Origin of the sequence: Pseudomonas sp. NPDC089530 (assembly GCF_050280705.1) — a bacterium.
Taxonomy (GTDB): domain Bacteria; phylum Pseudomonadota; class Gammaproteobacteria; order Pseudomonadales; family Pseudomonadaceae; genus Aquipseudomonas.
The window spans coordinates 1-56,077 of record NZ_JBNNVU010000026.1; the positions used below are offsets into that span (position 1 = coordinate 1).

Consider the following 56,077-nt stretch of genomic DNA (forward strand, 5'->3'; position numbering starts at 1 on the left):
CCACGTGTTGTTGACGTGAACAAGATGGACCGTGCTGGTGCTAACTTCCTGCGTGTTGTCGGTCAGATCAAGAATTGCCCTGTACCTCGCCGACCAGGGCATGCAGCCCGGTCAGGCTCAGGCCGATGACTTTTTGCCCTTGCTCCACGGCCATGCCGGCGCTGCGGCTGGCGTGGGCGGCCTGGCTGGCATCGCCGGCGACCTGCTGGATGGTCGCTTCCAGCTCGCCCAGGGCGTCGCGGATCTGGGCTGTATCGCCCGCCTGGCGCTCGGCGCCGCCGTGCAGGCCGCTGCTCAGTTCCGCCAGGGTACGGCTGCTGCCGGCGACCTGTTCGGCGTTCTGCCGGATGGTGCCCACCAGGTCCACCAGATAGGCGCGCAGGCGGTTCAGGGACTCTTCGATGTCATGCAGTTCGCGGTTGGTCCGGCCCAGCTGGATGTCGCGGCTGAAGTCGCCTTCGGCCCAGGTCGAGAGGGCCGGCGCCAGGTTGGTCAGGACCCGCGTCAGTCGGCGTTGCAAGGTGTCGATGACCAGGGCGATCAGCAGGATCAGGCCGATCATCAGGCCTTGCATCAGCCGCACTTCGCTCTGGATCTGCCCGTGCTGGGCGCGCACGGCCGGTTCCAGCTCGGCGATGGCCTGCTGCACGGCGGTGATCTTCAGGTGGGTAGCGGCGCTGAGGTCGGTACGTTTCTGGATCAGCTCGCGGGTACGGTCCAGCTCGGCGGGGTAGCGGCCGAGCAGGCTGTTGAGTTCGCGCTTGAAACCGATGCCGGCGTCTTCGGCGGTGGCCTGGCCGCTGTTCTCCAGGCCCATCATGGCGGCGAAGTCATCGGTGTTCGACGCGTTGCTGGCCGCGACCCCCAGCAGCGGCAGCGCCTCCAGTTGTTCGGCCTGGGCGCGCATGTTGCTCACTTCCCGTTCGACATCGGCGGCCAGTTCGCTGCGGCCGCTGCTGACCAGCTTGTCGCGGGCCAGGGACAACTTGCCCAGGTGCTGGGAGGCGCTCAGCAGCAGTGGCAGATAGGCCGCGGCCTGCGGGTTGCCGGCGGCGCCGCTGGCGTATTGGCTCAATTGTTCAAGGCTGGCCCCCAGCTCACGCTCGGCTTGCAGCAGCAACGCTTGCGGATCGCCGGCCAGCTTGCCGGCGGCCAGCAGGTCGGTCTTGCTGAATTCGGCCAGGGTCGACAGGCTCGGGCGCAGGCTTTGGGCAAGCTCGGCAGGAAATTCGCCGAGTTGGACCTGCTGGGTTTTGATGGCCTGGCTGGCGCTGCTCAGGCGCAGGGCGTCGCCGCTGGCCAGGTAGTCCTCGATATTGCGCGCCACCTGGTTCTGGAACTGCTGGGACAAACCCAGGTAACGCTCCATCAATAGATAGGGGCGTTCGAGGGCGCGTTGCGACCACCAGAGCGTCGCCCCCAGGGCCAGGCACACGGCAACTAATAGCAGGGTATTGAGATTGGTCAGCAGCTTCAGGCGCATCGCGTCTACCAACGACTTGAATGGTAAGCGCCTGAATTTATTGCGTTTGTATTACAAGGTTATGACCGAATCGGTGGAATCCGATGAAAAAGTGGCGCTTTGATGGCGCGCCGCCTGGACGCGGTTGCGACCGCTGTCCTTGGCGCGGTAGAGCGCTTCGTCGGCCTGGCTGGCCATCATCAGGCTGTCGGAATCTTCCTGCAGTTCCACCACCCCGGCGCTGAAGGTGCACCACAGGTCCTGGGGCTGGGCCGGGTAGTGGATTTCGGCGAACCGCTGGCGGATTTCGTCCAGCACCTTGCAGGCCGCTTCCAGGTCGGTGTCCGGCATGACGATGGCGAACTCCTCGCCGCCGTAGCGGCCGATGAAGTCGGTCTTGCGCAGGCGCTGCTTGAGGAACAGCGCCAGGCTCTTGATCACCCGGTCGCCCATGGGGTGGCCGTGGCTGTCGTTGACCCGCTTGAAGTGGTCGATATCGAGCATGGCGAAGCTCAGCGGCTTGTTCTCGCGGCGCGCGCGGAAGCTGCAGTCTTCGAGCAGTTGCAGGATATGGGTGTGGTTGTACAGCCCGGTCAGGCTGTCACGGACCATGCGCGCCTTGAGGTTGCGCGCGCGGGCGGCGCGGTTGCGCACGGTGGTGATCAGGTGGCGCGGCTTGATCGGCTTGGTCAGGAAGTCGTCGCCGCCTTCGCTCATGGCGTCCAGCTGCTTGTCCAGGTCGTCTTCGGCCGACAGGTAGATGATCGGCACGCTGACATAGCGGTCGTTATGGCGGATCACCTTGGCCAGTTCGGTGCCGGTGCAGGCCGGCATGTACATGTCGAGGATGATCAGGTCCGGCTGGAAGTCGGCCAGCTCGGCCATGGCCTGGATCGGCTCGATCAGGGTCCGGGTGATGATTCCGGCGCTGTTGAGCAGGCGCTCGGTGTGCAGGGCCTGGGCACGGGAGTCATCGATGATCAGCACTTTATAAGGTTCGTACTGGGCGACGCAGGTCAGGATCTCGATTTTCTCCAGCAGGCTGGAGGCCTCCAGCGTACCGGTGAGGAACTCCTGGCCGCCGGCGCGTACGGCGGCCAGGCGGGTTGGGGTGTCGGTTTCGTGGAGGCTGAAGAACAGCAGGGGTAGCTTCTGCTCCAGGCCTTCCTGGGCTTCGGCGGCCAGTTGCAGGCCCATGCCGTTGCCGCAGAAGTCGACGTCGATGACGATCGCCGCGGGCAGGCGCTCGACCATCGAGGAGCGGAACGCGGCAATGCTGTCCAGGGACTGGGCGCTGAGGCCGAAGAATTCCAGCTGCTTGGCCAGGCGCTCGGCGCGGTCGTGGTCCTGCAGCATCACGTAGATCGGTTTGCGCAACGGCGGCAGGAAGGTCTGTTCCAACTGGTCGCCGTGACGCAGGCCGGTGCGCGACAGGCGTTGCATCAGGCGGTTGAGGTCGGTGATCAGGCTGCTGCTCAGGCGTCCGCGGTTGGCGTCCACGGCGGTCAGCGAGTCGCTGATGCTGCGGGCCAGCTGGGTGTGTTCGGGCTGCTCGAAGCGTTCGGCGAAGCGCAGGAGGCGCAGGTTGGCCTCGCTGAGTTCGGACATGTCGGCGGTCGACCATTCGCTGCGCTGCAGGCGCTGCCATATCTCGAGGATCTGACGCGCCTGGTGAATTACCCGCTGGGCAAAGTGGTGCTTGAGGCGCTCACGGCTGGGGTCTTCTGGCTCGGTCATATCCTGACTACTAGTTAGGGTGCATGCTGAGATCGACTGGTGGCTCTATGCTAGCACCTCTTATGAAATCTACGAGTGTCGTACGTCAACAATCTGCAAAGCGACCTTATTCAGTTCCCGACCGACTGGTCGCATAGGTTCTGGACTGTGCTTCATTTATAGTGGCCGCTCGATATGCGCCTTGGCAGGTGGCGCCTTGTGCGGCGGATGGTCTTTAATCCGCCGGGTCCGAGGCACGATGGCGCAAGGTCGTGGTCGAACCGATGAACCCAAGTGATTGAAAGGATATAGCCATGCTGGACTGGAAGAACCGCGCAGGCAGTGCGCCGGAGCGAGCTGCCGAACCCAAGTCGGCGACACGCAGTTACTTTGGTGGCCTGTTGTTCAGCCGCGCCCTGGGTACCTTGCTGGGCTTGTACCTGCTGGTGACCGGCGCCCTGGGGTGGTACTGGAGCCAGGAGCCGGCGCTGTTCCCGGTCCAGCAAAGCGCGCAGATCGCCGCCGAGAAGGAAGGCAAGCAGATGGTCGTGGGCTACACCACGGTGGAAACCCTCAAGACCGTGGCCGGCACCCTGCTGAACAAGCCGGGTGGCTATATCTCCAACGACCGTTTCCCGCCGGGCCTGTGGATGGACAACATGCCGAGCTGGGAATACGGCGTGCTGGTCCAGGTCCGCGACCTGACCCGCGCCCTGCGCAAGGACTTCGCCCGTTCCCAGTCGCAGTCCGCCGAGGACGCCGACCTGGCCAAGGCCGAGCCGCGCTTCAACTTCGACAACAAGAGCTGGGTGTTGCCGTCCAGCGAGTCCGAATACCAGGAAGGCATCAACTCCCTGAGCCGCTACCAGGCGCGCCTGTCCGGCCCGGATCAGAAGAACGCGCTGTTCTATGCCCGTGCCGACAACCTGAACAACTGGCTGGGTGACGTCGGTACCCGCCTGGGTTCGTTGTCCCAGCGCCTGTCGGCCAGTGTCGGCCGGGTCAAGCTCAATACCGCGCTGAAAACCGAAGCCCCGGCACCGGGCCAGTCGCCACAGGTCGACGAAGAGGTGGTGGAAACCCCTTGGATGCAGATCGACAACGTGTTCTACGAAGCCCGCGGCCAGGCCTGGGCCCTGTCGCACCTGCTGCGTGCCATCGAAGTCGACTTCGCCGACGTGCTGGCGAAGAAGAACGCCACGGTCAGCGTGCGCCAGATCATCCGTGAGCTGGAGGCGTCCCAGGAAACGTTGTGGAGCCCGATGATTCTCAACGGCAGCGGCTTTGGCGTGCTGGCCAACCACTCGCTGGTCATGGCCAACTATATTTCCCGGGCCAACGCGGCTGTCATCGATTTGCGTCAGCTGCTCAATCAGGGTTGAGTCATGGTGGTCACTTCCAATGAGGCGGCGCATCGCGCCGCCTCCGATGCCGAACAAGTCGCCTGGGTCGATGGCGAAGACCAGTTGCTGGGCTCGCTGGCGCGCTCGGAGTTGCGCGAACGCGGCCTGATCGGGCGCGGTACCTACATCCTGCTGTTCAATTCCGCCGGCGAGCTGTGCGTGCATCGGCGCACCCTGAGCAAGGCCATCTACCCCGGTTACTGGGATGTGGCCGCGGGCGGCATGGTGCAGGCCGTCGAAACCTATGCCGAGTCGGCGGCCCGGGAGCTGGAGGAAGAACTGGGAGTGAGCGGCGTGGAACTGACCGCTCATGACCACTTCTTTTTCGAGGACACCGACAACCGCCTCTGGTGCTCAGCCTTTTCCGCGGTCTGGGACGGCCCCCTGCGTTTGCAGCCCGAAGAGGTGCTGGAAGCGCGCTTTATCCCGATCGACGAAGTGATGCGGGAAATCACCGAAAAGCCCTATTGCCCGGACTCCCTGGCGGCCTTGCAGCGCTATCTGGCCCGGCGTTGTTAAAGTTGTGTAAATTGGCGCGTTTTGGCTCTTAGCAAGTCGGCTTTTTGCCGTTACACTGCGCGACCTTTTCAAGCTGAGCCGGCATGCTTCTTATATAGAGGAGCGGTCGGCCCAGTAGCGCTGCCCCTGCCTGAGTGGGGCTTCGCGGTCGATGGCACAGGCCATGTGCTTCGACCAGTCTTTGTCCTCCCAAGAGGATTGCCGGTGGCCAAAAAAGCCGCATCCTTCGCCGCCCTTGGTGGCCTGGTATTTTCCACCGACGCAGGTCGACATTGCCCGGACTGTAGCCAGCCGGTGGCAGCCTGCATCTGCAAACAAACCGTTATCCCGGCCGGCGACGGCATCGCTCGCGTGCGTCGCGAAAGCAAGGGGCGTGGCGGCAAGACGGTGACCACCATCACCGGCGTGCCCCTGGCCGAGGACGCACTCAAGGAGCTGGCCACCACGTTGAAGAAACGTTGTGGTACAGGTGGCGCGCTGAAAGACGGCGTCATCGAGATCCAGGGCGACCATGTCGAGCTACTCTTGGCGGAACTGGTCAAACACGGCTTCAAGGCGAAGAAATCCGGCGGCTAGCAGCCTCTGTGAAAACCACCCCGACTCGATGCAGCCCTGGACCGATCCGGGTTTGCCGTCGTCTTCATGGTTTTCACAGAGCCTGTTCATGACCGGTTTCTAAACTCAGCGTTGCAAACGAGGTCTACCCCCTCGTTGCAGGCTAATCGTCATTTTCATTCTTTAGACTGCGCCAGCCCCGGACCGGGGTGGCGCTCTATGACTTCTTTATAGGGGACTTCGATGTCCGTACGACGCACACGCAAAGACGATGGCAGCCAATGGACAGTTGCGGACAGCCGCAGTGTTTATGGGATTCGCCATTGGGGGGCCGGATATTTCGCGATCAATGACGCCGGTCGCGTCGAAGTTCGTCCGAACGGCCCGAACAGTTCGCCTATCGACCTGTATGAACAGGTCGAGGAGCTGCGCAAGAGCGGCTTGTCCCTGCCGCTGCTGGTGCGCTTCCCGGATATCCTGCAGGACCGCGTGCGCCAGCTGACCGGTGCCTTCGACGCCAACATCGAGCGCCTGGAGTACCAGAGCAAGTACACCGCCCTGTACCCGATCAAGGTCAACCAGCAGGAAGCGGTGATCGAGAACATCATCGCCACCCAGAACGTTTCCATCGGCCTGGAAGCCGGCTCCAAGCCCGAGCTGCTGGCGGTGCTGGCCCTGGCGCCGAAAGGCGGCACCATCGTCTGCAACGGCTACAAGGACCGTGAGTTCATCCGCCTGGCGCTGATGGGCCAGAAACTCGGCCACAACGTGTTCATCGTGATCGAGAAGGAATCCGAAGTCGGCCTGGTGATCGAAGAAGCCGCCTCGCTCAAGGTCAAGCCGCAGGTCGGCCTGCGCGTGCGCTTGTCGTCCCTGGCCTCGAGCAAGTGGGCCGACACCGGCGGCGAGAAGTCCAAGTTCGGCCTGTCGGCGGCGCAGCTGCTGTCGGTGGTCGAGCGTTTCCGCGCCGCCGGCCTGGACCAGGGCATCCGCCTGCTGCACTTCCACATGGGCTCGCAGATCGCCAACCTGGCGGACTACCAGCACGGCTTCAAGGAAGCGATCCGCTACTACGGCGAGCTGCGCAGCCTCGGCCTGCCGGTGGATCACATCGACGTCGGCGGCGGCCTGGGCGTGGACTACGACGGCACCCACTCGCGCAACGCCAGTTCGATCAACTACGACATGGACGACTACGCCGGCGTGGTGGTCGGCATGCTCAAGGAGTTCTGCGATGCCCAGAGCCTGCCGCATCCGCACATCTTCTCCGAGAGCGGCCGCTCGCTGACCGCGCACCACGCCATGCTGGTGATCCAGGTGACCGACGTCGAGAAACACAACGACGACGTGCCGCTGATCGAGAACAAGGAAAGCCTGCCGGAAACCGTGCAATGGCTGGTGGACCTGCTGGGCCCGACCGATATCGAGATGGTCACCGAAACCTACTGGCGCGCCACCCACTACATGAGCGACGTGGCCGCCCAGTACGCCGACGGCAAGCTGACCCTGGCGGAAAAAGCCCTGGCCGAGCAGTGCTACTTCGCCGTGTGCCGCCGCCTGCACAACTCGCTGAAGGCGCGCCAGCGCTCGCATCGCCAGGTGCTGGACGAACTCAACGACAAGCTGGCCGACAAGTACATCTGCAACTTCTCGGTGTTCCAGAGCCTGCCGGACACCTGGGCCATCGGCCAGGTCCTGCCGATCATCCCGCTGCATCGCCTGGACGAAGAACCGCTGCGCCGCGCCGTGCTGCAAGACCTGACCTGCGACTCCGACGGCAAGATCAAGCAGTACGTCGATGAGCAGAGCATCGAGACCAGCCTGCCGGTGCACGCGCTGAAAGAGGGTGAGGACTATCTGCTGGGCGTGTTCCTGGTCGGTGCCTACCAGGAAATCCTCGGCGACATGCACAACCTGTTCGGCGATACCGATTCGGTGAACATCTACCAGAACCCGAACGGCACCGTGTACCACGCCGGGATCGAGACCCACGACACCATCGAAGACATGCTGCGCTACGTGCACCTGTCGCCGGAAGAGCTGATGACCCACTACCGCGACAAAGTGGCTGGCGCGAAGATCTCCGCCAACGAGCGTACTCAGTTCCTCGACGCCCTGCGTCTGGGCCTGACCCGTTCGTCGTACCTGTCTTCCTGAGGCTCGTAACGCTCGAAAAAAAACCACCGCTTGCGGTGGTTTTTTTATGCCCGCAAAGGCTCAGCCCGCTGGGGCGAACCAGCCGTCGTGGCGGCGCAGCCCCAGGGCGAAGGCCAGCAGGGTCAGGCTGCGCACCAGCATGAACAGCAGGAAGGCCAGCCACAGGCCGTGGTTGCCCAGGCCCTGCAAGGCCCAGGCGCAAGGCAGCACGATCAGCACGCTGAGCAGCATGCCGTTGCGCATTTCCCGGGCGCGGGTGGCGCCGATGAACAGGCCGTCCAGCAGGTAGCTCCAGACCGCGATCAGCGGCAGGGCGGCGAGGTAGGGCAGGTAGGCGAACGCGGTCTGCCGTACTTCGGCGATGTCGGTCTGCATCTCGATGAACAGGTGCCCGGCGCAGAGGAACAGCCCGGCAAAGCCAAGGCTGGCCAGCAGCGACCAGCCACCGGCCACCACCAGCGAGCGGCGCAGGGCCAGGCGATCGCGGGCGCCGATGGCGTGGCCGCACAGGGCTTCCACCGCGTGGGCCAGGCCGTCCAGGGCATGGGCGGTCAGCAGCAGGCCATTGAGCAGCAGCGCGTTGGCGGCCACGGTCGCGTCCCCCAGGCGCGCGCCTTGCACGGTGATCAGGAAGAACACCGATTGCAGGGCCAGGCTGCGGATGAAGATATCCCGGTTGACCGCTAGCAGTGGGCGCCAGCTGGCCCAGCGCTGCAACGCGGCCCAGGCGATCCGCCCCGGATAGGCGCGCAGGGCCGGGCGGGTCATGGCCAGGCCGATCAGTGCGCCGGTCCATTCGGCGATCACCGAGGCCCGGGCCGAGCCGGCCACGCCCCATTCCAGGCCCAGCACGAACCACAGGTTGAGGGCGATATTGATCAGGTTGGTACTCAGCAGGATCGCCAATGGCGCCCGGGCGTTCTGGGTGCCGAGGAACCAGCCGACCAGGGCCATGCTGGCCAGTGCTGCCGGCAGCCCGAGCAGGCGGGTGTGGAAAAAGGTCCGGGTCATCTCGTTCAGTTCGGCCGACGGCTGCATCAGCTGCAAGGCCATGCCGCTCAAGGGCACGCCCAGGGCGCCCAGCAGCAGGGCCAGCCCCATGGCCAGCATCAGGCCCTGGGCGAGGATCTGCCGCAGCGCCGCGCCGTCGGCACGCCCGGCGGCCTGGGCGGCGAAGCCGGTGGCGCCCATGCGCAGGAAACCCATGGCCCAGGCCAGGACGGTATAGAGGCTGGCGCCCACCGCCACCGCGCCGAGCTGATGGGCGTGGGGCAGATGGCCGATGACGGTGCTGTCGACCAGCGCCACCAGCGGTACGGAAATATTGGAAAGAATCATCGGCGCGGCCAGCGCCCAGACCCGGGTGTGGGTCGGACGATGACGCCAGGCACAAATCAGGCTGGACATGCAGGCTCCTTGCGAGAGCCGGCATTGTAGCCGCTTGCCTGCCCGGTCAGGTGAACACGAACGTGGAGGCGCGAAGCTTGCTCGCGATCAGCCGCAAAGCGGCGCTCTCAAATTCGCGCAACAGCCGCAAGAGGATGGTGACAGGGCCGGCGCCTATCGCGAGCAAGCCTCGCTCCTACGGGGGCGGTAGCGTTTCTGCATTTTTCGTCGAGCAAAGTGTGCGATTCCACCGCCGGCCGTGTGGCGGTGAGATATAGTTCAACCCTTCGATAGTCCTGCCCATGAGTGCCCCATGCTTAACAAAGGATTGTTCCTTGCCTGTGCGCTGGCCTTGCTCAGCGCTTGCGATTCGTCGACTTCCGACAAGGCGACGACCACCCCGCCCCCGACAGCGGCGGTGTCCGCGGCCAAGGCCCGGCCCGTGCAGGATGTCGCTGCCCTCAAGCAGCGCTACGCCGGCCGCGAGTTGAGCGTGGTGGACGTGTCCGAGGTGCAACTCGACGGCGCCAGCACCCTGTCGGTGAGCTTCTCGGTGCCCCTGGACCCGCAGCAGAAGTTCGCCGACAAACTGCACCTGGTGGACAGCAAGAGCGGCAAGGTCGACGGCGCCTGGGAACTGTCGGACAACTTCATGGAACTGCGCCTGCGCCACCTGGAGCCGCAGCGCAAGCTGGTGCTGACCGTCGATGCCGGGCTGCGCGGGGTCAACGATCGGGCCCTGGCCGCCGAATACGTCAGCCGCCTGGAAACCCGCGACCTGCAGGCCACCGTCGGGTTCGCCAGCCGCGGCACCCTGCTGCCGACCCGCCTCGCCGAAGGCCTGCCGGTGATCGCCCTGAACGTCGACAAGATCGACGTCGAGTTCTTCCGCATCAAGCCCGAATCCCTGCCAATGTTCCTCGCCCAGTGGGGGCGCAACAACAGCCTGCACAGCTACGAATCCCGCGAACTGCTGCCGATGGCGGACCTGGTGTATGGCGGCCGCTTCGACCTCAACCCGGCACGCAATACCCGGGAAACCCTGCTGCTGCCGATCGCCGGGCTCAAGCCGCTGCAACAGGCGGGGGTGTACCTGGCGGTGATGCGCGCCTCGGGCACCTACAACTATTCGCAGCCGGCTACCCTGTTCACCCTCAGCGATATCGGCCTGTCGGTGCACCGTTACCAGAACCGCCTGGATGTCTTCACCCAGGCCCTGGAAGGCGGCAAGGCGCTGGACGGCGTCAGCCTCGAACTGCTGGACGGCGAGGGCCGCGTGCTGGGCCAGGGCAAGACCGAGAGCGGCGGCCACGCCGAGCTGCCGCTACCGAAGAAAGCCGAAGTGCTGCTGGCCCACCAGGGCGACCAGACCAGCCTGCTGCGCTTGAACGGTTCCGCGCTGGACCTGGCCGAATTCGATATCGGCGGCCGCCCGGCCCACCCGTTGCAGTTCTTCGTGTTCGGCCCCCGCGACCTGTATCGCCCCGGCGAAATCGTGCTGCTCAACGCGCTGCTGCGGGACAAGGACGGCAATGCGGTGAAGCCGCAGCCGGTGAGCGTGGAAGTGCGCCGGCCCGATGAACAGGTCAGCCGCAAGTTCGTCTGGGACGCCGATGCCTCGGGGCTCTATCAGTATCAGCTGCAACTGGCCGGCGAAGCGCCGACCGGGCGCTGGCAACTGGTGTTCGACCTGGGCGACGGCAAGCCGCAGCTGTACGAATTCCTGGTCGAAGACTTCCTCCCCGAGCGCCTGGCGCTGGAACTCAAGGGCAGCGACACGCCGCTCAAACCGGACGAGACCGTCGAGATCAGCGTCAACGGCCGTTACCTGTATGGCGCCCCGGCTTCCGGCAATCGCTTGAGCGGGCAGATCTACGTGCGGCCGCTGCGCGAGGCGGTCAAGGCCTTGCCGGGCTACCAGTTCGGCTCGGTCACCGAAGAAGAGCTGAGCCAGGACCTGGAGATGGAAGAGTCGACCCTGGACGCCAACGGCGAAGAGGTGATCGCCCTGGAAAGCAAATGGGCCGGGGCCCGTTCGCCGCTGCAACTGATTATCCAGGCCAGCCTGCAGGAGTCGGGCGGCCGTCCGATCACCCGGCGCCTGGTGCAGCCGGTGTGGCCGGCGGAGCGCCTGCCGGGTGTGCGCGCGCTGTTCGACGGCACGGAAACCGACGGCGATGGTCCGGCCGAATTCGAACTGCTGGTGGCCAACAGCGAAGGCCAGAAGCTGGCGGCGGACAACCTCAAGGTGCGCCTGGTGCGCGAGCGCCGCGACTACTACTGGAACTACTCGGACAACGACGGCTGGAGTTATCACTTCAACGAGAAATTCCTCACCCAGAGTGAAGAAAACCTGAGCATCAAGGCGGGCGCCACGGCCAAGATCAGCTTCCCGGTGGAGTGGGGCCCTTATCGCGTCGAGGTCGAAGACCCGCAGACCGGGCTGGTCAGCAGCCTGCGCTTCTGGGCCGGCTACCGTTCCCAAGACAACGCCGAAGGTGGCGCGGTGCGTCCCGACCAGGTCAAGCTGGCGCTGGACAAACCGCTGTACGGCGATGGCGACACGGCCAATGTCACCGTCACGCCGCCGGCTGCCGGCAAGGGTTATCTGCTGGTGGAGTCCAGCGACGGCCCGCTGTGGTGGGAGGAAATCGACGTACCGGCCGAAGGCAAGAGTTTCGCGGTCAAGCTCGATCCGAAATGGGCGCGGCATGACCTGTACGTCAGTGCCCTGGTGATCCGCCCGGGCGAACGCAAGGCCAACATCACCCCCAAACGTGCGGTGGGCGTGTTGCACCTGCCGCTGGACCGGACCCAGCGCAAGCTCGGCCTGACCCTGAGCGCGCCGGAAAAGATGCGTCCCAAGCAGCCGCTGAAGGTCAAGATCCAGGCGAAGAACGCCGATGGCAGCGTGCCGAAACAGGCCCATGTGCTGCTGGCGGCGGTGGACGTGGGCATTCTCAACATCACCGAATACCCGACCCCGGATCCGTACTCCAGCCTGTTCGGGCGCAAGGCCTATGGCGCCGACCAGTTGGATATCTACGGTCAGTTGATCGAAGCGGGCCAGGGCCGTCTGGCCAGCCTGGCCTTCGGTGGCGACGCTGCGCTGGCCAAGGGCGGCAAGCGCCCGGATACCAGCGTTACCATCGTTGCCCTGCAAAGCGCGCCGGTGACCCTCAACGAGCAGGGCGAAGGTGAAGTCAGCGTCGACATTCCCGACTTCAATGGCGAACTGCGGCTGATGGCCCAGGCCTGGACCGATGACCGCTACGGCATGGCCGAAGGCAAGACGGTGATCGCCGCGCCGCTGATCGCCGAACTGTCGGCGCCGCGCTTCCTCGCCGGTGGCGACCAGACGACCCTGGCGCTGGACCTGTCCAACCTCTCGGGCCAGGCGCAGAAACTCGATGTGCAACTGAGCGCCGAAGGCCAGCTGGAGTTGAGCAACGGGACCCGGCAGAGCGTGCAGCTGACCCAGGGCCAGCGCACCACCCTGCGCATTCCGGTGCGGGCGCTGGGCGGTTTCGGCCAGGGCAAGGTCAAGGTGCTGGTCAACGGCCTGGACCTGCCGGGGGAGAACCTGCCGCCGTTCAGCCGCGAATGGACCCTGGGCGTGCGTCCGGCTTACCCGGCGTTGCTCCGGCATTACCGCGCGGTGCTCAAGGATCAGCCGTGGAGCCTGCCGGAAGGCGAGCTGGCGGCCTTCGAACCGGCCGGGCGTGAAGCGCTGTTGAGCCTGTCGAGCCGGCCGCCGCTGAACCTCGGCGAGCAAATCCGCGCCCTCAAGGCTTACCCCTACGGCTGCCTGGAGCAGACCACCAGCGGCCTGTACCCGGCGCTGTACGCCGATGCCGTCAGCCTGAAACGCCTGGGCCTGGAAGGCGAGCCGGACAACGAGCGCAAGCGCAAGATCGAGCTGGGTATCGAGCGCCTCTTGGGCATGCAGCGCTACAACGGCAGCTTCGGCCTGTGGGGCGCGGACGGCGAAGAGGAATACTGGCTGACCGCCTATGTCACCGACTTCCTGTTGCGGGCCCGCGACCAGGGCTTCGCGGTGCCGGCCGATGCGCTGAAAAAGGCCAGCGAGCGCCTGCTGCGTTACCTGCAGGAGCGCAACCTGATCGAGGTCAACTACAGCGAAAACGCCGAGCACACGCGCTTTGCCGTGCAGGCCTACGCCGGATTGGTGCTGGCGCGCAGCCAACAGGCGCCCTTGGGCGCGTTGCGCAGCCTGTTCGAGCGCCGTACCGATGCGCGCTCCGGCCTGCCGCTGGTGCAGTTGGCCATCGCCCTGCAGAAAATGGGCGACCAGCCACGGGCCGAGCAGGCCTTGATCACCGGCCTCGCCGCTTCGCGCAGCAGCAAGGACTGGCTGGCCGACTACGGCAGCCCGCTACGGGACCAGGCGCTGATCCTGGCGCTGCTGGAAGAGAACGACCTGGCCAAGGGCAAGCGCGAGGAGCGGCTGTTCGAGCTGTCCGATCAACTGGCGGCCAGCCCGTACCTGTCGACCCAGGAGCGCAACTCGCTGTTCCTCGCCGGTCGCGGCCTGCTGGGCAAGCCGGAGGCCAACTGGAGCGCGCTACTGAACAGTGGCACTGAAAGTCGCGAGTTGAACAACGCGCAGCCGGGGCTGAAGCTGGAAGGTGCGTTGCTGGCATCGCCCTTGTCGGTGAGCAATCACGGCAGCGAGCCGGTGTACCAGCAATTGACCATTTCCGGTTATCCACAGCATGCGCCGCCGGCGGGGGGCGAGAACCTGAGCATTCGTCGCGAATACCTGGGGCTGAACGGCCGGCCGCTGGACCTGCGGGCCCTGGACAGCGGCGACCTGGTGCTGGTGCACCTGGCGGTCAGCGCCAAGCAGCGGGTGCCGGATGCCCTGGTGGTGGACTTGCTGCCGGCCGGCCTGGAACTGGAGAACCAGAACCTGGCGCAAAGCGCCGCCAGCCTGGAAAACGCCAGCAGCCAGGTCAAGGAGTGGCGCGAGTCGATGCAGAACGCCAGCCTCAAGCACCAGGAATTCCGCGATGACCGTTATGTGGCGGCGCTGAACCTGGACGGCTACGACGGCGTCACGCACCTGCTGTATCTGGCCCGCGCGGTCACGCCCGGCACCTATCGCGTGCCGCCGCCGCAAGTGGAGTCGATGTATCGGCCGAACTGGCAGGCGGTGGGTGAAACCGTGCCGGAGATGGTGATCAAGGGACGTTGAAGGGATATTGCGACAAGCTCGCTCCACCTGTAGGAGCGAGCCTGCTCGCGATACAACCGCGCAGCGGTCGTCAATCGATCAGTGCACCACCCAGCTGAGCAGCCACAACCCCAGCAGCAACCAGATGATGCCCATGACGATCGAGGCGCGCATGAAGGCGCGGACCGCCGAGTACAGCAGCATCAACCCGACGATCAGGGTGAGGATGCTGATGATCGAGGTGTCCATGCCCAGCGCCCGGGACAAGCCATCGACAAAGTTGCCGCCGGCGTTGGTCAGGGCGTTGAACAGGCCGCTGAGACCATCGACGATAAACCGTATGACCGACCCCAGCGCCTGGCCGAGCCATTCAAAAAAGCCTTCTACCTGCATGCGTGCATCCTGATGAAAAAGTGGGCGTACTGGCCGGACCTGAGCCTTGGGCCATGGGTCGTGCTGGCGAGTTCCGTCCAAGCATAGAGGTTCGCGGGTTTGATTTTTCAATTAGTTGTATCGCGCCTGCGTCGTGGCCGGCGAATCCTGCGGATGGTCCTGGGCGGGTTGTTGCTGCTGTGGGCTGGCCTGTGGCTGGCCGACCGCCTCTGGCCGTTGCCACTGCCCAAGGACGACCTGGCGCGGGTGGTGCTGGCCGAGGACGGCACACCGCTGTGGCGTTTTGCCGATGCCAACGGCGTCTGGCGCTATCCGGTGCAGGTCGACGAAGTCTCGCCCTATTACCTGGACGCGCTTCTGACCTACGAAGACCGCTGGTTCTACAGCCATCCCGGGGTCAACCCGATGGCGCTGGCGCGGGCCGCCTGGCAGAACCTCACGGGCGGCCGGGTATTGTCCGGCGGCAGCACCCTGTCGATGCAGGTGGCGCGCCTGCTCGATCCCCATTCGCGGACCTGGCACGGCAAGCTGCGCCAGCTGTGGCGCACCGCGCAGCTGGAATGGCACCTGAGCAAGCGGCAGATCCTCACGCTCTACCTCAACCGCGCGCCGTTCGGCGGCACCCTGCAAGGGGTGGCCGCGGCCAGTTGGGCGTACCTGGGCAAGTCGCCGCAGCACCTGACCCATGCCGAAGCCGCGTTGCTGGCGGTGCTGCCCCAGGCACCGAGCCGACTGCGGCCGGACCGCCATGCCGGGCGGGCCCAGGCGGCGCGGGACAAGGTGTTGCAGCGCCTGGCGCAGTTCCAGGTCTGGCCGCAATCGGCGGTGGACGAAGCCTTGCAGGAGCCCCTGTTGCTGGCGCCGCGGCTGGAACCGAGCCTGGCGCCCTTGCTCGCACGTCGGCTGAATCGCCCGGACAGTCCGCCGCTGATTCGCACCACCCTGGACGCCAACCTGCAACGGCGCCTGGAAGACCTGTTGCTGGGCTGGCGCGCGCGCCTGCCGGAGCACACTTCGGCGGCGATCCTGGTGGTCGAGGAACAGAACATGGCGGTGCGCGCCTACCTGGGTTCGGTGGACATCAACGACGCCCGGCGCTTCGGCCATGTGGACATGATCAGCGCCATGCGCTCGCCGGGTTCGACCCTCAAGCCCTTCCTGTATGGCATGGCGATGGACGCCGGGCTGATCCATTCCGAATCCCTGCTGCAGGACGTGCCGCGGCGTTATGGCGATTACCGCCCGGGCAACTTCTCCATGGGCTTCAGCGGCGCGGTGTCGGCCAGCACCGCCCTGGCCACTTCGCTGAACCTGCCGGCGGTGCAACTGCTGGAGGCCTACGGGCCGAAACGTTTTGCCGCCGAGATGCGTATCGGCGGCATGCCCCTGACCCTGCCGGCGCTGGCGGAGCCGAACCTGGCGCTGATTCTCGGCGGCGCCGGCAGCCGCCTGGAAGATCTGGTCAGCGGTTACAGCGCCTTCGCCCGCGGCGGCAAGAGCGCCAATATCCGTCTGCAACCGGACGACGAATTGCGCGAGCGGCCGCTGTTGTCCCCCGGCTCGGCCTGGATAGTGCGGCGCATCCTCAGCGGCCAGGCGCGCCCGGATCGCGACCCGCGGGCCGAGCTGGTGCAACGTCCGGTGCTGGCCTGGAAGACCGGCACCAGCTACGGCTTTCGCGACGCCTGGGCGATCGGGGTCGGGCCGCGCTACCTGATCGGCATCTGGATCGGCCGCCCGGACGGCACCCCGGTGCCGGGGCAGTTCGGCCTGGCCTCGGCGGCGCCGCTGATGCTGCAAGTGCACGACGTGCTGATCAACCGCGACAGCCAGCGCGGCATCAGCGCGCCGGTGCAGCCGGTGCCGATGAACGTCGGGGTGGCGGCGATCTGCTGGCCCCTGGGCCAGCCCATGAGCCGCAGCGATCCGAACTGCCGCCGCCAGCGTTTCGCCTGGACCCTGGACGGCACCACGCCGCCGACCTTGCAGGCGCAGGACCAGCCCCTGGGCGTCGGCCTGCTGGAAAAAGTCTGGGTCAATGCCAAGGGCCTGCGGGTCGACGCCAAGTGCCCGGGCGCACAGGCGCGGGATATCGCCCTGTGGCCGGCGCCGCTGGAACCCTGGCTGCCGCGGATCGAACGACGCGAAGCCCGGCTGCCGGCCAACGACCCGGAGTGCCCGGGCCCGGCGCTGGCGGCGGCCGCGCCCTTGTCCATCGTCGGCGTGCGCGACGGCGATCGCTTGCGCCGTCCGGCGGCCAGCCAGGAGCTGCTGCGGCTCAAGCTGTCGGCCCTGGGCGGCAGCGGCCGGCGCTGGTGGTTCGTCAACGGCGAGCCATTGGGCGATAGCGCCAACCAGGACAGCATCAACGCCAGCTTCGACCGGCCGGGGCCGTACCAGCTCAGTGTGCTGGACGAAGGCGGACAGACGGCGAGGGTCGAGTTCAGCGTCATCGATTGAGTCTGGCGCGGGGATGCAGCGACAGCTTGCCTTCACTCGCCATCCCCCCGAAGCTATACGCCTTCAGGAGACCCCGATGAACCTAGACGAACTGACCCAACGCCTGCACGCCATTCGCGACCGCAATGACTGGCGGCAATTCCACAGCCCGAAGAACCTTGCCATGGCCGCCAGCGTGGAGATGGCCGAGCTGGTGGAAATCTTCCAGTGGTTGAGCGAAGACCAGTCGCGGCAACTGCCGGCGGACCAGCTGGCCCACGCCGGCCAGGAGGTCGGTGACATCGTGCTGTACCTGTTGCTGCTGTGCAGCGAACTGGGCCTGGACATGGAGCAGGTGGTGCGCAGCAAGCTGGCCGACAGCGAACGGCGGTTCAGCTGATGAGCGACCGTCATTTCGACCAGTTGGCGACCCGCTTTGCGGAAAAGATCTACGGCGGCGCCAAGGGCGCGATCCGCCTGGCGGTGCTCCAGGCCGACCTGGCCGAAACCCTGCCGGACCGGCCGCTGCGGGTGCTGGATATCGGCGCCGGGCTGGGGCACATGTCGTTGTGGCTGGCCCAGCGCGGCCACCAGGTGACCCTGGCCGAGCCGGCCGCACCCATGCTCGAAGGCGCGCGCCAGCGCTTCGCCGAGGCCGGGCAGGACGCGACCTTTATCCAGGCGCCCTGGCAGGACCTGCTGGGCCAGCTCACCGAACCTTACGACCTGGTGCTGTGCCACGCGGTGCTGGAATGGCTGGCCGAACCCCACGCAATCCTGCCGGTGCTGCATCAGTTGACCCGTCAGGACGGCTGGCTGTCGCTGGCGTTCTACAACCGCGATGCGCTGATCTATCGCAACCTGCTCAAGGGTCACTTCCGCAAGATGCGCAAGAACGACATGGCCGGCGAGAAGCAGAGCCTGACCCCGCAACAACCGCTCGATCCGCGGGAGCTGGCGGTGCAACTCGAAGGCTTGTGGCAGGTCGAAACACAGAGCGGGGTGCGGGTTTTCCACGACTATATGCCGGTGGAATTCCAGGCCCGCGCCGAGTTGCTGGATTTGCTGGAAATGGAGTTGGCCCATCGTCGTCACCCAAGCTTTGCCGGGCTTGGGCGTTACCTGCACTGGATTTGCCGTCCGGTCTGAGCGGAGCCTTGAATGAAACGCCACGCTGGTTTGCTTGTGTTGTGCTTGGGATTGGCGGCCTGCCAGAGCCCCAATCCTTATGTCGCCAGCTCCAATCCGCTACCGCCGGCGCCGCCGCAAGCGGCCACTACCTTCGACCACAGCGCCTATCCGGCGCCCCAGCGCGACTACGGTCGTTATCGCAGCTGGGCCTGGCGCAACGGGCGCCTGCCTGACGGTTCGGCCTGGGCCGATTCGGCGCAGGTCGCCGAGGCGGTCAGCAACGCCCTCGACCAGCGCGGCCTGCGCCCGTTGCATGACAACCGTCCGGCGGATCTGTGGGTCAGCGCCGATCTGCATCTGGAAAGACGCTTGCGCCAGGTGCAGGACGACTATGGTTATGGATATGGCGGCTATGGATATAACCGCTATGGCCCCGGCTACGGCATGTACAACACCGTGCCGGTGGTGCGTACCTATGAGGTCGAAGTGACGGTGGTGCGGGTCAGTCTGTTCGACGGCGCCACGGGCCAGCCGGTATGGAGCGCCAGCGCGGAGACCTCGAGCCAGGGCAGCCTGAGCGAGCGCGCCGATGCGCTGCGCGAAGCCGTGGACAAGGCCATGGCGGGGTATCCGCCTGGCTAGCGACAACCCTTCGGTGTATTTCTTCTGCTGGAGAATCATCATGTTCCGCCGTCTTGCTTTACTGGTCATGGCCGCCTTGCTCAGCGCCTGCGCCGCCAACCAGGTCAACCATGACTTCGATGCCAGCCGCGACTTCGCGGCCTATCGCAGCTGGAGCTTCAAGGAACCCGCCTTGCAATACCGCCCCGACGATCCGCGGATCAAGAGCGACCTGACCGAACAGCGCATCCGCCAGGCGGTCGGCGAGCAACTGGACCAGCGCGGCCTGCGCCCGGCTGCGGCCGGCCACAAGGCCGACCTCAACGTGCAGGCCTACCTGATTGTCGAGAGCCGTCAGCAAATGGTCACCACCAACTACGGTGGCGGCTGGGGTGGCCCTTGGAACGGCTACTGGGGCGCGCCGGCGTACAACGAAACCCGCAGCGTCACCTACAAGGTCGCCACCATCCAGATCGACCTGCTCGACGGCAAGGACGGCAAGCTGGTGTGGCGCGGCAGTGACGAGCAGATCCTCAGCAGCACGCCGAACCCTGCCGATCGCAGCGCGGCGATTCGCGACACCGTCAGCCGGATCCTGGCGAATTACCCGCCTAAATAAATAGCCTCTTCCTCTCCTGGGGCGAGGGCCGCGCAGGCCTTCGCCCGCATGGCGGCACTGGCCAGTGGCACTAGCTGGCAAGTTGCCAGCGCCGTATTCCCGCCTTGACTACACTTCGCTCACCCGATGGAGGTTGCGCTCGGCAGTACGCCGGCAAAGGAGTGCGCCATGTTGTCCCGCTCGCAGTTTTCCACCCCGGCCCGGCAGCGCGGCGCCATTGGCTTGATGGCGGCATTGGCGCTGGGCACCGCGGTGCTGTGCACGGTGGTGGTGACCGACAGCGGGCGCCTGTACCTGGAGCAGCGCAAATTGCAGCGGGTGGCCGACAACGCGGCGCTGGAAGCGGTGTCCCGGGGCGGCACCTGCCAGGCGGGGCTCAGCGCGGCGGCGTTCGCCCGTGACAGCGCGGCCCGCAACGGCTTCGTGGTGGCGGCCGACAAGCCGCTCACCGCCACCTGCGGTTCGCTGCAGACCGGCGCCGACAACCTGCGCACTTTCAGCGCCAACGCCAGCCAGGCCAGCGCCATCCGGGTGGTTGTCAGCGAGTCGGTGCCTACCAGCATTGCCGCGGGTATTGCCAGCCTGTTTTCCGATACGCCCCTGAGCACGACCACCACCTTGAGTGCCAAGGCGGTGGCGGCGCAGCCCAGACCGCCGCTGGCGCAACTGACGATTCGCAGCACCCTGGTCGATTTCAATCTGTTGAACGGAGTACTAGGCGGTCTCGCGGGAAGTGCAATCAATGTCAGCCTGCTCGGCTGGCAAGGTCTGGTCGACACTGACATCAATCTGTTGAGTTATCTGAAACAGTTGGCCATCGACCTGAACCTGAGCGCCGGAAACTACAGCCAACTGCTCGGGGCCAATGCCACCATCACCCAACTGATCCAGACCACCATCACCGTGGCCCAGAGGAACGGCGCCACCGCCGAGGTCCTGACGGCGCTGGGCACCATCAAGGCTGCCGCCATCAATACGGTCCCGGTGAAGCTGGGCGACCTGCTGAAGGTGCAGACCGGCACCGCGGATTCCGGGCTGGATGCCAATCTGCAACTGCTGAGTCTGGTGGAGGCGTTCCTGCAATTGGCCAGCAGCCAGAGCGCCGCGGCCGTCGAGTTGCCGGTGAACGTATTGGGAGTGGCCGGCGTCAGGACCCGGGTCAAGATCGTTTCACCTCCCGAGTTCGCGATAGGCAATCCGGCGCTGGCCGCGGCCGACCCGCTGGGCCCCAATCGTATCTATGTGCGTACCGCTCAGGTGCGGGCCTTGCTGACGGTGGATCTGTCACTGATCAACAGTGTGCTGCAGGCGGTGAATGCCCTGCTGTCGCCGGTGGTGCTCACGCTCAATACGGTGCTCAGTGCCAATCTCAGCTGTGTGCTCGGCGGTTCCTGTGTAAAGACCGACCTGATGATCCTGCCGGACGGCGCGAACCTGGATGTCAGCCTCGAGGTGGGGGCCGGCGACAGTCATGTCACCGCCTATACCTGCGTCAGCGACAGCGATAGCAGCCTTTCCGCCAATACCACGACCGCTGCGGTCAAGCTCAAGGTCGGTCAGGTGAATGCTACCAACTGGTTGTCTTCGACGGTTCAGGTCAGCGTGAGCCCGTTGCCGCTGGTGGATATCGGCGCGCGGACCTGTCAGGGGCTGCTGGGCCCTTGTGGGCCGCGTATCTCGTTTGCCGGGGGCGGCAGCGAGCTGTTGATCGACACTGCGATCGCCGGCACCAACGAGCCGAATTTCACCTTCGTCAATCCGCCGAAAATGAAGCAGGACCTGACGGACAACGATTGGCACAGCGTCACCGCCTCCAATGTGGTCAGCAGCCTGCGGGCCTCCCTGACCGGGATCAACCTGATTCAACACCCGCCCACCATTGGCAGCCTGCTAGGGGTGGTGATCAATACCTTGCTGTCGGTGCTGAACGAAGTCGTCGGCTTGCTGGCGACGGCTATCGGCAGCTTGCTCGGCCCTTTGCTGGACCCCTTGCTGAACAATGTCCTGAAGGTGCTGGGCATCGACCTGGCCAGGGTCGACGTGGGCGCCAACCTCACCTGCGGCCAGACCGGCCGGGCTTACCTGGTGATCTGATCGGTCTGCGCCAGGGGCAGTTCGATGCAGAAGCAGGCGCCTGCGCCGGTGTTGCTCACGCTCAGGCGGCCGCCCATGTTGGCGACTATGCCGTAGCTCACCGAGAGCCCGAGGCCGGTGCCCACGCCGACCGGCTTGGTGGTAAAGAAGGGTTCGAAGATGCGCGTGAGCAGGCGCGGGTCGATGCCGCCGGCATTGTCTTCGACCAGTAGCCGTACCCACTGCGGGTCCTGCTCGGCGCGGATCGCGATCCAGGGCTGCAAGCCAGGGTGCTGCTCGCGGCGCTCGAGCAGCGCATCCCGCGCGTTGACCAGCAGGTTGATCAGGACTTGTTCAAGCTGATCGACATGGCCCCGCACCTGGGGGGCAAAGTCGATCTCGGCCACGCGCAGTTCCACGCCCTTGCTCCGCATGCCGTCGGCCAGCAGCGACAGGCAGCCTTCCACCGCCTGGGCCGGTGCGAAGGGCTGTTGCTCGATCTCCGAGCGCCGGCCGAACACCCGCATATGCTCCACCACCCGCGCCGCCCGCTGGATCTGCCCGTCGATGCGCTGGAGCTTGTCTTGCAGGTAGTCGAGCTGAACCTCGCCATTGCCCAGGCGCTTGAGCACATTGACGATGGCCATGCGGATGACGTTCAGCGGCTGATTGATTTCGTGCGCCAGGCCGGTGGCCATTTCCCCCAGGGTGGCCATCTTCGCGCTTTGCATCAGTTGCAGTTGGGAGCGCCGGACCTCGGTGTTGTCGCGGCCGACGGCCTGGATCTCCTGCAGGCGCCCTTGGGCGTCGAACACTCCGCGATCGGACCAGACCCACCAGGCGTGTTCGCGCCCCGGCAGTTGCAGGCTGATTTCCGCGGTACTGACCGGGAACTCCGGGGTCAGGCGGCGGATGCGCTGGACGAAGGCCTCGTGTTGCTCGGCGGACAGCCAGTCACTCAGGTTGGCCCCGGACAGTCGTTCGGGCGGGCATTCCAGGTAAGTCGCCAGGGGGCGGTTGGCGAAGGTCAGGGTCAGGTCGGGCAGGTAACGGCAGATCATGGCGGGGGAGTCCTCCACCAGGATCCGGTAACGTTCCTCGCTCTGGCGTATCTGCTCGGCGGCCAGGGTGGCGTCGGTGACGTCCAGCCACAGGCCGACGGCTTCCACCGGCAGGCCCAGGTCGTCGCGCAGCAGCCTGGCTTCGTCGAGCACCCAGTGGTATTCGCCCCGGCTGTCGCGCAGGCGATAGCGGCTGCGCGCCGCGCCCTCGCGCAGCAGTTGCCGGGAGCGCTCGAAGTAGCGGTCGCGGTCGTCGGCGTGCACCCGCTCCGCCAGGGCGTCGGCGCTGCAGTCGGTCAGGCTCCAGCCCAGCAGCGGCTGCAGGCTGTCGCTGAAAAACGCCGGCTGCAGCGCGCCCTCGACATAGCGCTGGACATAAATCACCGCCGGCGAATGGGCGATCAGATTGTCCAGCCGGGCGTGGGCCGCGGCCGCCTGTTGTTCCTGGTTCTTGATGTCGCTGATATCCAGCATGAAACCGACCAGGCGCTGATGCTGGCCAATCCCCAGGGCCTGGCCCTGCAAGCGGTACCAGAGGGTCGGCTGATGCGGATCGGTGCGTTGCAGGCGTACGCAGAGCAGCAGCGGCTTGCCCTCTTGCAGTTCCAGCAGGCGACTGCCCAGTTCCTGGCGATCGGCGGGGTGGATCAAGTCCAGCCAGGCCGACAGCGGCAAGCGCCGGGTCTGGGGTTCCAGCAGCAGGTTGAGCGCCAGTTGCGGCGCCAGCTGGATTTCGTTGTCCCGGGGGAACAACTCCCACCAACCGGTGCCGAGCAGACCTTGCAAGGCCTCCAGGCGCTCCAGCTGGTAATGGTGCTGCTGTTCGCGCAAACGTCCGAGCAAGGGGCCGGCCAGGGCGGCGCTCAGTTGCAGCCAATCGCGCTCGCCCAACTGCGGGGCCAACTGGTGTGCCGGGTAGAACCCGCAGAGCAGCCAGGCCGCGACGCCGTGATCGTCGCGAAAGGGCACGACAAACCCCTCGCTGTTGCCGAACACAGGTTGCAGGCGCGGGTGCTCAGCGAAGCCCTGGGCGAAGGTCAGTGCTTGCGGCGTGTTGCCGTTCAGGCAATCCAGCACGGTGCCCAGGGCCTGGCCCTTGTGCCATAGCTGCGGCGCATCGTGGGCCTGGTACAGGCCATGGATGTGCCAACCCTGTTCCTGGTCGTCGAGCAGCGCCAGGGCGAGGCAGGGGATATGCCACTGCTGAGCCAGGCCGTGGAGTTGCTCGTGCAGCACCTCGGGCAGGCGCGAGAGGCCGCACAGGCGTAGCTGCTCGCTCATCTGTGCCGCGAGCTGCTGGGCCTGTTGCCGCTGCTGCGCCTGCTGGCGTTCCAGCAACAGGTCGCCGATGTCCAGCAGGTGCAGCAGCCAGCCCTGGGGCGAGGGCTGCACCCAGCCACGCAGGTGCAGGGTGTGTCCGCCGCTGCCCTGGAAATCCAGGTCCAGGGTATGCCCCTGCCAGTCTGCCGGAGAGCCTTCGACACTCAGCGCACTGTGTGCTTGCAGGTAATCCAGCAGCACCGTTGGCCGCTCGCCGGTCGCTGGCTGGGCCAGGGCATAACGCAGCGGACCGGTCATTTGCAGGACCTGGGCGTCGTGGTCCAGATGCACCAGCAGGCCGACCCCGGGGGTGGCCAGGGGCGCCTCGGGAGGCGGCGACGGGAGTGCTGCCCGCGCGCGAAAACGCCCGAAGAGTTTATCGCCGGAGTTCAAAATTGCAGGCTCGATTGGGCGCTGAGGTTTTCTGGCAGGGCAGGCACGCTGCCCACGCCCGGCAGCACCAGGAAGGGGATGACCTGCCGCAGTTTGTCGCGGGAGTAATTGACCCGCACCGTCAGCAGGCCGCCCACGTAAGTCACGGAGGCATCGGTGTCGGCGTTGAAGTTGAAGGCGGGCGGAATCCAGGTCAGTTGCTGGCGCAAGGTATTCCTCGCCAGGGTGGTCAGGGCCGTGGCGTAGCCCGGCGTCGCCGGGTCCAGGGCGACGCTGCGCCGGACCGCTTCGGCGGTGGCCTGGTTGAAGGATTGCATCATCAGCAACGGCAGGGTGTAGCTGACCAGGCCGTAAAACACCGCGAAAAAGATCACGAACACCGCCGCGAACTCAATCGCCGCGGCCCCTTTTTGCGTTCTGGGGAGGCCCGCTTTCATCCCTGTGTCTACCCTGACAACCACTAGGTGCTTTGAGCATAGAATCATTCGCCGCAAAGGGACGGTTTTTAGCCTATGGATACTGCGCTTCTCTTTGGCTGGCTGATCCTGTGCGCGGCGCAGGACCTCCAGCAGCGCCGGATCGCCAACCTGCTGACCCTGGGCGTGGCGGCGCTGGCCCTGGTCTATCTGTTGCTGACGGGCAGCACCTGGTGGGGCGGCCGGGCTGCCGAGGGCGGCTGGGCGCTGCTGCTGGCCCTGGCATTCACCTTGCCCGGCTACGCGCTGGGCCGCATGGGCGCTGGCGACGTGAAGCTGATGGCGGCGCTGGGGTTGCTCACCGATCCGCTGCATGTCCTGGGCACCTTCATCGGTGCCGGGGCCACCAGCCTGCTCTGGTTCCTGCTCATGCCCTGGTGCTGGGTGCATATCGGGCAAGGGCTCAGGACCCACCTGCGTTACCTCGACCCGCAACAGTCAAGGCAATATGCCTTCGCCCCCTTCGTGCTGCTCGGGATGCTCCTGACAGTCCTCTGGATCCACTAGTCGCTAGGTGCCAGCACTGCTATGTACATAGTCGGAAAGTAGTCTACGTTTAGTCAGAGCCTGCCCCGCCGGGCAAGGTACAGGCAGTCTTGGGTTTTCCAGGCATGGAGTTGCATGTGAACAGGGTGACGTCCCAGATGAAAGTGCTTGTGGTCGATGATCAACCCATGATTGTCGAAGAGCTTTGCGAATTTCTCGAGAGCAGTGGTTACCGATGTGTTCCTTGTGAGTCCAGCCGACAAGCCATGGAGCGTTTCAGCGAAGACGCCGAGATCGGCCTGGTGCTGTGCGATCTGCATATGCCGGAGATGGACGGCATCCAGCTGGTCCAGGAACTGCAGCGGATCTGCGGCAAGTCGCGGGTGTTCGAGGCCATCATGCTCACCGGGCGTGCCGACAAGCAGGATGTGATCAAGGCCCTGCGCGCGGGCATCGCCGACTACTACCAGAAACCCATCGACCTGGACGAGTTGCTGGAAGGGCTGCGACGCCAGGAAACCGAGTTGCAGGAGCGCCAGAAGAATCTGCATCTGGGGCATCTGAACCAGAAGCTGCAGTTTCTCTCCGAATCCATCGACGACCTGTACCAGGACCTGGACAAGGTGCGTGGTCAGCCGCAGCGCCAGGCGGCATCGTCCGGCGAGGCGCGTGGGGAAACCGACCCGCTGGAAATCCCGGCGATCTTCAGCAGCCTGTCGCCACGCCAGCTGGACGTTGCCCGGCTGGTGGGCAAGGGCCAGACCAACTACCAGATCGCCTGTGAGCTGGGTATCACCGAGAACACGGTCAAGCTCTATGTCTCGCAGGTGCTGCGCCTGACTCACATGCACAACCGTACGCAACTGGCATTGGCCCTGTCGCCGAGCAATTCGGCACTGCGCCAGCGCGTGACCGCGCACTAGCCCGACCGGCTGCCCCGCCTTCCACGGGAAGTGGGGCGGCCGGCGTTGTTTTCGTCAGCTTCCTTAATAAGCGAAGGCCCGGGCGATGGCGGTGAACCCCGGTCCCGCCAGGACGATCAGCAAGGCGGGAAACAGAAACAGCATCATCACCACCGACATTTTCGCCGACATCTTCGAGATGAATTCCTGCTGGCGCGTCAGGCGCCGATCGTCGAGCAACTGCTTGAGGGCCAGCAGCGACTTCATGGCCCCGCCGCCTTGCTGGATCAGTTGCTGGAGGATGACGCAGGTATCGGTGAACTCATCGACCGCCAGCACCGCAGCGGCCTTGTGCAGTTCCTGGCCGAGTTCGAGGCCCGAGTCGACCCGGGCCAGGATCAGCCGCAGTTCGTGGGTCAGTTCCGGCAGCAGTTTCTGTGCCTCGCTGCCCAGCACCCGCAGCGCCTGCTCCACGGCCATGCCGGATTCGAACAGGATGCGCAGCAGGGGAATGAAGGTGGAGATCTCGCTGGCGACGATCCGCTGCCGGCGTTGCGCCGCAAACGCCAGCAGGCGCTTGGGCAGCAGGTAGCCCATGCCGATGCTCAGCACCGGCAGCAACCATTTGTTCGTGGCGTCGTAGAAAAACAGCTCTTCAAGGAACAGCACCACCAAGACCAGCACGATCGGCAGGCCGATCTGGCTGGCGGCATACAGTGAGCGCTGGCTGGCGCGGCGCCAGCCCAGGCGGTTGAGCAGGATCTGGGTTTCACTGTCCATGCTTACCGAGCGCTGGCCGAACCTGCTGTCGCCGAGAATCCGCAGCCAACTGCTCAGGCGGTTTTCCCGCAGCATATGGCCTTGCAGGCGTTGCGCGACCTGACGTTCCCGGCGCCGGCGTTCCAGCAGGTCACCGGCGATCAGCAGCAGGGCGCCGAGCAACAGCATTGCACTGGCCAGGAATGCCATTTCAGATACTCCGCAACATGCGCCAGAGCGCGAGACAACCGCAGACCTGCAGCACCAGGGCGGCGATCAGCATGTAGCGCCCGGCCGGGTCATGCCACATGCCGAGCATGTAGCCGGGGTTGCTCAGCATGAAATAACTCACCAGCAGCACCGGCAAGGTGCCCAGTACCCAGGCGGTCACGCGGGTTTCGCCGGTCATGGCGCTGAGCTGCCGGGCGCCCTGTTCGCGTTCGCGGATCAGCTTGATCAGGTTCTCCAGCAGCTCGCTGGCATTGCCGCCATAGCGGTGGTTGACCTTCAGGCCCAGGGCGAACAGGCGCAACTCGTCCTGCTCGTACAGCTCGGCGAAGTCGTGAATCGCCTCGGGCAGGTTGACCCCCAGATGGACATTGCGCTGGACGCGGCCCATGGCGGTTTTCAGCGGCGGGCTGCTGGCCTCGATGCCGCCCAGCACCGCATCGGTCAAGGTGCGCCCGGATTTCAGGCTGCGTACGCTGTGATCCAGCAGTTGCGGCAGTTGGCCGATCATGCGCTTGAGCCGCCGTTGATAGAGCCAGGCCACATACAGGCGTAACAGCAACGGTGGCAGCACCAGCAGGAGCAGGACGCCGCCCCAGCCGGCAGCGGCATAGCCGAGCAGTAGCGACAGCAGCCACACCGTCAGCCATAGGCCGATGCGTTCGGTGGGCCGGCCCAGGCCAGCACGCAGAAAGGCCCGCTCCAGTGCCAGCCAGGAGGTTTTCCGTGGGGCGGCTTCCGGCTGTCCCTGGGCCAGGCGGTTGAGGATCCTTTCGTTGTCGGTCTTGCGCAGACCGTGGAAAAACAGCCAGCCCGACAGGCTCAGCAGGATCAGGCAGGTCAGCGCCAGCAGGAGGGGAGCGATCATGGGCGGGCTCCGCTTCAGTCAAGTATCAGGCCGCTATCCCGGCGCAGCTTGTCGCCGGCGGGGTTGACCGCCTCGCGCAGGAAGCCGAAGCCGGTATGCCGGTCGAGCCGGAACAGGGTGTTGGTGACGTAGATGTCTTCACGCACGCCCACCACCTCCACCACCTCGCTGACGCAGCGCCGGCCATCGGGCAGGCGGGTCAGTTGAATCACCACGTCCAGGGCCGCGCAGATCATCTGCCGCAAGGTGCGCTCGGCCACCTGGCGCCCGGTCAGGCCCACCAGGGTTTCCAGGCGCAGCAGGGCGTCCTGGGCATTGTTGGCGTGCACGGTGCTCATGGAACCGTCGTGGCCGGTGTTCATCGCGGTCAGCACATCGAGCACTTCGACGCCGCGGATCTCGCCGAGGATGATCCGGTCCGGCCGCATCCGCAGGGCGTTGCGGATCAGGTCGCTGGCCTTGACCTCGCCATGCCCTTCGGCGTTCGGCGGCCGGGTTTCCAGGCGCACCACATGGGGATGGCCCAGCTGCAGCTCGGCCACGTCCTCGATGGTCACCAGGCGTTCGTGGGGGTTGATCAACTGGCTGAGAATATTCAGCAGGGTGGTCTTGCCGGTGCCGGTGCCGCCGCTGATCAGGATATTGCAGCGCTTGCCCACGGCCTCCTGGACGAACTCGAAGATGGCCTGGTCGATGGTCTGCATGGCCATCAGGTCGCTGCTCCTGAGCATGTCCTTGCGGAATTTGCGGATCGACAGGCAAGGGCCGTCCAGAGCGATGGGCGGAATGATTGCGTTGACCCGGCTGCCATCGGGCAGGCGCGCATCGACCATGGGCGAGGACTCGTCCAGGCGCCGGCCCAGGGGCGCGAGGATGCGTTGCATGACCCGCTCCACGTGATGGGCATCGATGAAGCGCAGGTCGCTCTGGTGCAGGACACCATCGCGCTCGACGAACACCCGGTGCGGGCCGTTGACCAGGATCTCGGTCACCGCCGGATCGCGCAGCAAGACTTCCAGGGGGCCGAAACCCGTGAGTTCGTCCACCAGTTCTTCGGCCAGGCGTTCCATCTCGTAGCGGGAAATCGCCAGGTGCATGCGGGCGATGTATTCGGCCACTTTGTCGGTGACGAATTGCGCCAGGTTCTGGCGCGAGCCCTCCAGCAGGTTTTTTCCGGACTCCTCGATGGCGTCGATGATGTAGCGATGCATCACCAGCTTGAGGCCTTCGTGGTTGGCGGTCCCGGCGAGGTCGCGTATGGGCGCGCCGAACAGTTTTTCTCCGTTCATCGTCCACCTCGCAACCGTTCGAACCAGCCCGGCCTGGGCCCGGCCTGCGCCGTTTCGGAGCGTTTGGCCAGGCGTTCGCCCAGGGCCTTCAGGCCTTGGGTCAGGGGGTCGCGGGGCGCCATTTCAAACAGGGTCACCCCCTGGTTCTTGGCATTGAGGCGCACCTCGGGGCAGTTGGCCAGGACCGCGATGACTTCCAGGTCGAAGGTCTTGCCCAGGGTGTCGGAATCCGGCGTGACGCCGCGCAAGTAGTGATCCACCAGCAGGCGCGCGTGTTCCAGTTTCAGGCCTCGGGCGCGCCACAGGTTCAGCACCGCCAGGTTGCGCCGGCAGTCGAGGACGTTCTGGTCGACGCACCAGATCAGCTTGTCGCAGTGGCTGACGAAAGTGCGTAGCGCCTCGCTGTCCGGCTGCCCGGTCAGGTTCACCACAATGTGCTGGAAATGCTGGCGCAGGGCATTGAGGAGCATGTACAGCTCGGCGGCGCTGGTGCGCTCCAGGGGGTCGTCGTTTTCGGCGTAGGCGAGGATGCGCAGGCCCGCATCGGTGCTGGTGAAGGCGCTGTCGATCAGGGTCGCATCCAGGCGGCGCAGGTGCCGCAGGGCGTCGCCGAAATGGAAGGAGCTTTCCAGACCCAGCAACGCCAGGCTATCGCCGCGGGGCAAGCCGAGGTCGAGCAGCAGGGTCTGCTGGCCTAACCTTTGCACCACCAGGGCCAGGTGATTGGCGATCAGCGCGCCGTCGACGCTGGCCTGGGTGCCATACAGGACGGTAAGGCCGCCGCCCTGGGTGCTGGGGGTGACCGCCGGCAGGCGTTTGCTCAAGCGCCGGACCAGCCCGCCTACCTCGCTGGGGCGCGAGCCGTAGGCGACGAAGTCCCGTGCCCCGGCGCGCATGGCGTTGAGCACCAGCTGGTTGTCCATGCCGTCGCCGAGGGCAACCACGGCCAGCATCGGCTTGGCTTCCAGGGCGCCTTCGATCAGCGCGCTCTGGGCGACCAGGTGCTCGCGATCGAGGCCGACGAACACCAGGTTGGCGAAGGTCACGTCGACCAGGGCCAGCAGTTCGTCAAGGCTGCCGCTGCCGGCACTGACGACTTGCCCCAGGGGCGCCAGTGCACCCTGCAACCACTCCAGGTCAGTGGCGTTGCGGGTGATGGCAAGAAAGGTTTGGCTCAGGTTCTGACTCATTGCGGTAACCCACTGCGTTTATCGAAGCCAGCGTTTCCCGGGAGCAGCAGGGTCGGGATCGGGGTGGCGCGGGACGGCATGGAACGACTGCGCATGAAGAGACATCCTTGCTCGATCAGGGTGTACGTTGGGTGACCTGGTTGCCGCGGATGACCTCCACCGCCGGCCGCGGCTCGGCGGCGGGGCCCGTCGGCGATGGGCCCTTGGGAGCCGTGCCCAGCGCCAGTTGGGTGAACTGGAACAGGTTGCCGTTGCTGGTCTTGAGATGGGCGGCGGCGGCCGTTTCTCCCGCCCAGTAGCGGGCCAGCCGTTGTTCGTCGCTGCTGCGTACGGCCAGGCGCAAGGTGCCGACCTGGGTGGCCAGCATCAGCCGGCTGAGCAAGGCTTCCGGTACGGCCAGGATCACGGTGCGGGCGGCGAGCCGGCGCTGGTCCTGTTTGAGCCGGTCGTCGCTGCCGGTGGCGGAGGTCGGCGTGCCATCGTTGGTGAGCCCGAGCTGGTCGCCCACTGCCAGCACCCGCATGGCGGGGACGGCCACCTGGGCCGATTGCTGCAGGTTGTTGGCGTCCTGGCGCAGGAACAGCAAAACGTCGACGTAGTCCCCGGGCACCAGTTGGCCGGCGGCGCCAATCACTTCGTCCACCGCGACCGCCAGGGCGCGCTCGTCGGGGCGGATCATGCGGGCCAGCGAGCCCCCGGCCTTGAAGCTCTCTTCGTTGAGCCAGGTCCCGGCGCGCAGTGGCCGCCAGGGAGTGCGGCCGACGGCCTGGTCCAGGCTGGTGAGGCTGCCGGCGGGGACGACCTGGAGTTTTTCCAGGCGCAGGTCGGCCGCGGTCAGGGCCACGAAGGGCGGCACGTCGCGGCTCAGCACCACGATGGGCTGGCGGGTCTGGTCTTCGGCATCGGCAAGGGTCTTGTCCACCACCGTCGGGGTGGGTTGGGCGATGGGAGTGGGGGATGGCTCCGGTTTACGGCTGAGCATCAGACCCCAATAACCGACAACAAGGGCCCCGATCAGTAGCAGTCCTGCAAGGACCATGGTGACGCGACTGTTCATGACGGCTCTCCCTTTCCTGCTGCGCCTGTCAGTCCTGCTTATGCATGAGTTGATTTGGCGATCAGGCAGCTATGAACATCAACGATTTTGCTATTTGACGGTAGTTGAGCCGGAACGAAATGCCATCATCGAAAAAAAATAACGCCATAAAACCTGAGCAGTGCTAAAGGGTGGATTTTGGGCGCCAGTCGTCCAACTAATACTTAGTGATTAGTTGTTTCTTACAGTTGTTGCTCCGGGCTTTGTTGACAATGCTCTGGTGGCACAGAGGCATGACGTTGCCGTGTTTTACATCTGTGTCCTAGCGTTCCAGGGAGAAGTCCGATGATCCTTCAATACCTCTTGCTCAGAGCCCGTCTTTTCTTCAAGCGCACCGAGGGTGCCTCCGCCATCGAATACGCGATCATCGTGGCGATGGTTGCTGTCGTGGTCGTGGCTTTCGTGACCCCGATGGGGGACAGGGTGCTGGCGATTTTCAACAGCGTTCTGACCTCTCTGGGCGGCGACACCGTGACTCGCCCAGCCCCTTGATGGATTGACCACGAGGTTTATTGCCTGTCGTGAGTGGCGCGTCATGTTCGGCTCGATAACCGTTTCTTAAGGTATTCCCCATGAGCGCCTCTCCAGCCCCTCGCCCGCAGCTACTTCTCGTGGACGACGAAGAGGATGCCCTGCTCGAGCTGGCCGAGCTGCTGGAAGGGGAAGGCTTCTGCTGTTTCACCGCGACCTCGGTCCAGCTGGCCCTGGCCCATCTCACCCGCCATCCGGACATCGCGCTGGTCATCACCGACCTGCGCATGCCGGAGGAGAGCGGCCTGTCGCTGATCAGGCGCCTGCGGGAACACACGGCCCGGCAACACCTGCCGGTGATCGTTACCTCGGGGCATGCCGACATGGACGACGTCAGCGACCTGCTGCGCCTCCAGGTGCTGGACCTGTTCCGCAAACCCATCTACCACCTGCGCCTGCTGGAAACCCTCAACACCCTGTTCCCGCAGCCGCGCCTGCATCCGCTCGGTCCCTGAACCTTCCTGGTCTTTGCGCCGCCCTGTTTTTGACGCCGTCGGTTTGACTTTGTGGTGGTATCAAAATGATGGCTCCTGTACATTGCCCGCCGCTTGTCCAGGTGTCTTGCCGACAAGTTGGCAGGGAAGCCTGAAAGACGCTGGGGTGCCTGCCGAAACCCGTCGTTTGCGTTTCTGGAAGGGACCTCCCATTGAACACTTCACTCCTGCGCCGTTCGCTGCTGGCGCTGTCCGTGGCTGCCGCTGCGGCCCATGTTTCATCCTCGATTGCCGCGGACCTGAACTACGACCTCGGTGGCGGTGCCTTGAGCAGCACCCTGCAAACATTCGACAACGTGCTGCTGAGCGGGACGTCGCAGAACACTGGCGTGGATTTCAGAGGGGTGAGGGTTCAAGGCCGTTTTGTCAATGAGGGCACGGTCAATCTCAGCAGCGGCTCGACCCGTGCCGGGTTGTTCTTCTCTTCCCAGGGGCCGGCCGTTTTTTCCATGGGGCCGACCGTTTCGACCTTTACCGGCGACTTCATCAACCGAGGTTCGATCAGAATCGCGGGCCTGGACGAGTCCACCGCGCCGAGTGGCATCCTGCATTCCCTCGACCGGATCGGTGGCAACCTGATCAACGAAGGCGATATTGCCGTGACGGCCACGGGGGGCGCGGGCCTGGACTTCTATCTGTCGACCATCACCGGCCAGGTACTCAACAAGGGGACGATCTCGGTCAATGGGGAGGACTCCTATGGCCTGCTGGTGTTTTCCACGCTGTCTGGTATCGACAACAGCGGGACCATCACCGCCCGCGGGACAAACGCCAAGGGCATCGAAATTGAAAGCACGACTTTCACCGGGGCCGCAGGCAGCCAGATCAACAACAGCGGTACGATTTCGGCCGACGGTATCGGCATCCATGTGATCAGCTTCGCCAATTACACTTCGCTGCTTTCTATTACCCAGACGGCAGGCCTGATCGAGGGCGGTACCGCAGCGATCCAGGCCGATCAGCCGCGCGTCTTTTTCCACTGGGAAGGGGGGCAGGTCAAAGGCGATCTGCTCGGGCTTTCCGGGGTGCTGGTCAAGGGCGACGTGAACTTCGATGGCTCGACCATCCGTGCCGGATACGTGGATATCGACGGCGGTCGCCTGACCCTGCTGCGGCCGCAGACCACCATCGATGGCGAACTCGACCTGGACTCTTCGACCGCCATCCTGCGCTTGCTGCTGGACAACGGCACCCACCCGGCAACGCCGATCCTGAAGGTCACGGGCGCTACCTATCTCAGCGAGGGCAGCCGCATCGAGCTGGCGGCGCGCTCCAACGATTTCCGTACCGGCGCCGATGGCACGCGCTACACCCTGATCAACACCGGCAGTTGGGAAGAGCCGCAGAACGTGAACGTGGTGTCGTCCTCCGCGCTGCTGGAAGTCAAGAACTTCGGCATCGAAGGCAACGACCTGAAGGCGCTGGTCGCGACCAAGAACGAGGCGGTCGTCGAAGAGAACATCATCAAGGCCGACGGCTCGCAAAACGCGGCGAACGCGATCAAACCGCTGTCGAGCAGCCTCATGTCGCGGCTCGACGAAAACGATCCGGTGTTCCGCGCCTTTGCCTCGGCCTCCACCGATGCCGAGCTGGCCAGGCTTGCCGAGTCCCTGAGCCCGGATGTCAGCCGTGGCGTGATTCATGCCGCCACCAGCAGCCAGACGCTGGTCACCAACGTCCTCAACCAGCGCTCCAGCCGCGCTCGCAATCGCCTGTCTGCAGGCGCCGCGCCGCTTGAGAAGGGTGTCTGGCTCCAGGCGCTGTCCAGCGACGCCGACCAGGGCCGTCGCCACGGCGTCGAGGGTTATGACGCCAACAGCCACGGTATCGCCGTGGGCGCCGATGGCCAGTTCAATGCCGACACGACCCTGGGCCTGGCCTACAGCTACCTGGACAGCGACGTCAAATCCTCCAATGGTCACAAGACCGATGTCGCCGGCCACGCGCTGACCTTGTATGGCGACTGGACCCACGACAACTTCTTCGTCGACGCCTCGTTGATGTACGGCTGGAACGACAACCAGTCCAAGCGCTACGTCGCCGGCACTCGCGCCAAGGGCGATTACGACAGCGAGATCTTCGGCGCCAATGTGCTGGCCGGCTACAGCCTGCGTCTTGATCGGCGCCTGCTGCTCGAACCGCAGATCGGTGCCCGTTACGCCAACGTGATGATCGATTCGTACCGCGAGAAGGGCAGTTCGGCGGCGTTGAATGTCGCCAGCCAGCGTTATGAAGTGGGCGAGATGGGCGTCGGTGCGCGCCTGGCGGGGGCTTTCGATCTGGGCCAGGGCAGCCTGGAACCGGAAGCCAGGGTCATGGCCTGGCACGACTTCATCGGGGACCGGGCCAGCACCACCTCGACCTTCGTCCTGGGCGGTACGCCATTCACCACCAGCGGCGCCTCGCCGGTCCGCGACAGCTATGAAGCGGGCCTGGGCGCGACCTATCGCCTGGGGGCCTGGAGCCTGGGGGCTTCGTATGACTACGTGACCAAGACGGACTTCTCCGCCGATACTTTCACCGCCAAGGTGCGCTACGACTTCTGAGGCGCGCCTGAACAAAACGACCCGCCTGCGAGCGGGTCGTTTTTTTTCGGGAGGCTTACAGCTGGTAGCTGAAACTCAGGCTGAAGCGCGGGTTCCGGTTGTGGGTGTCCAGGGCTTCATCGGACATGGCCTTGGCCGCTTCGAGGGCGATGTTGTAGTACTTGGCATCGCCAAGGCGCAGGCCGACGGCGGCCGATGACAGGTTGCTGTCCTGGACCGGCAGTTCGTTGAACCAGCTGCGCGAGCGGTCCAGCACCACATAGGGCTGGAGGATGCGCAACCAGCGACCTTCACGGTTGAAGCTGTAGTTCACCTCGTACGCCACCCCCCAGCCCTTGTCGCCCGAAGCCTGGTCGTCGGGGTAGCCGCGACCGAAGTTCTGCCCGCCGAATACCGCGCGTTCGCTGTCGGGCAGGTTGTCGCGGGTCCAGTACAGGGCCGCGGATAACACGCCTTGCCAATTGTCGAAGAACTTGTCGCTCTGCACGCCGGACAGGCGCGTGCGGAAGAAGTCCAGGTCATACAGGCTGTTGTTGGTGTTCGCGCCCATGGCGTCGAGGCCCTGGTACACCCCGGCACTGAGAATCCGCAGTTGTCGGGCGTCGGCCTTGCGCCAGTCGCCCTCGAAGGCCAGGGCGCGGATATCGGTTTTTTCCTCGACGCTGAGGGGGTAGCCCAGCACCTGGTAACGGGTCTTGTCGTCGACCGCATACAGGCGCGAACCCAGGGTCAGCAGCTCGTTCGGCGCGGCGATCACCGGATGGCTCAGGCCGATGGAGTAACGGTCGTTCTCGCGGTGCGGCTTGAGTTCGAGACCGTTGCTGAGCCGCACGTTGGTCCCGGGGTCGGCGCGGTAGCGCGAGCCGTACAGGCTCAACTGCGTGCCCTCGGCATTGAGAAACTGGCTGTAGTCCAGGCGGTAGTAATGCTCGTGATCGTCCCCCGGCGGGAACAGGCCGCTGATGCTCACCTGCTCGCCCATGGCGGTTTGCGAGTTGCTGCTCAGGGCCAGCAAGGCCTGCATGCCGTTGCGATTGTCGTCGGTGGTGTTGAGGCTGCTGGTGAAGGGTTTGCGGCTGGCCTGGGCAATCAGGTAGGCCGCGCCGTCGGTGGTTCCCGGCGGCGGCACCTGGGCCTGCAGGGTGACTCCGGGAATGCGGCTCATCAGCGTGGTGTAGTGCTCGAAGGTCTTGCGCGTCAGCGGTCGTTCGGCCTTGAGTTTTTCCACCAGCCTGGCGAGGTAGGCCGAGACCGGGCCGATATCGCCCTGCAACTGGTAGTCCTTGATGTAACCCTCCACCAGCACCACGCGTACCGTGCCCTGATCGAAGCTTTGCTGCGGCAGGAACGCGTAGGACAGCAGGTAGCCGTCCTGTTGGTAGCGGCGGGTGATTTCCCGGGTGGCTTCGATCAGTTGCGCCAGGGTGCTCTCATGGCCGATCAGCGGCTGGTAGATCGCTGCCAGTTCGTTCAGCGGGTAGAGGGTGCCGCCTTCGATCTGCACGGTGCTGACCTTGACCCGGGTACTCATCGTCAGGGGCTGGGCCTGGGGTGCGGTAGGTTCGGTCAGCTTCGGCGCGGGCGTCCTGGGGCGATAGGCGTCGGCCGGCAGGTTGGGCACTGGCAGGTTGCGGATGGTTTCGTTGCTATTGAGAAAGCTGGGAAGGTTGTCGGCGTGGGCGTATGAGCAAAGGGACACTAACAGCAGGGGAGCCAAAGCGCGCATAGGACACTCCATGGTCAGATCGCAGCAACGCAGGAGAGACTTCGATAGGCGCGCTTGTCAGGATCTGTGCCTTGATCAAGGACTGCCACCGTCATGCTCCAGACAAGAAAAAGACGAGAGACCCAAGCGAATCTCTCGTCTCCAACCAAGCGTAGGCGCTGTAGGTAGGGCCGTCGAACGGCCAGGTGCAAATCCTAGCGGGTGCCGCCCAGGGTGCCGGTCAGGCCGCCGAGCACGCCGCCCAGGCTGCCGCCGGTACTGGTTGTACCGCTGGTGGCGGTGGTGCCTTCGACCAGGCCGCCGACTGTACTGACGGTGGTGCCCAGGGTGTTGACGGTATTGCCGACGGCGGCGATCACCGGGTTGGGGGCGCTGGCGGTGATGGTGCCGCCGGTGCTGCTGACGGCGCCGCCGACTTGGGTGATCAGGCCGGTGACCGGGCTGCTCACGCCGGTGCTGCCGGACACCTGTTGGGTGAGCCCGCCGACGGCACTGGTGACCGGGTTCAGGGCCGCGCCGACGGTGGCGCCGACTCCGGCCAGAGGTGCGGTCGTGGTGGTGTTGGCGACGCCGGTGCCGCCCAGGGCGCCACCGACCGAGGCCACGACGTTGCCGACCGAGGCACCGCTGGTACCGGCGGCACTGCCCAGGCTGCTGGTGTTGCCGGCATTCAGGCCGGTGCCCAGGTTGACCACCGCGCCGCCCACGGTTTCCAGCACACCGGTGCCGCCGACCCCGGGCAGTCCGCCGCTGCCGGTGCCGCTGGTGGTGGCCAGGCCGCCGGCGGTGCCGGTGGTGGTCGCGACATTGTTCAGTGCGCCGCCCAGGGTGCTGGTCACTGGGTTGCCGCCGCCGGCAGCGGTGATGTTGTTGCCCAGGGTATCGACGACGCTGCCGACGCGACCGACCAGCCCTTCGGTCGGGCTGCCCAGGCCGGTGGTAGTGCCTACTTTGCCGGTCAGACCCTCCGCCAGGGTGACTACCGGCACCAGCAGGTTGTTGCCCACGCCGTTGGTCGCGGAGCCCAGCGCGCCGCTGCTGGTCACGGTGCTCAGGGTGTCGCCGAGCATGCTGACCCGGCTGCCGGCGCCATCGAGTAGCGGTGCGACACGGGTGACCACGCCGCCCACCAGGGGAATGCTGCTGGTCGAAGTGGCCAGTTTGCCGCTGAGGTCCGAGACACCATTGCCGAGGTCCGTGACCACATTGCCCACCGTGGCCGTGGTTCTGCTCAAGGCCTGGGGATCGCTGCCCAGTTGGCCGAGGCCATTGGTCAAGCCGTCGCCCACGGTGCCGACCACATTGCCGCCGGTATTCACCGCGCTTTGCAGCACTCCGCCAGCCACGGGAAGCGGAGCCACGGCGTCGCCGAGGGTACTGACGCCATCGCCGACGCCGGTGATGGTGGTGCCGAGGTCGGAGACCAGGTTCGACGTCACCAGTGGATTGCTGGGGGTGGTGGGGTCAGTCGGGTCGGTTGGGTTGGTGGGGTCGGTCGGATCGGTGCCGCCACCCCCCGTGCCACCGGTACCGCCAGTGCCACCTGTACCCGCGGTCCCGCCTCCGGTTCCGCCGCCAGTACTGCCTGTGCCGCCGGTGCCTGCCGTTCCGCCGCCGGTGCCACCGCTACCGCCCGATCCATCGCCCGACCCGCCAGAGCCACCGGCGCCACTGTCGGAGCCTGCGGTGCTGTCGGTCGAGGAGCTGCCGGAGCTGCTCTTGTGGCCGCCACCGCCGCTGCTGCAACCGGTCAGTCCGAGGGCCAGGGCCAGGGCCAATGCTGTGCTTGTTTTCAACCAGACTTGAGTGTTCATGAGAGAGATTCCTTGCACCTGTTACAACGTTTTGTTGTTTTCGATAACTCCCCGGTTCTGTCGCCGGAGATGTTTCGTCCGTTGTGGCTATAAAAGGCTCAAGTGCTCTTTCCCACCATTCTCAACTTGGTATTAACAACTTATATATCGACGGTTTCTGCCCCCGCGCAGGGACTAATACCAAAGGTGTGCTGGAGCGGTGGGTTGTTTGAAAATCGTTCTAAATCAGATGGTTGTATTTTTTAGGCGCGAGGCGGTGGGGGCCGTTGAACGAAAGTTATATATATACAATTAATGGTTTCTCGACGTCGCCGCGGATCTGGCCTCAACCTGCCTTATAATCCGCAACCCGTTTTTTCTGGAGAACTTTATGCCTGCTCCTGTCTGGTGGCTGCTGTGCCTGCCGGTGATTGCCGGTGCTTTCTTACCCCTGCAAGCGGGGATCAATGGCCAATTGGCCAAGCAGGTTTCCAGCGTGCTGGCGGCGGCGCTGATTTCGTTTTTCGTCGGCACCGTGGCCCTGCTGATCCTGGCCCTGGCCCAGCGCGAAGTGCCGAGCCTGAATGTCTTGAAGGGCCTGACCTGGTGGCACTGGAGCGGCGGCCTGCTCGGGGCGTTTTTCATCGCCACCGCAGCGTTCGCCGGGCCGCGGATAGGCGCCATGCTGTTCATGGCCCTGGTGCTGGCCGGGCAGCTTGGCATGGCCATGACGCTGGACCATTTCGGCTGGGCGGGTTTTCGCGAGTCGCCCATCAGTCTCGGCAAGGTGGCCGGGCTGCTGTTGATCCTGGTGGGGGTGTTGCTGATTCGTCGCGGTTGAGGCGGGCTCAGGCCAACGGCTGCCAATGCCCGCGCATATGCTCCAGGTCGCCCGCGCCGGTCAGGCGCAGCTCGCCACGGGAGCCGGCGGCGCTGGCCAGCAGGCTCACTTCGCCGGGCAGGCGTACCGGCTTTCTGAAGTCCACGGCGATCTCGATATTGGCCGCCGGCAGATGCTCGCTCAACGCCGCCAGGGTTCGCGCCTTGTTCCATAAGCCGTGGGCGATGGCCTGGGGAAAGCCGAACAGCCTGGCGCTCACGGCGCTCAGGTGGATCGGGTTGTAGTCGCCGGACACCCGGGCGTAACGCCGGCCGATATCGGCGGGGGCCTGCCAGCGGGTCAGCTCGCTGAGCATGGCGGCGGCCTGAGTGTCGTCGGCCGGAGCCTCGCCCGGCAGTTCCACGCCCCGGCAGAGCATCCGGCTTTGCCCCTCCCACAGCGGCCCGAGGGCGTCGTCGGCGCTGGTCAAGAGGTCGAAGACCGCGCCCTTGGCATGGGGCTGCAGGTTGTCCACGCGCACCCCGATGCTCAGGTTGCCGACGCCACCCATGGGGCGCAGCACGCGAATCCGGTTGGCCAGGTGGATCAGCCCCAGCAGCGGGAAGGGGAAGTCCCGGGCGGTCAGCAATTGCATCTGCAGGGCGAACGCCAGCACATGGGGATAGGTCGGCGGCAGCAGGCCGTTCTCGGTAAAGCCGCAGACCTGGCGATAGGCCGCAAGCTTCGCCGGCTGTACCCCTACCTGGCAGCGCAGACCGTCCGGCGGCAGCTGGGTGCCGGTGATCCGACGGCGGGTCGCGGCCTTCCAGTACAGCTCGGGCAGGCTTGGCTGGGTCTTCAGTTCATGCCAGTGCTGGTTCATGTTCAGGCTCCCAATACACTTTGCCCACAGACCCGCAGCGCCTGCCCGGTGATCGCGCCGCTGCCCGGCTGGCCGAGCCAGGCCACGGCTTCGGCGACGTCCTGGGGCAGGCCGCCTTGCCCCAGCGAGCTCATGCGCCGCCCGGCTTCGCGCAGGGCGAACGGAATGCGCGCGGTCATCTGGGTCTCGATAAACCCTGGGGCCACGGCGTTGATGCTGATGCCACGCTCCCGCAGCCGCGGTGCCCAGGCCTGGGCCAGGCCGATCAGCCCGGCCTTGCTCGCCGCGTAGTTGGTTTGCCCGCGGTTGCCGGCGATGCCGCTGATGGAGGCCAGCAGGATCACCCGGCCGTTGTCGTGCAGGGTGCCGCTGTCCAGCAGTGCCTTGGTCAGCACCTGCGGGGCCTCGAGGTTGACCGCCAGCACCGCGTCCCAGAATTCCGGCGTCATGTTGGCCAGGGTCTTGTCGCGGGTGATCCCGGCGTTGTGCACCACGATATCGATGCCGGCCGGCAAGTGCTCCACCAGCCGGGCCGTCGCCTCTTCGGCGCAGATATCCAGGGCGATGGCGCGACCGCCGAGGCGTGCGGCCAGGGCTTCGAGCTCGGTCTTGGCGGCGGGGACGTCCAGCAGCACCACCCGGGCGCCGTCCCGGGCCAGGGTCTCGGCGATCGCCGCGCCGATGCCGCGCGCCGCACCGGTGACCAGGGCCCGGGCGCCGGACAGCGGCCGGGTCCAGTCCTGGACCTGAGCGCTACAGGCGTTCAGGCGGATCACCTGGCCGGATATATAGGCGCTCTTGGGCGAGAGGAAAAACCGCAGGGCGCCTTCCAGCTGGCCTTCGGCGCCTTGACCTACATACAGCAGTTGCAGGGTGGCGCCGCGACGCAACTCCTTGGCCAGCGAACGACTGAACCCCTCGAGGGCGCGCTGGGCGCTGGCGGCGAACGGGTCGTCGAGGGTTTCCGGCGCCCGGCCGAGAATCACCAGGTGGGCGCAGGGCTCGAGGTTCTTCATCAGCGGCTGGAAAAACTCGCGCAACTGCTTGAGCTGATCGGTCTGCAGCAGGTCGCTGGCATCGAACACCACGGCCTTGAGCCTGGGGCCGTGGCCGGGAATCCAGGCACTGGCGAGGCTTGGATCGGTGCCGTAGCTGTAGAGGCTCTCGGTCAGCCGCGGGGCGATGGCGCCGACCTGCTGCGTCAGCGGCCCGCCGCCGATCAGCAGCGCGCCTTCGACCGGGCGCATGCGACCGGCTTGCCAGCGCTCCAGCCGCACCGGCGACGGCAGGCCGAGGGCGCCGACCAGGCGGTGGCCGAGCGGCGTGTTGGCAAAGTCGATGTAACGGTCTGCCATGGAACACTCTCCATTCAGGCTGTCTGAAAACTACTGCGCTCGACAATACTGCGTTAAAAACAGGCTCGGAATGCTCATTTAGGTGCCTAAACTCCGCTTCCTCGCCTGTTTTTGCCTTGTCTTGCCTTCGCTCGCTACATTTTCAAACAGCCTGATCACTGGGATTCAAAGGGTGGACCGCAAAGCTCTTCCGATCGTTTGATCCGGGCGATACGACCTACGCTTGTCGGTTGTGCCACTCAAAGAATAGGGAGCTTTCCATGACTCAGCTGCGTCGTGTTGCGATTATCGGCGGCAACCGCATCCCCTTTGCCCGCTCCAATGGTCCGTACGCCACCGCGAGTAACCAGGCGATGCTCACCGCGGCGCTGGAGGGCCTGATCGAACGCTACGACCTGCACGGCCTGCGCCTGGGGGAAGTGGCCGCCGGCGCGGTGCTCAAGCATTCACGGGATTTCAACCTGACCCGCGAATGCGTGCTCGGTTCGCGCCTGTCGCCGACCACCCCGGCCTACGACATCCAGCAAGCCTGCGGCACCGGCCTGGAAGCGGCGTTGCTGGTGGCCAACAAGATCGCCCTGGGGCAGATCGAATGCGCCATCGCCGGTGGGGTCGACACCACCTCGGACGCGCCGATCGGGGTCAACGAAGGGCTGCGCCAGATCCTGCTACAGGCCAATCGCGGCAAGACCCTGGGCGACAAACTCAAGAGCTTCCTGCAACTGCGCCCTGGCCACCTCAAGCCGGAACTGCCGCGCAACGGCGAGCCGCGCACCGGTTTGTCCATGGGCCAGCATTGTGAGCTGATGGCCCAGACCTGGAGCATTCCCCGGGCCGAACAGGACCAGTTGGCGCTGGAAAGCCACCAGAAAATGGCCGCCGCCTATGCCGAGGGCTGGCACGACGACCTGATGACTCCTTTCCTTGGCCTGACCCGCGACAACAACCTGCGCGCGGAGCTGACCCTGGAACAACTGGCCGCGCTGAAACCGGTGTTCGAGCGCAGCGCCAAGGGCACCCTGACCGCGGGCAACTCCACCCCGCTGACCGATGGCGCCTCCCTGGTATTGCTGGGCAGCGAGGAGTGGGCCAAGGCGCGTGGCTTGCCGGTCCTGGCCTATCTGCGCGACGGCGAAGCGGCGGCGGTGGATTTCGTCAACGGCGCGGAAGGGCTGCTGATGGCGCCGGCTTATGCGGTGCCGCGCCTGTTGGCGCGCAACGGCCTGACCCTGCAGGACTTCGATTACTACGAAATCCACGAGGCCTTTGCCGCCCAGGTGCTGTGCACCCTCAAGGCCTGGGAGGACGCCGACTACTGCCGGACCCGCCTGGGGCTGGACGCGCCCCTGGGCGCTATCGACCGCGGCCGGCTGAATGTCAAAGGCAGTTCGCTGGCCGCCGGGCATCCGTTCGCCGCCACCGGCGGGCGCATCCTCGCCAATCTGGCGAAGCTGTTGGAGGTGGCGGGGCAGGGGCGTGGGCTGATCTCGATCTGCGCCGCCGGTGGCCAGGGCGTGACGGCGATTGTCGAGCGCTGAGGTGTTTCGGCGGTGACCGCCTCGATCGCAAACAAGCTCGCCCCTACAAGGGGCGAGTACTCCTTGTAGGGGCGAGGTTGTCTGTCAGGCCTTGAACCGACGCACCAGGGCGTCCAGCTCATTGGACAGGCCCACCAGGCTCTGCGAATCCAGGCGCGCCGAGTTCGCCAGTTCCGCCACCAACTGTGCATCGCCGTGGATCTGGCTGATGTGCCGGTTGATGTCTTCGGCCACCTGATGCTGTTCTTCGGCGGCGGTGGCGATCTGGGTGTTCATGTCGCGGATCACGTCCACCGACTCGCGGATCTGGCCGAAGCTCTCGCGGGCCAGGCCGATGCGGTTCACCGACTCCTGGGAAACCTCCAGGCTGGCATGCATCTGCTGGGTCACGGCGCTGGTGCGCTTGGCCAGGTTGCCCAGCAGGCTGTCGATTTCCGCGGTGGAGTCGGCGGTGCGCTTGGCCAGGGCGCGGACTTCGTCGGCGACCACGGCGAAGCCCCGGCCCTGCTCGCCGGCCCGCGCCGCTTCGATGGCGGCGTTGAGTGCCAGCAGGTTGGTCTGTTCGGCAATGGAGCGGATGGTGCCGAGAATCGACTGGATGTCGTTGCTGTCGCGTTCCAGTTGCTGCATCGACTGCGCCGACTGTTCGATTTCCTGGCTCAACTGGTCGACGCTGTGCACCGCGGCGTCGATCTGTTGCTGGCCTTCGCGGGCCTGGCGCTGGCCGCTGTCGGCCGAGTCGGCGGCCTGGCTGCAGGAGAGTGCGACTTCGTTGGCGGTGGCGACCATTTCGTGGAAGGCGGTGGAGACCATGTCCACTGCTTCGCGCTGGCGGCCGGCGGCTTCGGCCATGTCGTTGGAGACCTGGGTCGAGCTGTGGGAGGTGGCGAGGATACCGTGCGCCGCCTGGCCGATGCTCTGGATCAGGTTGCGGATGGCGGCCAGGAACTGGTTGAACCAGTTGGCCAGTTGCGCGGTTTCGTCGCGCCCGCGGATGTCCAGGTTGCGGGTCAGGTCGCCTTCGCCCTGGGCGATGTCTTCCAGGCCGCTGGCCACGCTGCGGATCGGGCGCACGATCAGGCTGGCGAAACTGGCGCCGACCACGGCGAAGACCAGCGCCAGGATCCCGGCGATGATCGCCACCAGCCAGGTCAGCTGGGTCGCCGAGCTCATCACCTCGCTCTGCTTGATCAGGCCGATGAAGGTCCAGCCCAGTTGCTCCGACGGCCAGACATTGGCCATGTAGCGCTCGCCGTTGAGTTCGACCTCCACCAGGCCCTTGCCGGCCTTGGCCAGTTGCGCGTAACCCTCGCCGAGGCTGCCCAGGGCCTTGAAGTTGTGCTCCGGCTGTTTCGGGTCCACCAGCACCGTGCCGCTGTTTTCCAGGAGCATCAGGTAGCCGGACTCGCCGAGCTTGATCTGTTTGACGATTTCGGTGAGCTGCTTGAGGGTCACGTCGATACTCACCACGCCGCCGGGGTTGCCCAGTTTGTTGGCGATGGTGCGCACGGTGCTGACATAGGTCGCGTCGTCCGTAGCCCAGTAGTAGGCCGCGGTGCGGATCGGCTTGCCCGGGCTGGCCATGGCGGTCTTGTACCAGGGGCGCTGTCGGGGGTCGTAGTTGTTCAGCTTGGGGTCGTCGGGCCAGGACACATAACCGCCGGCATTGGTGCCGACGATGGCATAGGCGTAGGCCGGGTGGCTGCTGCCCAGGCGTTCGAGCAGGGCGAACACCTGCTTGTCCATGTCGCCCTGGGGGATCTGCTCGGCGTTGGCGCTGCTGTAGTTCTTCAGGCTGTCGTCAGTGCCGGTGATCAGCGGCTGGGAGGCCAGGTAGTCGACGTTCTGGCTGATGCCGTCGAAGAAGATCTGCATGGCATTGCTCACCTGGCGGATCTCGCGGCCGCTGCTGTCGACGAAGTTGTCCCTGGCGTCGCTGCGCAGGTTGAGAACCACAAGGGTGGCGACCAGTACCACCGGCAGGCAGGCGATGATTGCAAACGCCCAGGTCAGTTTCTGTTTGATGTTCATCCGCGCTCCAGTTTTTTTCTTGTAGACCCACGATGTGCGAATGACTCGCGGATTGGCGGCAGCCTTGAAACCTTGCAATGGCGTGGCGTCCCTTTCGCCGGTGCCGGGTGACCCCCTGTGGTGCTGATTGCTTGCAGATTGTCGAACAAGCGTGTTCGGTTCTGATAACGTCGGCCGCCGAAAGGGAAAATTGAGGGCCGGGAAAAAGAAAAGACGGCACCTGGAAAGCCCTGGCGCTCCAGGCTCTGTGACACCGATTCCGGTCTTTGCCGCCGGGCGGTTGGCGGGGCGATCTGGCACATTGAGTGCATCTATCCGGTCGCAGGTCGGTAACCTCTCCCCGTGGTGCGAGGATTGCCGTATAACGACTGACATTCGCGTGTTGGGTAATAAAGGACCCCTGATAAAAGCTGATGAAGACTCCAAAACGCATTGAACCCCTGATCGAGGACGGTCTGGTCGACGAGGTGCTGCGCCCGCTCATGAGTGGTAAGGAAGCAGCTGTGTATGTGGTGCGCTGCGGTAAGGAATTACGTTGCGCCAAGGTTTACAAGGAGGCGAACAAACGAAGTTTTCGTCAGGCGGCCGAGTATCAGGAAGGCCGCAAGGTGCGTAACAGCCGTCAGGCGCGCGCGATGGCCAAGGGGTCCAAGTTCGGACGCAAGGAGGCCGAGGACGCCTGGCAGAACGCCGAGGTCGCGGCCCTGTTCCGCCTGGCCAACGCCGGTGTGCGGGTGCCCAAGCCGTTCGACTTCCTCGAAGGCGTGCTGCTCATGGAACTGGTGGCGGACGAGTACGGCGACGCCGCGCCGCGCCTGAACGACGTGGTGCTGGAGCCGGACCAGGCCCGGGAATATCACGCCTTCCTGATTTCCCAGATCGTGCTGATGCTGTGTACCGGCCTGGTGCACGGTGACCTCTCCGAGTTCAACGTGCTGCTGGGGCCCGACGGTCCGGTGATCATCGACCTGCCCCAGGCGGTGGACGCGGCGGGCAACAACCACGCCTTCAACATGCTGGAGCGTGACGTCGGCAACATGGCCTCCTACTTCGGGCGTTTTGCCCCGGAGCTCAAGCACACGCGCTACGCCAAGGAAATGTGGGCGCTGTACGAAGCCGGCACCCTGCACCCGGGCAGCGTCCTGACCGGCGAGTTCGCCGATCCGGAAGCGCTGGCGGATGTCGGTGGCGTGCTGCGGGAAATCGAAGCGGCGCGGCTCGACGACGAACGCCGCCGGGCCATGCGAATGGCGGACGATGCGCCACGGGGCGCGCCCGAGGAACCCCCGCCGCCACCCTGGATGCAGTGATTCACGCACAAAAAATCCGGCAGAAGCCGGATTTTTTGTGCGTGTGAATCACGTAGCCGCTGCTGCAGGCTGCGATCGGTCCGGGCGGCATTCCGTGCGCAGAGGACGCGCTTTTCCAAGCCGCTGGAAGGACCTTCGGCGCGGCTAATGGCACATGTGCGTTTCGCAGCACCCGCCCGAAGCCAGGTCCTTGAGGATCGGGCAATCCGGGCGATGGTCGCCGTGGCAGTGTTGCACCAGGTCCTGCAGGGTGTCGCGCAGCCCGGCCAGCTCGGCGATCTTGCGGTTGAGTTCATCGATGTGCTGGCGGGCCAGGGCCTTGACGTCGGCACTGGCGCGCTGGCGGTCCTGCCACAGGGTCAGCAGCTTGCCCACTTCTTCCAGGGAAAACCCCAGGTCCCGCGATCGCTTGATAAAGGCCAGGCTGTGCAGGTCGTCGTCACCGTACAGGCGATAGCCGCTGTCGCTACGATGGGCCGGCCGGAGCAGGCCGATGGACTCGTAGTAGCGGATCATCTTGGCGCTCAGGCCGCTCTTGCGGGCTGCTTGGCCGATGTTCATCGGGCGTCCTCCTGCTCTTCGGGTTTCCAGGTTTTCAACAGTAGCGCATTGCTCACCACGCTGACGCTGGACAGCGCCATGGCCGCCCCGGCCAGCACCGGGTTGAGCAGGCCGAAGGCCGCCAGCGGGATGCCGACCAGGTTGTAGACGAAGGCCCAGAACAGGTTCTGGCGGATCTTCGCGTAGGTCTTGCGGCTGATCTCCAGGGCGGCCGGCACCAGGCGCGGGTCGCCGCGCATCAGGGTGATCCCCGCGGCGTGCATCGCCACGTCGGTGCCACCGCCCATGGCGATGCCGATGTCGGCGGCGGCCAGGGCCGGGGCGTCGTTGATGCCGTCGCCGACCATCGCCACCACGTCGGTCCGTTTCAGTTCGGCGACCGTGGCGGCCTTGTCGGCGGGCAGCACTTCGGCGTGCACATTGGCGATGCCCAGGGCATCGGCGACCACCTTGGCGCTGCCGCGGTTGTCGCCGGTCAGCAGGTGGCTGCCGATCTGCCGCGCGCCCAGTTGTTGTACCGCCTGCAAGGCACCGGACTTGAGGGTATCGCCGAAGGCGAACAGGCCCAGCACCCGCGGTTGCGGTTGTTGCTCAATCAGCCAGGACAGGGTGCGGCCTTCGGTTTCCCAGGCCTGGGCCGAGGCGGCCAGGTCGCCTGCCAGCAAGCCGCTTTCTTCCAGCAGGCGCCGGTTACCCAGGGCCAGTTGGCGCCCGTCCAGGGTGCCGGCGATGCCGCGGCCGGTCAGGGACTGGCTGGCACTGACGTCGGCCACCGCCAGCTGGCGTTCGGCACACAGGTCGAGCACCGCCTTGGCCAGCGGATGTTCGCTGCCGCGTTGCAAGGCGCCGGCCAGTTGCAGCAGACGGTCGTCGTCGCCGTCGACGGCATGCAGGTGGGCGATGCGCGGGGTGCCGGAGGTCAGGGTGCCGGTCTTGTCGAAGACCACGGTGCTGACTTCATGGGCCCGCTCCAGGGCTTCGGCATCCTTGATCAGGATTCCGTGGCGGGCGGCGACGCCGGTGCCGGCCATGATCGCGGTCGGCGTGGCCAGCCCCAGGGCACAAGGGCAGGCGATGACCAGTACCGCCACCGCATTGATCAACGCGGTTTCCAGCGGCGCGCCGTACAGCCACCAGCCGATCAGCGTCGCCAGGGCCAGCAACAGGACCGCCGGCACGAACACCTGGCTGACGCGGTCCACCAGTTTCTGGATCGGCGCCTTGCCGGCCTGGGCGTCTTCCACCAGGCGGATGATCCGGGCCAGCACGGTTTCCGCGCCGAGTGCCTGGGTCTGCACCAGCAGCCGGCCTTCACCGTTGATGGCGCCACCGGTGACCTTGTCGCCGGGCTGTTTCGGCACCGGCAGGCTTTCGCCGCTGATCAGGGCTTCGTCGGCATGGCTCTGGCCTTCCACCACTTCGCCGTCCACCGGGAAGCGTTCGCCGGGCTTGACCAGCACCAGGTCGTTCAGGCGCAGGGCGCTGATCGCCACGTCCCGTTCACGGCCATCGACGACCAGGATCGCCCGTTCCGGACGCAAGGCTTCGAGGGCGCGGATGGCGCTGGCAGTCTGGCGCTTGGCGCGGCTTTCCAGGTATTTGCCCAGCAGCACCAGGGCGATCACCACGGCCGAGGCCTCGAAGTACAGGTGCGGCATGCTGCCGGCCGGGGCGACGGCCCATTGGTACAGGCTCAAGCCATAACCGGCGCTGGTGCCCAGGGCCACCAGCAGGTCCATGTTGCCGGCGCCGGCGCGCACGGCTTTCCAGGCGGCCACATAAAAGCGCGCGCCGAAGACGAATTGCACCGGCGTGGCGAGGACGAACTGCGCCCAGGCCGGCAGCATCCAGTGCAGGCCGAAGGGTTGCACCAGCATCGGCAGCACCAGCGGCAGGGCCAGCAGGATCGCCAGGATCATCGACCAGCGTTCGTGCTGCAGGCGCTGCTCCTGAGCATTGCCTTCGGGCTGTTCGGCCTGCCACAGGGTGGCGGAGTAGCCAGCCTTGTCGACGGCGGCGATCAGGCTGGCAGTGTCGACCTGCCCCAGCAGGTCGAGGTGCGCCCGTTCGTTGGCCAGGTTGACGCTGACCCGGCTGACCCCGGGCACCTTGCTCAGCGCCCGCTCCACCCGGCCGGCGCAGGAGGCGCAGGTCATGCCGCCGATGTTCAGTTCCAGGCTGTGGGCCGGCACGCTGTAGCCGGCGTCCTGCACGGCGGCCATCAGCGCCGGCAGGCTGTCGCTCGGTGCCTGGACCCGGGCCTGTTCGGTGGCGAGGTTGACGCTCACGGCCACGGCGCCTGCCACTTTGCTCAAGGCACGCTCCACCCGTCCGGCGCAGCTGGCGCAGGTCATGCCGGCAATTGGCAAGTCAAAAGTGGTTGATTCGGACATCACTGACGCTCCCTGTAAACGGTGTCTACAGGATCAACCTTGCCATGCTGGTAAGGTCAAGCGCCATGGCCCGGGGTGCTTCAATCTGTCTCAGTGGCTTCGGCTCGGGATCGTTGCCCACACCGGTTCCGGGGACGGACAGGGCTGGCGCAGGCGAGGATCCGAGGTCTCAATATTCCAGGGCGGCGGGCTTGAGGTACAGGCCGGACGGGCTCATGGCGATGCGGAACTTCAGCACATCGCCGGCCTTGAGGCGGATGTCCTGGGAACCCGGCGCCAGCATGCCCGGGTTGCAGCCCGGCATCTGTCCCGGCAGCAGTTTCAGGCGCAGCGAGACTGTGCCCGGCGGCAGGTTGAAGGACGTGGCTTGTTCCTGGAACAGCCGACCTGCCAGTTGGTCCTGAATGTACAGGCCGATTTCGCAGGAGGTGGCGACTTCCAGTCGCTCCCGGGAAATGATCAGGACGCCGTAGTCCTCGCCGGCGGCGCTGGCCGACGGGGCTGCCGCGATGAGGCCGAGGAGGCTGAACAGGCTGATAACCGACCAGCGCATGGCTGAATCTCCTAGTGTCGTGTCATTGGGGGTGAAGCTTGGCCGAGCGCGCCGACGATTTCCAGCCCGGCAGATGCATCCGGAACTTGACCTTGCCATGGTGATAAGGTCGAAACTGCCTCCAACCTCATTACAGGAGAAGCGTCATGCAAGTGTTCAATGTCGAGGGAATGTCCTGCGGTCATTGCGTCCGGGCCATCACCCAGGCGGTGCAGAGCAAGGATCCGGCGGCCAGCGTCCAGGTCAATCTCGGGGCGAAGGAAGTGGGGGTGGAAAGCCGGTTGTCCGCCGACGAGGTGATCGGCCTGATCAGCGAAGAAGGCTACCAGGTCAAGCTGGCCTGAGGCATTTGGCCGGCCTTTTTAATAGTTAGCGACCTATCGGAATGTTCAAGGCCTCCAGGCGCGGATAAACTGTCGAGCTGCCGCCCGACCTGTACCTGGATGCCTGATGAACCTTCGCACAATCCTGATTCTTGGCGCCTTGAGCGCCTTCGGCCCCTTGGCCATCGACTTCTATCTGCCGGCGTTCCCGGCGATGGCGCTGGCCTTTGGCACCGATGAAAAACATGTCCAGCTGACCCTGGCGGCCTACTTCCTCGGGCTGTCGATCGGCCAGCTGGCCTACGGTCCGGTGGCCGACCGCTTCGGCCGACGTATTCCATTGCTGGCCGGGGTCGGGCTGTTCACCCTGGCGTCCCTCGCCTGTGCCTACGCGCCGAGCCTGGAATGGCTGATCGGCGCGCGCTTCGTCCAGGCCCTGGGTGGCTGTGCGGGCATGGTGATTTCCCGGGCGGTGGTCAGCGACAAGTGCGACGCGGTGGGTTCGGCCAAGGTGTTTTCCCAGCTGATGCTGGTCATGGGCCTGGCGCCGATCCTGGCGCCGATGCTCGGCGGCCTGCTGGTGAACCTCTATGGCTGGCAGTCGATCTTCATCATGTTGACCCTGTTCAGTGCCCTGGCCGGCCTGGCGGTGGCGCTGGGCTTGCCGGAAAGCTTGCCGGCCCATGTGCCGCGCCAACCGTTGTCCGGCGCGCTGCGCCAGTACGGTCGGTTGCTGGCGGACCGGGTGTTTCTCGGCCACGCCCTGACCGGGGGCATCGCCATCGCCGGGATGTTCGCCTACATCGCCGGTTCGCCTTTCGTCTTCATCAAACTCTACGGGGTGCCGGCCGAGCACTTCGGCTGGTTCTTCGGGATCAACGCCGGGGGCTTCATCCTGGTGGCCCAGCTCAACGCCCGCTTGCTGGCCAAGCGCGGCCCGGCGTTCCTGTTGGCGCGCACGGTGTGGGTCTACCTGCTGGGTGGCCTGGCATTGCTCGTCGTCAGCTCGCTGCGCCCGGCACAACTCTGGCCGTTACTGGTGCCGCTGTTCATTTGCATTGCCAGCCTGGGCTGCATCATCCCCAATGCCTCGGCTTGCGCCATGAACGGTCAGGGCGCACGGGCGGGCAGTGCTTCGGCGATGCTCGGTTGCCTGCAGTTCAGCGTGGCGGCCGGCGCGGCGGCGTTGGTGGGCGTGTTGCACGACGGCAGCGCCGTGCCGATGGCCACGGTGATCAGCCTGTGTGGAATCCTGGTGGTGACGCTGGCGATGCTCACCCGGAGATTGCAGAACGCCCGAGCGCTGCAAGCCGCTCAGCGGTAGGTCAGCCGACGGCGCGTTGCTGGCTTTCGGGGAATCGGTGGGGGGCGTGCAGACGCGTTTCCAGGGTATTGGCGAAGGCCCGGGCTTCGGCTTCGCTGCGGAAGGTCACGGCATGCTGGTCGATTTGAACCTGCCATTGAGTGCCTGTGGATTTTGCCAATTCTTTTATCAGGATCTTCATTGCTGACCTCCTCGGGTAAAAGATTGCAGTGCAAAGGCCTCCAATATAGTCCCGAATACGGTCACAAGTATGACGAGGATCAATTGTCGGACTGACGGCATCCGGCCCCTCTGACGAGCGGGCAGGACGCCTTCCGACCCGGCGTCAGAAACCTTCCAGCACGATCTTGCCCTTGGCCTTGCCGCTCTCCAGCAGCGCATGAGCGCGCCGCAGATTGGCCGCGTTGATGGTGCCGAAATGCTCGCCGAGGGTGGTCTTCAAGGTGCCGTTGTCGATCAGTTCGGCCACGCGGTTGAGCAGGTGGTGCTGCTCCTGCATGTCCGGCGTCTCGAACAGTGAGCGGGTGTACATGAACTCCCAATGCAGCGACAGGCTCTTGCGCTTGAGCTTGGTCACGTCGAGGGTTTTCGGATCGTCGATCAGCCCCAGCCGGCCCTGTGGCGCGAGCGCCTCGACCAGTTGATCCAGGTGGGCATCGGTCTGGGTCAGGCTGGCCACGTGGGTGACGCTGGCCTGGCCGGCCTTCTTCAGCTCCTGGCTCAACGGCTGGCTGTGGTCGATCACCAGGTCGGCGCCCAGCTGGCGCACCCAGTCCTGGGTTTCGGCGCGGGAGGCGGTGCCGATGACCTTGAGCCCGGTGAGCCGGCTGGCCAGCTGGGTGAGGATCGAACCCACGCCGCCGGCCGCGCCGACGATCAGCAGGCTCTGGCCCTGATCGGCCTGGCCTTCGCTGATCTGCAGGCGGTCGAACAGCAGCTCCCAGGCGGTGATCGCAGTCAGCGGCAGGGCAGCGGCTTCGGCGAAACTCAGGCTCTTGGGCATATGGCCGACGATGCGTTCGTCCACCACGTGCCGTTCGCTGTTGCCGCCGGCGCGGGCAATCGAGCCGGCGTAGAACACCCGGTCGCCGACCTTGAACAGGCTGACCTCGCTGCCCACGGCCTTGACCACCCCGGCCACGTCCCAGCCCAGCACCTTGGCGGTGCCAGCTTCAGGCTGGACGTTCTGGCGGATCTTGGTGTCCACCGGGTTGACCGAGATGGCTTTGACTTCCACCAGCAGGTCCCGTGGGCCGGCGACCGGCTCCGGCAGTTCGATGTCTTGCAGCGACTGGGGATTGCTGATGGGCAGGGAGGCGTAGTAGGCGATGGCTTTCATCATGGGTTCTCCTGAGGGGGTATGAAGATTGGATCAGAGGATCAACAGCAGGCGCTTGAGCTCGAAATGCTCGATGGCGTCGCGGGTCTGTTGGAGAAAATGCTGGAAGTGCGGCGTGTCGTTGTGAAACGCCAGGGCGGCTTCATCGTCCCAGCGCTCCAGTACATAAAAGGTGCCTGGGTCTGCGGCATCCTGGTGCAGGTTGTAGTACTGGCAACCGGGTTCTTCCCGGCTCGGTTGCACCAGGGCGGTGAGTTCGCGCTTGAGAACGGCTTGCTGGCCGCTCTTCGCGACCAGGGTGGCGATGGCGCTAAAGGCGTGGGACATGCAGGGCTCCTCCGAGGGGCGGCGTGACGTGGGGCCGATCATTAGTCATTTCCAGCGAAGATAAAACCGGCTAAAAGAGCAGTCTCTTTCAATATTTTTTTGATAATGCCCGGTGATCCAGATGCTGCGATTCGATGACCTGCAATTGTTCGTGCGTGCCGCCGACCTCGGCAGCCTGTCCGCCGCCGCGCGGGTCATGGACCTGTCGGCGGCGGTGGCGAGCGCCGCCCTCAAGCGCATCGAACAGCAGCTTGGCGCCCGGTTGCTGGCGCGTTCGACCCGCAGCCTGCGCCTGACCGCCGAGGGCGAGGGCTTTCTCGAGTACGCCCGCGCCGCCCTGGGCAACCTGGAGGAAGGACGGCGCCTGCTGGCCAGGGGGCAGGATCAGGTCAGCGGCACGCTGCAGCTGTCCGCGCCCTCGGACCTGGGGCGCAATCTGCTGCTGCCCTGGCTCGATGAGTTCCAGCAGGAACATCCGCGGCTCACGGTCCGCTTACTGCTGGGCGACCGCATCGCCGATCTGTTTCGCCAGCCGGTAGACATCGCCCTGCGTTACGGCGAACCGGAAGACTCCAGCCTGGTGGCCCTGCCGGTCGCGCCACAGAACCGCCGGGTGCTGGTGGCCGCACCCGACTACCTGGCCCGCCATGGCGAGCCGCGTCAGCTGGAGCAACTGGCGCAGCACAATTGCCTGCTCTACATGCTCGGCAGCCGGGTGCACGACCACTGGAGCTTTTACGACGGCAAGCGCGAGGTGGGGCTGACGGTCAGCGGCGATCGTTTCAGCGACGATGCCGATGTGGTGCGCCTGTGGGCCGTGGCGGGGCGGGGGATCGCCTACAAGTCCTGGCTCGATGTGGCGGCCGATGTGCTGGCCGGGCGGCTCAAGGTGCTGATGCCGGAACTGCTCTGCGAACGGGCGCCGTTGAACCTGTTGTGCGCGCATCGAGCGCAGTTGAGCAAACCGGTGAAGCTGCTGCGGGACATGCTGCAGGTCCGCTGCAGCGAAATCTTCGCCCATTACCCGGGAGGCACCGCGGCAGCTCCATGAGCCCGGGCCACCAGCGTCGTTGCGGGGTGCGGGCAGGTCGTATCCAGCACTGAGCGGCGGCGTCGATCTTGCACACTCGATTGCAGACCATTCAATCGGGGGAGCGGGGCATGGCGAGTCAGGGATACAGTGCGGCGGAGCGTCTGGAACGCTTGCCCATCAGCGGTTATCACCGGGTCATTTTCATCATCATCGCCTTGGCGTTTTTCTTCGACTCCATGGACCTGGCGATGATGACCTTCCTGCTTGGCTCGATCAAAACCGAGTTCGGCCTGAGCACGGCCCAGGCCGGGTTGCTGGCCAGTTCGAGCTTCTTCGGCATGGTGGTCGGCGCGTCCCTGTCGGGCATGCTCGCCGACCGCTTCGGGCGCAAGCCGGTGTTCCAGTGGAGCATCGTGCTCTGGGGCATCGCCAGTTACCTGTGCTCCACGGCGCAGACGGTGGACAGCCTGACCCTGTTCCGGGTGCTGCTGGGGATCGGCATGGGCATGGAGTTTCCCATCGCCCAGTCGATGCTGTCGGAGATGATCCCGGCCAGCCGGCGCGGGCGTTACATCGCCTTGATGGACGGTTTCTGGCCGTTGGGTTTCGTCGCCGCGGGCGTGCTCTCGTACTTCCTGCTGCCGCTGATTGGCTGGCGCGACATCTTCCTGGTCCTGGCGATCCCGGCGGTGTTCGTGCTGGCGATCCGCTTTTTCATTCCGGAGTCGCCGCGCTGGCTGGAGCAGGCCGGGCGGCATGCCGACGCCGACCAGGTGCTGCGGCGGATCGAAGACAAGGTCCGCGCCTCGCTGCAACGCGCGGAGCTGCCGGAGCCGGTGAGCCTGCCCCGGGTGGAGGGTACGCCGGGGCACTTCCTTTCGGCCTTGGGCGAGATCTGGTCGCCGCACTATCGCCAGCGCACGCTGATGATCTGGAGTGTCTGGTTCTTTGCCCTGCTGGGTTTCTATGGCCTGACCTCCTGGCTCAGCGCCTTGCTCCAGCAGTCGGGGTTCGCCGTGACCCAGTCGGTGTACTACACGGTGCTGATTTCCCTGGGCGGGATTCCCGGTTTCCTCATGGCCGCCTGGCTGGTGGAGCGCTGGGGGCGCAAGCCGGTGTGCGTGATCACCTTGTTGGGCGGTGGGGTCATGGCGTTTTTCTACGGGCAGAGCGCGGTGTTCGGCGGCAACGTCGCGCTGCTGATCGGCTCCGGCCTGCTGATGCAGTTCTTCCTGTTCGGCATGTGGGCGGTGCTCTACACCTACACCCCCGAGTTGTACCCCACTTCGGCGCGGGCCACCGGTTCCGGGTTCGCCTCGGCGGTGGGGCGCATCGGTTCGCTGCTCGGGCCTTGGGTGACCGGCGTGGTGTTCCCGATGACCGGGCAGGGCGGGGTGTTCGCCTTGGGCGCCTTGTGTTTCGCGGTCGCCGCGGCGGTGGTCTGGCTGTTCGGGATGG

At 65.5% G+C, this 56,077-nt stretch carries 44 protein-coding genes and 3 pseudogenes (1 of these 47 cut by a window edge); 24 read left to right on the forward strand and 23 right to left on the reverse strand.

What is annotated here, in order from left to right; translation table 11 throughout:
• A pseudogene (locus ACQKQA_RS12660) lies at positions 1-87 on the forward strand (hypothetical protein); the annotation flags it as partial.
• On the opposite strand, the pseudogene ACQKQA_RS12665 reads toward ACQKQA_RS12660, so the two are convergent.
• Positions 71-1,483 (reverse strand): annotated as a pseudogene (locus ACQKQA_RS12665) (methyl-accepting chemotaxis protein); the annotation flags it as partial. The pseudogenes ACQKQA_RS12660 and ACQKQA_RS12665 sit on opposite strands and share 17 nt — an antisense overlap.
• A gap of 51 nt (positions 1,484-1,534) precedes the next feature.
• Positions 1,535-3,199, reverse strand: coding sequence for a diguanylate cyclase GcbA (gene gcbA / locus ACQKQA_RS12670; protein WP_427557530.1), 1,665 nt, complete (start codon positions 3,197-3,199; stop codon positions 1,535-1,537).
• A 293-nt stretch (positions 3,200-3,492) separates the two neighbouring features.
• Here gcbA and ACQKQA_RS12675 point away from each other — a divergent pair, with 293 nt between their 5' ends.
• The 4 genes from ACQKQA_RS12675 (at position 3,493) to speA (ending at position 7,812) form a co-directional block, all read left to right on the forward strand.
• A complete protein-coding gene (locus ACQKQA_RS12675) occupies positions 3,493-4,560 on the forward strand; it encodes a DUF2333 family protein (RefSeq protein WP_427557533.1) in 1,068 nt (355 codons plus the stop codon).
• Positions 4,561-4,563: 3 nt separating this feature from the next.
• Positions 4,564-5,100, forward strand: a complete 537-nt coding sequence (locus ACQKQA_RS12680; protein ID WP_427557536.1) for an NUDIX hydrolase — start codon at positions 4,564-4,566, stop codon at positions 5,098-5,100.
• A 204-nt stretch (positions 5,101-5,304) separates the two neighbouring features.
• A complete protein-coding gene (locus ACQKQA_RS12685) occupies positions 5,305-5,676 on the forward strand; it encodes a translation initiation factor Sui1 (protein WP_015634001.1) in 372 nt (123 codons plus the stop codon).
• Between the two features lie 222 nt (positions 5,677-5,898).
• The gene (speA, locus tag ACQKQA_RS12690; protein ID WP_427557540.1) at positions 5,899-7,812 is read left to right on the forward strand and encodes an arginine decarboxylase; all 1,914 of its coding nucleotides are present in this window, start codon (positions 5,899-5,901) and stop codon (positions 7,810-7,812) included.
• Between the two features lie 60 nt (positions 7,813-7,872).
• Here the strand turns inward: speA and ACQKQA_RS12695 are convergent, their stop codons facing one another.
• Entirely contained in the window at positions 7,873-9,219 is a 1,347-nt protein-coding gene (locus ACQKQA_RS12695; protein WP_427557542.1) for an MATE family efflux transporter, read from the reverse strand.
• A 292-nt stretch (positions 9,220-9,511) separates the two neighbouring features.
• Here ACQKQA_RS12695 and ACQKQA_RS12700 point away from each other — a divergent pair, with 292 nt between their 5' ends.
• Positions 9,512-14,416 carry an alpha-2-macroglobulin family protein gene (locus ACQKQA_RS12700; RefSeq protein ID WP_427557545.1) on the forward strand — a complete coding sequence of 1,635 codons (4,905 nt, stop codon included), beginning with the start codon at positions 9,512-9,514 and terminating at the stop codon, positions 14,414-14,416.
• A 78-nt stretch (positions 14,417-14,494) separates the two neighbouring features.
• Here the strand turns inward: ACQKQA_RS12700 and ACQKQA_RS12705 are convergent, their stop codons facing one another.
• The gene (locus tag ACQKQA_RS12705) at positions 14,495-14,788 is read right to left on the reverse strand and encodes a hypothetical protein (RefSeq protein ID WP_427557547.1); all 294 of its coding nucleotides are present in this window, start codon (positions 14,786-14,788) and stop codon (positions 14,495-14,497) included.
• Positions 14,789-14,941: 153 nt separating this feature from the next.
• On the opposite strand from ACQKQA_RS12705, the gene pbpC reads away from it, so the two are divergent.
• The 6 genes from pbpC to ACQKQA_RS12735 all read left to right on the forward strand — a co-directional run bounded on the left by pbpC (position 14,942) and on the right by ACQKQA_RS12735 (position 21,692).
• Entirely contained in the window at positions 14,942-17,248 is a 2,307-nt protein-coding gene (gene pbpC, locus ACQKQA_RS12710) for a peptidoglycan glycosyltransferase PbpC (protein ID WP_427557660.1), read from the forward strand.
• A 76-nt stretch (positions 17,249-17,324) separates the two neighbouring features.
• Entirely contained in the window at positions 17,325-17,627 is a 303-nt protein-coding gene (locus tag ACQKQA_RS12715) for a MazG-like family protein (RefSeq protein ID WP_427557550.1), read from the forward strand.
• A complete protein-coding gene (locus ACQKQA_RS12720; RefSeq protein ID WP_427557553.1) occupies positions 17,627-18,376 on the forward strand; it encodes a methyltransferase domain-containing protein in 750 nt (249 codons plus the stop codon). The genes ACQKQA_RS12715 and ACQKQA_RS12720 overlap by 1 nt, the downstream gene beginning before the upstream one ends.
• A gap of 12 nt (positions 18,377-18,388) precedes the next feature.
• The gene (locus ACQKQA_RS12725) at positions 18,389-19,000 is read left to right on the forward strand and encodes a DUF4136 domain-containing protein (RefSeq protein ID WP_427557556.1); all 612 of its coding nucleotides are present in this window, start codon (positions 18,389-18,391) and stop codon (positions 18,998-19,000) included.
• A gap of 40 nt (positions 19,001-19,040) precedes the next feature.
• Positions 19,041-19,598 carry a DUF4136 domain-containing protein gene (locus ACQKQA_RS12730; RefSeq protein ID WP_427557559.1) on the forward strand — a complete coding sequence of 186 codons (558 nt, stop codon included), beginning with the start codon at positions 19,041-19,043 and terminating at the stop codon, positions 19,596-19,598.
• 168 nt (positions 19,599-19,766) lie between these two features.
• Positions 19,767-21,692 (forward strand): pilus assembly protein TadG-related protein, encoded by a 1,926-nt coding sequence (locus tag ACQKQA_RS12735; RefSeq protein ID WP_427557562.1) that lies wholly within the window; start codon positions 19,767-19,769, stop codon positions 21,690-21,692.
• Here ACQKQA_RS12735 and ACQKQA_RS12740 read toward each other — a convergent pair.
• Together ACQKQA_RS12740 and ACQKQA_RS12745 are read right to left on the reverse strand one after the other, a co-directional pair.
• Positions 21,677-24,445: an ATP-binding protein gene (locus ACQKQA_RS12740; RefSeq protein WP_427557566.1), complete on the reverse strand. Its 2,769-nt coding sequence runs from the start codon at positions 24,443-24,445 to the stop codon at positions 21,677-21,679. The two genes, ACQKQA_RS12735 and ACQKQA_RS12740, sit on opposite strands and share 16 nt — an antisense overlap.
• A complete protein-coding gene (locus ACQKQA_RS12745; RefSeq protein WP_427557569.1) occupies positions 24,442-24,882 on the reverse strand; it encodes a TadE/TadG family type IV pilus assembly protein in 441 nt (146 codons plus the stop codon). The genes ACQKQA_RS12740 and ACQKQA_RS12745 overlap by 4 nt, the downstream gene beginning before the upstream one ends.
• Before the next feature lie 75 nt (positions 24,883-24,957).
• Here ACQKQA_RS12745 and ACQKQA_RS12750 point away from each other — a divergent pair, with 75 nt between their 5' ends.
• On the forward strand, positions 24,958-25,428 hold the full coding sequence (locus ACQKQA_RS12750) for a prepilin peptidase (protein ID WP_427557572.1): 471 nt from the start codon (positions 24,958-24,960) through the stop codon (positions 25,426-25,428).
• 104 nt (positions 25,429-25,532) lie between these two features.
• Entirely contained in the window at positions 25,533-26,330 is a 798-nt protein-coding gene (locus ACQKQA_RS12755) for a response regulator (protein ID WP_427557663.1), read from the forward strand.
• A 63-nt stretch (positions 26,331-26,393) separates the two neighbouring features.
• On the opposite strand, the gene ACQKQA_RS12760 is transcribed toward ACQKQA_RS12755, so the two are convergent.
• From ACQKQA_RS12760 to cpaB, 5 genes are all read right to left on the reverse strand, one after another.
• On the reverse strand, positions 26,394-27,278 hold the full coding sequence (locus tag ACQKQA_RS12760; RefSeq protein WP_427557575.1) for a type II secretion system F family protein: 885 nt from the start codon (positions 27,276-27,278) through the stop codon (positions 26,394-26,396).
• Position 27,279: 1 nt separating this feature from the next.
• Positions 27,280-28,164, reverse strand: coding sequence for a type II secretion system F family protein (locus ACQKQA_RS12765; RefSeq protein ID WP_427557577.1), 885 nt, complete (start codon positions 28,162-28,164; stop codon positions 27,280-27,282).
• A gap of 14 nt (positions 28,165-28,178) precedes the next feature.
• On the reverse strand, positions 28,179-29,453 hold the full coding sequence (locus ACQKQA_RS12770; RefSeq protein WP_427557580.1) for a CpaF family protein: 1,275 nt from the start codon (positions 29,451-29,453) through the stop codon (positions 28,179-28,181).
• Entirely contained in the window at positions 29,450-30,643 is a 1,194-nt protein-coding gene (locus ACQKQA_RS12775; RefSeq protein WP_427557583.1) for an AAA family ATPase, read from the reverse strand. Before ACQKQA_RS12775 ends, ACQKQA_RS12770 begins: the two co-directional genes overlap by 4 nt.
• A 115-nt stretch (positions 30,644-30,758) precedes the next feature.
• Positions 30,759-31,700, reverse strand: coding sequence for a Flp pilus assembly protein CpaB (gene cpaB, locus ACQKQA_RS12780; protein ID WP_427557585.1), 942 nt, complete (start codon positions 31,698-31,700; stop codon positions 30,759-30,761).
• A gap of 324 nt (positions 31,701-32,024) precedes the next feature.
• On the opposite strand from cpaB, the gene ACQKQA_RS12785 reads away from it, so the two are divergent.
• The 3 genes from ACQKQA_RS12785 (at position 32,025) to ACQKQA_RS12795 (ending at position 35,310) form a co-directional block, all read left to right on the forward strand.
• Positions 32,025-32,231, forward strand: coding sequence for a Flp family type IVb pilin (locus ACQKQA_RS12785; RefSeq protein WP_427557588.1), 207 nt, complete (start codon positions 32,025-32,027; stop codon positions 32,229-32,231).
• An 80-nt stretch (positions 32,232-32,311) separates the two neighbouring features.
• The gene (locus ACQKQA_RS12790; RefSeq protein ID WP_427557591.1) at positions 32,312-32,725 is read left to right on the forward strand and encodes a response regulator; all 414 of its coding nucleotides are present in this window, start codon (positions 32,312-32,314) and stop codon (positions 32,723-32,725) included.
• 191 nt (positions 32,726-32,916) lie between these two features.
• A complete protein-coding gene (locus ACQKQA_RS12795) occupies positions 32,917-35,310 on the forward strand; it encodes an autotransporter domain-containing protein (protein WP_427557593.1) in 2,394 nt (797 codons plus the stop codon).
• A 55-nt stretch (positions 35,311-35,365) separates the two neighbouring features.
• Here ACQKQA_RS12795 and ACQKQA_RS12800 read toward each other — a convergent pair whose 3' ends face one another.
• Together ACQKQA_RS12800 and ACQKQA_RS12805 are read right to left on the reverse strand one after the other, a co-directional pair.
• Positions 35,366-37,036, reverse strand: a complete 1,671-nt coding sequence (locus tag ACQKQA_RS12800) for a ShlB/FhaC/HecB family hemolysin secretion/activation protein (protein ID WP_427557596.1) — start codon at positions 37,034-37,036, stop codon at positions 35,366-35,368.
• Positions 37,037-37,230: 194 nt separating this feature from the next.
• The gene (locus ACQKQA_RS12805; RefSeq protein WP_427557599.1) at positions 37,231-38,850 is read right to left on the reverse strand and encodes a collagen-like triple helix repeat-containing protein; all 1,620 of its coding nucleotides are present in this window, start codon (positions 38,848-38,850) and stop codon (positions 37,231-37,233) included.
• A gap of 370 nt (positions 38,851-39,220) precedes the next feature.
• On the opposite strand from ACQKQA_RS12805, the gene ACQKQA_RS12810 reads away from it, so the two are divergent.
• Positions 39,221-39,670 (forward strand): DMT family transporter, encoded by a 450-nt coding sequence (locus ACQKQA_RS12810; protein WP_427557602.1) that lies wholly within the window; start codon positions 39,221-39,223, stop codon positions 39,668-39,670.
• 7 nt (positions 39,671-39,677) lie between these two features.
• Here the strand turns inward: ACQKQA_RS12810 and ACQKQA_RS12815 are convergent, their stop codons facing one another.
• The gene (locus tag ACQKQA_RS12815) at positions 39,678-40,532 is read right to left on the reverse strand and encodes a MaoC family dehydratase (protein ID WP_427557604.1); all 855 of its coding nucleotides are present in this window, start codon (positions 40,530-40,532) and stop codon (positions 39,678-39,680) included.
• A 2-nt stretch (positions 40,533-40,534) separates the two neighbouring features.
• Positions 40,535-41,887 (reverse strand): 3-oxoacyl-ACP reductase, encoded by a 1,353-nt coding sequence (locus ACQKQA_RS12820; protein ID WP_427557607.1) that lies wholly within the window; start codon positions 41,885-41,887, stop codon positions 40,535-40,537.
• A 260-nt stretch (positions 41,888-42,147) separates the two neighbouring features.
• Here ACQKQA_RS12820 and ACQKQA_RS12825 point away from each other — a divergent pair, with 260 nt between their 5' ends.
• Positions 42,148-43,425 (forward strand): acetyl-CoA C-acetyltransferase, encoded by a 1,278-nt coding sequence (locus ACQKQA_RS12825; RefSeq protein WP_427557609.1) that lies wholly within the window; start codon positions 42,148-42,150, stop codon positions 43,423-43,425.
• Positions 43,426-43,509: 84 nt separating this feature from the next.
• Here the strand turns inward: ACQKQA_RS12825 and ACQKQA_RS12830 are convergent, their stop codons facing one another.
• The gene (locus ACQKQA_RS12830) at positions 43,510-44,277 is read right to left on the reverse strand and encodes a methyl-accepting chemotaxis protein (protein ID WP_427557666.1); all 768 of its coding nucleotides are present in this window, start codon (positions 44,275-44,277) and stop codon (positions 43,510-43,512) included.
• 90 nt (positions 44,278-44,367) lie between these two features.
• Positions 44,368-45,831, reverse strand: a pseudogene (locus ACQKQA_RS12835) (HAMP domain-containing protein); the annotation flags it as partial.
• 38 nt (positions 45,832-45,869) lie between these two features.
• Between ACQKQA_RS12835 and ACQKQA_RS12840 the strand changes: the two are divergent.
• Positions 45,870-46,766, forward strand: coding sequence for a PA4780 family RIO1-like protein kinase (locus tag ACQKQA_RS12840; protein ID WP_427557612.1), 897 nt, complete (start codon positions 45,870-45,872; stop codon positions 46,764-46,766).
• A 144-nt stretch (positions 46,767-46,910) separates the two neighbouring features.
• Here ACQKQA_RS12840 and cueR read toward each other — a convergent pair whose 3' ends face one another.
• The 3 genes from cueR to ACQKQA_RS12855 form a co-directional block, all read right to left on the reverse strand.
• A complete protein-coding gene (gene cueR / locus ACQKQA_RS12845) occupies positions 46,911-47,327 on the reverse strand; it encodes a Cu(I)-responsive transcriptional regulator (RefSeq protein ID WP_427557614.1) in 417 nt (138 codons plus the stop codon).
• Positions 47,324-49,720, reverse strand: coding sequence for a heavy metal translocating P-type ATPase (locus tag ACQKQA_RS12850; RefSeq protein WP_427557617.1), 2,397 nt, complete (start codon positions 49,718-49,720; stop codon positions 47,324-47,326). The genes cueR and ACQKQA_RS12850 overlap by 4 nt, the downstream gene beginning before the upstream one ends.
• Before the next feature lie 169 nt (positions 49,721-49,889).
• Positions 49,890-50,273 (reverse strand): hypothetical protein, encoded by a 384-nt coding sequence (locus ACQKQA_RS12855; protein ID WP_427557620.1) that lies wholly within the window; start codon positions 50,271-50,273, stop codon positions 49,890-49,892.
• 146 nt (positions 50,274-50,419) lie between these two features.
• Between ACQKQA_RS12855 and ACQKQA_RS12860 the strand changes: the two genes are divergently transcribed.
• Together ACQKQA_RS12860 and ACQKQA_RS12865 are read left to right on the forward strand one after the other, a co-directional pair.
• Positions 50,420-50,617, forward strand: coding sequence for a heavy-metal-associated domain-containing protein (locus ACQKQA_RS12860; RefSeq protein ID WP_044461005.1), 198 nt, complete (start codon positions 50,420-50,422; stop codon positions 50,615-50,617).
• A gap of 106 nt (positions 50,618-50,723) precedes the next feature.
• Entirely contained in the window at positions 50,724-51,920 is a 1,197-nt protein-coding gene (locus ACQKQA_RS12865) for a multidrug effflux MFS transporter (RefSeq protein WP_427557623.1), read from the forward strand.
• Between the two features lies 1 nt (position 51,921).
• Here the strand turns inward: ACQKQA_RS12865 and ACQKQA_RS12870 are convergent, their stop codons facing one another.
• The 3 genes from ACQKQA_RS12870 to ACQKQA_RS12880 all read right to left on the reverse strand — a co-directional run bounded on the left by ACQKQA_RS12870 (position 51,922) and on the right by ACQKQA_RS12880 (position 53,586).
• Positions 51,922-52,101, reverse strand: coding sequence for a hypothetical protein (locus ACQKQA_RS12870; RefSeq protein ID WP_427557626.1), 180 nt, complete (start codon positions 52,099-52,101; stop codon positions 51,922-51,924).
• Between the two features lie 144 nt (positions 52,102-52,245).
• Positions 52,246-53,259, reverse strand: coding sequence for a zinc-binding alcohol dehydrogenase family protein (locus ACQKQA_RS12875; RefSeq protein ID WP_427557669.1), 1,014 nt, complete (start codon positions 53,257-53,259; stop codon positions 52,246-52,248).
• A 33-nt stretch (positions 53,260-53,292) separates the two neighbouring features.
• Positions 53,293-53,586, reverse strand: coding sequence for a putative quinol monooxygenase (locus ACQKQA_RS12880; protein ID WP_427557628.1), 294 nt, complete (start codon positions 53,584-53,586; stop codon positions 53,293-53,295).
• A gap of 121 nt (positions 53,587-53,707) precedes the next feature.
• On the opposite strand from ACQKQA_RS12880, the gene ACQKQA_RS12885 reads away from it, so the two are divergent.
• Positions 53,708-54,637, forward strand: a complete 930-nt coding sequence (locus ACQKQA_RS12885) for a LysR substrate-binding domain-containing protein (RefSeq protein ID WP_427557630.1) — start codon at positions 53,708-53,710, stop codon at positions 54,635-54,637.
• A gap of 110 nt (positions 54,638-54,747) precedes the next feature.
• Positions 54,748-56,077, forward strand: the 5' portion of a protein-coding gene (locus ACQKQA_RS12890) for an MFS transporter (protein ID WP_427557633.1). Its footprint extends 47 nt past the window's final position; the window shows 1,330 of its 1,377 coding nt (coding positions 1-1,330); the start codon lies at positions 54,748-54,750; the stop codon falls past the right edge of the window.

What these genes read in the sequence shown, in the direction of transcription:
- ACQKQA_RS12700 (WP_427557545.1), top strand. Translation starts at nt 9,512, where the DNA reads ATGCTTAACAAAGGATTGTTCCTTGCCTGTGCGCTGGCCTTGCTCAGC.
- ACQKQA_RS12815 (WP_427557604.1), bottom strand. Translation starts at nt 40,532, where the DNA reads ATGAACCAGCACTGGCATGAACTGAAGACCCAGCCAAGCCTGCCCGAG.
- pbpC (WP_427557660.1), top strand. Translation starts at nt 14,942, where the DNA reads ATGGTCCTGGGCGGGTTGTTGCTGCTGTGGGCTGGCCTGTGGCTGGCC.
- ACQKQA_RS12675 (WP_427557533.1), top strand. Translation starts at nt 3,493, where the DNA reads ATGCTGGACTGGAAGAACCGCGCAGGCAGTGCGCCGGAGCGAGCTGCC.
- speA (WP_427557540.1), top strand. Translation starts at nt 5,899, where the DNA reads ATGTCCGTACGACGCACACGCAAAGACGATGGCAGCCAATGGACAGTT.
- ACQKQA_RS12810 (WP_427557602.1), top strand. Translation starts at nt 39,221, where the DNA reads ATGCCTGCTCCTGTCTGGTGGCTGCTGTGCCTGCCGGTGATTGCCGGT.
- gcbA (WP_427557530.1), bottom strand. Translation starts at nt 3,199, where the DNA reads ATGACCGAGCCAGAAGACCCCAGCCGTGAGCGCCTCAAGCACCACTTT.
- ACQKQA_RS12755 (WP_427557663.1), top strand. Translation starts at nt 25,533, where the DNA reads ATGGAGTTGCATGTGAACAGGGTGACGTCCCAGATGAAAGTGCTTGTG.
- ACQKQA_RS12775 (WP_427557583.1), bottom strand. Translation starts at nt 30,643, where the DNA reads ATGAGTCAGAACCTGAGCCAAACCTTTCTTGCCATCACCCGCAACGCC.
- ACQKQA_RS12825 (WP_427557609.1), top strand. Translation starts at nt 42,148, where the DNA reads ATGACTCAGCTGCGTCGTGTTGCGATTATCGGCGGCAACCGCATCCCC.
- ACQKQA_RS12805 (WP_427557599.1), bottom strand. Translation starts at nt 38,850, where the DNA reads ATGAACACTCAAGTCTGGTTGAAAACAAGCACAGCATTGGCCCTGGCC.
- ACQKQA_RS12750 (WP_427557572.1), top strand. Translation starts at nt 24,958, where the DNA reads ATGGATACTGCGCTTCTCTTTGGCTGGCTGATCCTGTGCGCGGCGCAG.
- ACQKQA_RS12715 (WP_427557550.1), top strand. Translation starts at nt 17,325, where the DNA reads ATGAACCTAGACGAACTGACCCAACGCCTGCACGCCATTCGCGACCGC.
- ACQKQA_RS12770 (WP_427557580.1), bottom strand. Translation starts at nt 29,453, where the DNA reads ATGAACGGAGAAAAACTGTTCGGCGCGCCCATACGCGACCTCGCCGGG.
- ACQKQA_RS12720 (WP_427557553.1), top strand. Translation starts at nt 17,627, where the DNA reads ATGAGCGACCGTCATTTCGACCAGTTGGCGACCCGCTTTGCGGAAAAG.
- ACQKQA_RS12730 (WP_427557559.1), top strand. Translation starts at nt 19,041, where the DNA reads ATGTTCCGCCGTCTTGCTTTACTGGTCATGGCCGCCTTGCTCAGCGCC.
- ACQKQA_RS12840 (WP_427557612.1), top strand. Translation starts at nt 45,870, where the DNA reads ATGAAGACTCCAAAACGCATTGAACCCCTGATCGAGGACGGTCTGGTC.
- ACQKQA_RS12785 (WP_427557588.1), top strand. Translation starts at nt 32,025, where the DNA reads ATGATCCTTCAATACCTCTTGCTCAGAGCCCGTCTTTTCTTCAAGCGC.
- ACQKQA_RS12865 (WP_427557623.1), top strand. Translation starts at nt 50,724, where the DNA reads ATGAACCTTCGCACAATCCTGATTCTTGGCGCCTTGAGCGCCTTCGGC.
- ACQKQA_RS12860 (WP_044461005.1), top strand. Translation starts at nt 50,420, where the DNA reads ATGCAAGTGTTCAATGTCGAGGGAATGTCCTGCGGTCATTGCGTCCGG.
- cpaB (WP_427557585.1), bottom strand. Translation starts at nt 31,700, where the DNA reads ATGAACAGTCGCGTCACCATGGTCCTTGCAGGACTGCTACTGATCGGG.
- ACQKQA_RS12735 (WP_427557562.1), top strand. Translation starts at nt 19,767, where the DNA reads ATGTTGTCCCGCTCGCAGTTTTCCACCCCGGCCCGGCAGCGCGGCGCC.
- ACQKQA_RS12850 (WP_427557617.1), bottom strand. Translation starts at nt 49,720, where the DNA reads ATGTCCGAATCAACCACTTTTGACTTGCCAATTGCCGGCATGACCTGC.
- cueR (WP_427557614.1), bottom strand. Translation starts at nt 47,327, where the DNA reads ATGAACATCGGCCAAGCAGCCCGCAAGAGCGGCCTGAGCGCCAAGATG.
- ACQKQA_RS12790 (WP_427557591.1), top strand. Translation starts at nt 32,312, where the DNA reads ATGAGCGCCTCTCCAGCCCCTCGCCCGCAGCTACTTCTCGTGGACGAC.
- ACQKQA_RS12725 (WP_427557556.1), top strand. Translation starts at nt 18,389, where the DNA reads ATGAAACGCCACGCTGGTTTGCTTGTGTTGTGCTTGGGATTGGCGGCC.
- ACQKQA_RS12870 (WP_427557626.1), bottom strand. Translation starts at nt 52,101, where the DNA reads ATGAAGATCCTGATAAAAGAATTGGCAAAATCCACAGGCACTCAATGG.
- ACQKQA_RS12820 (WP_427557607.1), bottom strand. Translation starts at nt 41,887, where the DNA reads ATGGCAGACCGTTACATCGACTTTGCCAACACGCCGCTCGGCCACCGC.
- ACQKQA_RS12880 (WP_427557628.1), bottom strand. Translation starts at nt 53,586, where the DNA reads ATGTCCCACGCCTTTAGCGCCATCGCCACCCTGGTCGCGAAGAGCGGC.
- ACQKQA_RS12800 (WP_427557596.1), bottom strand. Translation starts at nt 37,036, where the DNA reads ATGCGCGCTTTGGCTCCCCTGCTGTTAGTGTCCCTTTGCTCATACGCC.
- ACQKQA_RS12875 (WP_427557669.1), bottom strand. Translation starts at nt 53,259, where the DNA reads ATGAAAGCCATCGCCTACTACGCCTCCCTGCCCATCAGCAATCCCCAG.
- ACQKQA_RS12705 (WP_427557547.1), bottom strand. Translation starts at nt 14,788, where the DNA reads ATGCAGGTAGAAGGCTTTTTTGAATGGCTCGGCCAGGCGCTGGGGTCG.
- ACQKQA_RS12680 (WP_427557536.1), top strand. Translation starts at nt 4,564, where the DNA reads ATGGTGGTCACTTCCAATGAGGCGGCGCATCGCGCCGCCTCCGATGCC.
- ACQKQA_RS12830 (WP_427557666.1), bottom strand. Translation starts at nt 44,277, where the DNA reads ATGGCCGAAGCCGCCGGCCGCCAGCGCGAAGCAGTGGACATGGTCTCC.
- ACQKQA_RS12885 (WP_427557630.1), top strand. Translation starts at nt 53,708, where the DNA reads ATGCTGCGATTCGATGACCTGCAATTGTTCGTGCGTGCCGCCGACCTC.
- ACQKQA_RS12695 (WP_427557542.1), bottom strand. Translation starts at nt 9,219, where the DNA reads ATGTCCAGCCTGATTTGTGCCTGGCGTCATCGTCCGACCCACACCCGG.
- ACQKQA_RS12765 (WP_427557577.1), bottom strand. Translation starts at nt 28,164, where the DNA reads ATGATCGCTCCCCTCCTGCTGGCGCTGACCTGCCTGATCCTGCTGAGC.
- ACQKQA_RS12855 (WP_427557620.1), bottom strand. Translation starts at nt 50,273, where the DNA reads ATGCGCTGGTCGGTTATCAGCCTGTTCAGCCTCCTCGGCCTCATCGCG.
- ACQKQA_RS12745 (WP_427557569.1), bottom strand. Translation starts at nt 24,882, where the DNA reads ATGAAAGCGGGCCTCCCCAGAACGCAAAAAGGGGCCGCGGCGATTGAG.
- ACQKQA_RS12760 (WP_427557575.1), bottom strand. Translation starts at nt 27,278, where the DNA reads ATGGCATTCCTGGCCAGTGCAATGCTGTTGCTCGGCGCCCTGCTGCTG.